Annotated in this window: 48 protein-coding genes and 2 pseudogenes (1 of these 50 running past the window's edge); 29 read left to right on the top strand and 21 right to left on the bottom strand. The window is 65.1% G+C overall.

From position 1 onward, the window contains the following. On the bottom strand, positions 1-531 hold the beginning of the coding sequence (gene entS / locus PSEK12I1_RS0113270) for an enterobactin transporter EntS (protein WP_027601841.1). It extends 699 nt beyond the left edge of the window; only the first 531 of its 1,230 coding nucleotides appear in the window; it begins with the start codon at positions 529-531; its stop codon lies beyond the left edge, outside the window. A gap of 126 nt (positions 532-657) precedes the next feature. On the opposite strand from entS, the gene fepD reads away from it, so the two are divergent. From fepD to PSEK12I1_RS0113255, 3 genes are read left to right on the top strand one after another with little or no spacing between them, the layout of a single operon-like run. Then, entirely contained in the window at positions 658-1,653 is a 996-nt protein-coding gene (fepD, locus tag PSEK12I1_RS0113265; RefSeq protein ID WP_027601840.1) for a Fe(3+)-siderophore ABC transporter permease, read from the top strand. After that, entirely contained in the window at positions 1,650-2,648 is a 999-nt protein-coding gene (gene fepG / locus PSEK12I1_RS0113260) for an iron-enterobactin ABC transporter permease (protein WP_027601839.1), read from the top strand. Before fepD ends, fepG begins: the two co-directional genes overlap by 4 nt. Then, positions 2,645-3,442: an ATP-binding cassette domain-containing protein gene (locus tag PSEK12I1_RS0113255; protein WP_027599916.1), complete on the top strand. Its 798-nt coding sequence runs from the start codon at positions 2,645-2,647 to the stop codon at positions 3,440-3,442. Before fepG ends, PSEK12I1_RS0113255 begins: the two co-directional genes overlap by 4 nt. On the opposite strand, the gene PSEK12I1_RS0113250 is transcribed toward PSEK12I1_RS0113255, so the two are convergent. From PSEK12I1_RS0113250 to PSEK12I1_RS0113190, 13 genes are all read right to left on the bottom strand, one after another. Continuing rightward, positions 3,439-4,569, bottom strand: coding sequence for a M20 family metallopeptidase (locus PSEK12I1_RS0113250; RefSeq protein WP_027601838.1), 1,131 nt, complete (start codon positions 4,567-4,569; stop codon positions 3,439-3,441). The two genes, PSEK12I1_RS0113255 and PSEK12I1_RS0113250, sit on opposite strands and share 4 nt — an antisense overlap. Positions 4,570-4,597: 28 nt before the next feature. Further along, positions 4,598-5,353, bottom strand: a complete 756-nt coding sequence (locus tag PSEK12I1_RS0113245) for a glutamine amidotransferase (RefSeq protein ID WP_027601837.1) — start codon at positions 5,351-5,353, stop codon at positions 4,598-4,600. A gap of 21 nt (positions 5,354-5,374) precedes the next feature. Continuing rightward, positions 5,375-6,460, bottom strand: a complete 1,086-nt coding sequence (locus PSEK12I1_RS0113240) for a phosphotriesterase (RefSeq protein WP_027599919.1) — start codon at positions 6,458-6,460, stop codon at positions 5,375-5,377. Continuing rightward, positions 6,457-7,476 carry an ABC transporter permease gene (locus PSEK12I1_RS0113235; protein ID WP_027601836.1) on the bottom strand — a complete coding sequence of 340 codons (1,020 nt, stop codon included), beginning with the start codon at positions 7,474-7,476 and terminating at the stop codon, positions 6,457-6,459. Before PSEK12I1_RS0113235 ends, PSEK12I1_RS0113240 begins: the two co-directional genes overlap by 4 nt. Before the next feature lie 13 nt (positions 7,477-7,489). Continuing rightward, positions 7,490-8,266, bottom strand: coding sequence for an ATP-binding cassette domain-containing protein (locus PSEK12I1_RS0113230; RefSeq protein WP_027599921.1), 777 nt, complete (start codon positions 8,264-8,266; stop codon positions 7,490-7,492). A gap of 12 nt (positions 8,267-8,278) precedes the next feature. Continuing rightward, positions 8,279-9,220, bottom strand: coding sequence for a substrate-binding domain-containing protein (locus PSEK12I1_RS0113225; protein WP_027601835.1), 942 nt, complete (start codon positions 9,218-9,220; stop codon positions 8,279-8,281). A 243-nt stretch (positions 9,221-9,463) separates the two neighbouring features. Continuing rightward, a complete protein-coding gene (locus PSEK12I1_RS0113220) occupies positions 9,464-10,480 on the bottom strand; it encodes a LacI family DNA-binding transcriptional regulator (RefSeq protein WP_027601834.1) in 1,017 nt (338 codons plus the stop codon). Positions 10,481-10,593: 113 nt separating this feature from the next. Next, complete coding sequence (locus tag PSEK12I1_RS0113215) at positions 10,594-14,532, bottom strand: enterobactin synthase subunit F (RefSeq protein WP_027601833.1); 3,939 nt, start codon at positions 14,530-14,532, stop codon at positions 10,594-10,596. Between the two features lie 11 nt (positions 14,533-14,543). After that, a complete protein-coding gene (locus PSEK12I1_RS0113210) occupies positions 14,544-14,750 on the bottom strand; it encodes an MbtH family NRPS accessory protein (protein WP_027601832.1) in 207 nt (68 codons plus the stop codon). 21 nt (positions 14,751-14,771) lie between these two features. Beyond that, a complete protein-coding gene (gene fes / locus PSEK12I1_RS0113205) occupies positions 14,772-16,025 on the bottom strand; it encodes an enterochelin esterase (protein ID WP_027601831.1) in 1,254 nt (417 codons plus the stop codon). 83 nt (positions 16,026-16,108) lie between these two features. Continuing rightward, on the bottom strand, positions 16,109-18,298 hold the full coding sequence (locus PSEK12I1_RS0113200) for a TonB-dependent siderophore receptor (protein ID WP_027599927.1): 2,190 nt from the start codon (positions 18,296-18,298) through the stop codon (positions 16,109-16,111). Positions 18,299-18,586: 288 nt separating this feature from the next. After that, the gene (locus PSEK12I1_RS0113195) at positions 18,587-18,850 is read right to left on the bottom strand and encodes a hypothetical protein (protein ID WP_007160310.1); all 264 of its coding nucleotides are present in this window, start codon (positions 18,848-18,850) and stop codon (positions 18,587-18,589) included. 304 nt (positions 18,851-19,154) lie between these two features. Further along, positions 19,155-19,436, bottom strand: a complete 282-nt coding sequence (locus tag PSEK12I1_RS0113190; protein WP_027599928.1) for a hypothetical protein — start codon at positions 19,434-19,436, stop codon at positions 19,155-19,157. Between the two features lie 402 nt (positions 19,437-19,838). Between PSEK12I1_RS0113190 and PSEK12I1_RS25355 the strand changes: the two are divergent. The 3 genes and pseudogenes from PSEK12I1_RS25355 to PSEK12I1_RS0113180 all read left to right on the top strand — a co-directional run. Further along, positions 19,839-20,966, top strand: a pseudogene (locus PSEK12I1_RS25355) (HAMP domain-containing protein); the annotation flags it as partial. A 144-nt stretch (positions 20,967-21,110) separates the two neighbouring features. Then, positions 21,111-21,824, top strand: a complete 714-nt coding sequence (locus tag PSEK12I1_RS25350) for a methyl-accepting chemotaxis protein (RefSeq protein ID WP_371099736.1) — start codon at positions 21,111-21,113, stop codon at positions 21,822-21,824. A gap of 14 nt (positions 21,825-21,838) precedes the next feature. Continuing rightward, positions 21,839-22,759, top strand: coding sequence for a substrate-binding domain-containing protein (locus PSEK12I1_RS0113180; protein WP_037006982.1), 921 nt, complete (start codon positions 21,839-21,841; stop codon positions 22,757-22,759). Positions 22,760-22,859: 100 nt separating this feature from the next. Here PSEK12I1_RS0113180 and PSEK12I1_RS0113175 read toward each other — a convergent pair whose 3' ends face one another. From PSEK12I1_RS0113175 to PSEK12I1_RS0113165, 3 genes are all read right to left on the bottom strand, one after another. Beyond that, the gene (locus PSEK12I1_RS0113175; protein ID WP_371099735.1) at positions 22,860-25,904 is read right to left on the bottom strand and encodes an autotransporter domain-containing protein; all 3,045 of its coding nucleotides are present in this window, start codon (positions 25,902-25,904) and stop codon (positions 22,860-22,862) included. Between the two features lie 212 nt (positions 25,905-26,116). Further along, a complete protein-coding gene (locus PSEK12I1_RS0113170) occupies positions 26,117-26,641 on the bottom strand; it encodes a GNAT family N-acetyltransferase (protein ID WP_037006981.1) in 525 nt (174 codons plus the stop codon). A gap of 76 nt (positions 26,642-26,717) precedes the next feature. Further along, complete coding sequence (locus tag PSEK12I1_RS0113165; protein ID WP_231501001.1) at positions 26,718-26,960, bottom strand: DUF1654 domain-containing protein; 243 nt, start codon at positions 26,958-26,960, stop codon at positions 26,718-26,720. Positions 26,961-27,359: 399 nt separating this feature from the next. Here PSEK12I1_RS0113165 and PSEK12I1_RS25345 point away from each other — a divergent pair. From PSEK12I1_RS25345 to PSEK12I1_RS0113155, 3 genes and pseudogenes are all read left to right on the top strand, one after another. Next, positions 27,360-28,466, top strand: a pseudogene (locus PSEK12I1_RS25345) (methyl-accepting chemotaxis protein); the annotation flags it as partial. Then, on the top strand, positions 28,452-29,324 hold the full coding sequence (locus PSEK12I1_RS25340) for a methyl-accepting chemotaxis protein (protein WP_371099734.1): 873 nt from the start codon (positions 28,452-28,454) through the stop codon (positions 29,322-29,324). The pseudogene PSEK12I1_RS25345 and the gene PSEK12I1_RS25340, both read left to right, overlap by 15 nt. Before the next feature lie 183 nt (positions 29,325-29,507). Next, positions 29,508-31,499 (top strand): bifunctional diguanylate cyclase/phosphodiesterase, encoded by a 1,992-nt coding sequence (locus tag PSEK12I1_RS0113155; protein WP_027601824.1) that lies wholly within the window; start codon positions 29,508-29,510, stop codon positions 31,497-31,499. A gap of 54 nt (positions 31,500-31,553) precedes the next feature. Here PSEK12I1_RS0113155 and PSEK12I1_RS0113150 read toward each other — a convergent pair whose 3' ends face one another. From PSEK12I1_RS0113150 to PSEK12I1_RS0113140, 3 genes are all read right to left on the bottom strand, one after another. Continuing rightward, positions 31,554-31,952 carry a hypothetical protein gene (locus tag PSEK12I1_RS0113150; RefSeq protein ID WP_027601823.1) on the bottom strand — a complete coding sequence of 133 codons (399 nt, stop codon included), beginning with the start codon at positions 31,950-31,952 and terminating at the stop codon, positions 31,554-31,556. Between the two features lie 224 nt (positions 31,953-32,176). Next, positions 32,177-32,665, bottom strand: a complete 489-nt coding sequence (locus PSEK12I1_RS0113145; protein ID WP_027601822.1) for a hypothetical protein — start codon at positions 32,663-32,665, stop codon at positions 32,177-32,179. 284 nt (positions 32,666-32,949) lie between these two features. After that, positions 32,950-33,342 (bottom strand): RidA family protein, encoded by a 393-nt coding sequence (locus PSEK12I1_RS0113140; RefSeq protein WP_027601821.1) that lies wholly within the window; start codon positions 33,340-33,342, stop codon positions 32,950-32,952. A gap of 314 nt (positions 33,343-33,656) precedes the next feature. Between PSEK12I1_RS0113140 and PSEK12I1_RS0113135 the strand changes: the two genes are divergently transcribed. The 4 genes from PSEK12I1_RS0113135 to mqo all read left to right on the top strand — a co-directional run bounded on the left by PSEK12I1_RS0113135 (position 33,657) and on the right by mqo (position 38,831). Further along, on the top strand, positions 33,657-35,282 hold the full coding sequence (locus tag PSEK12I1_RS0113135) for a methyl-accepting chemotaxis protein (RefSeq protein ID WP_027601820.1): 1,626 nt from the start codon (positions 33,657-33,659) through the stop codon (positions 35,280-35,282). Positions 35,283-35,902: 620 nt separating this feature from the next. Further along, positions 35,903-36,811 (top strand): AEC family transporter, encoded by a 909-nt coding sequence (locus PSEK12I1_RS0113130; RefSeq protein ID WP_027601819.1) that lies wholly within the window; start codon positions 35,903-35,905, stop codon positions 36,809-36,811. Positions 36,812-36,907: 96 nt separating this feature from the next. Beyond that, entirely contained in the window at positions 36,908-37,303 is a 396-nt protein-coding gene (locus PSEK12I1_RS0113125; RefSeq protein WP_027601818.1) for a cupin domain-containing protein, read from the top strand. A 16-nt stretch (positions 37,304-37,319) separates the two neighbouring features. Continuing rightward, on the top strand, positions 37,320-38,831 hold the full coding sequence (mqo, locus tag PSEK12I1_RS0113120; RefSeq protein WP_027601817.1) for a malate dehydrogenase (quinone): 1,512 nt from the start codon (positions 37,320-37,322) through the stop codon (positions 38,829-38,831). Between the two features lie 315 nt (positions 38,832-39,146). Here mqo and PSEK12I1_RS0113115 read toward each other — a convergent pair whose 3' ends face one another. Continuing rightward, positions 39,147-40,070, bottom strand: a complete 924-nt coding sequence (locus PSEK12I1_RS0113115) for a LysR family transcriptional regulator (protein WP_027599942.1) — start codon at positions 40,068-40,070, stop codon at positions 39,147-39,149. 485 nt (positions 40,071-40,555) lie between these two features. On the opposite strand from PSEK12I1_RS0113115, the gene PSEK12I1_RS0113110 reads away from it, so the two are divergent. From PSEK12I1_RS0113110 to PSEK12I1_RS23780, 16 genes are all read left to right on the top strand, one after another. Continuing rightward, the gene (locus PSEK12I1_RS0113110) at positions 40,556-41,917 is read left to right on the top strand and encodes a dicarboxylate/amino acid:cation symporter (RefSeq protein WP_027601816.1); all 1,362 of its coding nucleotides are present in this window, start codon (positions 40,556-40,558) and stop codon (positions 41,915-41,917) included. A 110-nt stretch (positions 41,918-42,027) separates the two neighbouring features. Further along, positions 42,028-43,446 carry a 3-isopropylmalate dehydratase large subunit gene (gene leuC, locus PSEK12I1_RS0113105; RefSeq protein ID WP_027601815.1) on the top strand — a complete coding sequence of 473 codons (1,419 nt, stop codon included), beginning with the start codon at positions 42,028-42,030 and terminating at the stop codon, positions 43,444-43,446. 11 nt (positions 43,447-43,457) lie between these two features. Further along, complete coding sequence (gene leuD, locus PSEK12I1_RS0113100; protein ID WP_027601814.1) at positions 43,458-44,126, top strand: 3-isopropylmalate dehydratase small subunit; 669 nt, start codon at positions 43,458-43,460, stop codon at positions 44,124-44,126. Positions 44,127-44,845: 719 nt separating this feature from the next. Then, positions 44,846-46,159, top strand: coding sequence for a PAS domain-containing methyl-accepting chemotaxis protein (locus tag PSEK12I1_RS25105; protein ID WP_051399114.1), 1,314 nt, complete (start codon positions 44,846-44,848; stop codon positions 46,157-46,159). Positions 46,160-46,855: 696 nt separating this feature from the next. Then, positions 46,856-47,740, top strand: a complete 885-nt coding sequence (locus PSEK12I1_RS0113090) for a ParA family protein (RefSeq protein ID WP_037006980.1) — start codon at positions 46,856-46,858, stop codon at positions 47,738-47,740. 1 nt (position 47,741) lies between these two features. Then, complete coding sequence (locus PSEK12I1_RS0113085; RefSeq protein ID WP_027601812.1) at positions 47,742-48,506, top strand: hypothetical protein; 765 nt, start codon at positions 47,742-47,744, stop codon at positions 48,504-48,506. Beyond that, the gene (locus PSEK12I1_RS0113080) at positions 48,506-49,207 is read left to right on the top strand and encodes a DUF2786 domain-containing protein (protein WP_027601811.1); all 702 of its coding nucleotides are present in this window, start codon (positions 48,506-48,508) and stop codon (positions 49,205-49,207) included. The genes PSEK12I1_RS0113085 and PSEK12I1_RS0113080 overlap by 1 nt, the downstream gene beginning before the upstream one ends. Continuing rightward, positions 49,204-50,616, top strand: coding sequence for a replicative DNA helicase (gene dnaB, locus PSEK12I1_RS0113075; protein ID WP_081737490.1), 1,413 nt, complete (start codon positions 49,204-49,206; stop codon positions 50,614-50,616). Before PSEK12I1_RS0113080 ends, dnaB begins: the two co-directional genes overlap by 4 nt. Continuing rightward, positions 50,613-51,203 (top strand): hypothetical protein, encoded by a 591-nt coding sequence (locus PSEK12I1_RS24605; protein ID WP_051399113.1) that lies wholly within the window; start codon positions 50,613-50,615, stop codon positions 51,201-51,203. Before dnaB ends, PSEK12I1_RS24605 begins: the two co-directional genes overlap by 4 nt. A gap of 364 nt (positions 51,204-51,567) precedes the next feature. Beyond that, complete coding sequence (locus PSEK12I1_RS0113065) at positions 51,568-51,891, top strand: hypothetical protein (protein WP_027601809.1); 324 nt, start codon at positions 51,568-51,570, stop codon at positions 51,889-51,891. A gap of 1 nt (position 51,892) precedes the next feature. After that, positions 51,893-52,282: a hypothetical protein gene (locus tag PSEK12I1_RS0113060; protein ID WP_027601808.1), complete on the top strand. Its 390-nt coding sequence runs from the start codon at positions 51,893-51,895 to the stop codon at positions 52,280-52,282. Further along, complete coding sequence (locus PSEK12I1_RS0113055; RefSeq protein WP_007160909.1) at positions 52,279-52,518, top strand: hypothetical protein; 240 nt, start codon at positions 52,279-52,281, stop codon at positions 52,516-52,518. Before PSEK12I1_RS0113060 ends, PSEK12I1_RS0113055 begins: the two co-directional genes overlap by 4 nt. Continuing rightward, positions 52,515-52,793 (top strand): Arc family DNA-binding protein, encoded by a 279-nt coding sequence (locus PSEK12I1_RS24390; protein ID WP_081737487.1) that lies wholly within the window; start codon positions 52,515-52,517, stop codon positions 52,791-52,793. The genes PSEK12I1_RS0113055 and PSEK12I1_RS24390 overlap by 4 nt, the downstream gene beginning before the upstream one ends. Beyond that, a complete protein-coding gene (locus tag PSEK12I1_RS0113045) occupies positions 52,790-54,538 on the top strand; it encodes a ParB family protein (RefSeq protein ID WP_027601807.1) in 1,749 nt (582 codons plus the stop codon). The genes PSEK12I1_RS24390 and PSEK12I1_RS0113045 overlap by 4 nt, the downstream gene beginning before the upstream one ends. 37 nt (positions 54,539-54,575) lie before the next feature. Continuing rightward, a complete protein-coding gene (locus tag PSEK12I1_RS23785) occupies positions 54,576-55,352 on the top strand; it encodes an STY4526/YPO1902 family pathogenicity island replication protein (protein WP_051399112.1) in 777 nt (258 codons plus the stop codon). Further along, entirely contained in the window at positions 55,349-56,644 is a 1,296-nt protein-coding gene (locus tag PSEK12I1_RS23780) for an STY4528 family pathogenicity island replication protein (protein ID WP_051399111.1), read from the top strand. Before PSEK12I1_RS23785 ends, PSEK12I1_RS23780 begins: the two co-directional genes overlap by 4 nt. The last annotated feature ends 202 nt before the right edge of the window (positions 56,645-56,846 follow it).

The raw sequence follows: 56,846 nt of genomic DNA, 5'->3' as shown, positions 1-56,846 counted from the left end.
CCAGGCCACGCCACTCTGGGCGATCAGCAGGGTGCCCAGCGGCGGGGCGACGATGGCCGCCACCCGCACGCTGAGCATGTTCAGGGCACCGGCCTGCACCATGGATTCGCGCCCGACCAGGATCGGCGTGACCGCCAGCAGCGCGGTGACGCCCAGGGCGCCAAAGAAGCCGTCCCACAGCGCCAGCAGGTAGATGGCGGTCAGCGACGGCTCGGGCAGGCTGGCGTTGACCGCCAGGCCGATGAAGCCCAGGCCGCAGATGGAACGCGCGGCCAGGATCAGCCGGCGCCGCTCCAGGCGGTCGGCCAGCACCCCACCGGTGAGCAGGCCGACGAACATGCCGATGCCGGCCATGCTCAGTGCCAGGCCCACCTTGAGCGGCGAGTCGGTCAGCGCCTGGACCTGGATGGGGATGGCCACGGCCAGGAGGCCGAGGGACAGCACGGAGACCAGCCGGGCGATGAACAGGGTGCGAAAGGCGGCGTGGGACCTGAGCAGGCCGAAGTCGAGCAGGAAGGACGTCTTGGACATGAATCACCGGAAAAACACAGGGGACGCTATCGAGCCGCCGGGGCAAGGCTGTTAGCATGTAATACAGACTATCATGTGTTAATACGCCTTGTTCTCATTCACTCCCCTCCCCGTCGGTCGTCGCGGATGATCCCGCGCCGCCTCCTCATCCTCGGCTGCGCCGCTGTCCTGCTGCTTCTGGTGATGGCCGCCAGCCTGGCGCTCGGCGCCACCGCCATCCCGCTGGCCGATGTCTGGCAGGCGCTGGGCCAGGGCTGCAGCGAGCCGGCCTGTCTGATCGTGCGCGAGGCGCGACTGCCACGCACCCTCGCCGGGCTGCTCGCCGGGGCGGCGCTGGGCGTGGCCGGCACCCTGATGCAGGCGCTGACGCGCAATCCCCTCGCCGACCCGGGCATCCTCGGCGTCAATGCCGGCGCCAGTTTCGCCGTGGTGCTGGGCATCGCCCTGTTCGGCGCCAGCGGTCCCGAGCAGTACCTGGGTTTCGCCTTCGGCGGCGCCCTGCTGGCCAGTCTGGTGGTGCTGCTGGCCGGCATCGCAGGCGGTGGCGGCTTCAACCCGATGCGCCTGGTGCTGGTCGGAGTGGCCCTGGGGGCCATGCTCGAAGGTGTCAGCTCCGGCATCGCCCTGCTCGATCCGCAGGTCTACGACCAACTGAGGTTCTGGCAATTCGGCTCCCTGGACGTGCGCCAGCTCGACCTGCTGAGCAGCGCCAGCCTGCCGGTGCTGGGCGGGGTGTTCATCGCCCTGCTGCTGGCGCCAGCCTTGAACGCCCTGAGCCTGGGTACCGACCTGGCCGTCGCCCTCGGCACCCGGGTCCGCCAGACCCAGTTGCTCGGCCTGCTGGCCATCACCCTGCTCTGTGGCGCCGCTGCCGCGGCGGTCGGCCCCATCGCCTTCGTCGGCCTGATGGTGCCGCACCTGGGTCGCTGGGCCATCGGCGAAGACCATCGCTGGCTGCTGCCCTTCGTCCTGCTGTTCACCCCCAGCCTGCTGCTGACCGCCGACATCGTCGGCCGCCTGCTGGTGACCAACGAGTTGCGCGTCTCGGTGGTGACCGCCTTCCTCGGCGCGCCGCTGCTGATCTGGCTGGCGCGCCGTCAGCGCCAGGGAGGCCGGGCATGAACCGTCCCGGTCGCCTGCGCCTGCCCGGCGTGCTGCTCACCCTGCTCGGCGGCGCCCTGTTGCTCGCCCTGTTCGCCCTGGCCAGCGGCAGCCTGTCCCTGAGTCCCGCCCAGGTGCTGGGCGCCCTGTTCGGCGAGGCGCCGCGCGGCATCGAACTGGTGGTCACCCACTGGCGCCTGCCGCGGGTGGCCCTGGCGCTGCTGATCGGCGCCGCCCTGGGCCTGAGCGGGGCGCTGTTCCAGTCACTGCTGCGCAATCCCCTCGGCAGCCCGGACATCATGGGTTTCAACACCGGCGCCTACAGCGGCGTGCTGGTCGCCCTGGTGCTGTTCCAGGCCAGCATCCTCTGGAGCACCACCGCCGCCCTGATCGGCGGCCTGCTCAGCGCGGCCCTAGTCTATGCCCTGACCTGGCGCGGCAGCGGCGTGGATACCCTCAGACTCATCATCGTCGGCATCGGCGTACGCGCCCTGCTGATGGCGCTCAACACCTGGCTGATCGTCCACGCCTCCCTGGAGGCCGCCTTCAGCGCCGGCCTGTGGAGCGCTGGTTCCCTCAACGGTATCACCTGGGCCAAGGCCTGGCCGGCGGTGGTCTTCATCCTGCTGGCGGGTGCGGCCAGCCTAGCGCTGAGTCGCCGGCTGTTCCTGCTGGAGATGGGCGATGACACCGCCTGCGCCCTCGGCGTGCCAGTGGAGCGCACGCGGCTGTCGCTGCTGGGCCTGGGCGTGGTGCTCACCGCCGCCGGCACCGCGGTGGCCGGCCCCATCTCCTTCATCGCCCTGGCCGCGCCGCAGATCGCCCGCCGCCTGACCGGCACCCAGCGCCTGGCGCTGCCCGCCGCCGCCCTCACCGGCGCGGTCCTGCTGCTGGGCGCGGATCTCATCGCCCAGCGCCTGTTCCTGCCCTATGTCCTGCCAGTCGGCCTGGTCACGGTGAGCCTGGGTGGGCTCTACCTGATCGGCCTGCTCATCTGGGAGTCCCGCCGCTCATGAACGACGCCCCCGCTTCGCGCCTGCACGCCGAGCGCCTGACCCTGGGCTACGGCCGCAAGCTGATCGCCGAAGACCTGTCGCTGACCATCCCCGATGGCGAGCTGACGGTAATCATCGGCCCCAACGGCTGCGGCAAGTCGACCCTGCTGCGCACCCTCAGCCGGCTGCTGGCGCCCAGCCAGGGTCAGGTCTGGCTGGATGGCCAGGCGATCCAGAGCTATCGCACCAAGGAGGTGGCCCGGCGCCTGGGCCTGCTGCCACAGAGCTCCCAGGCCCCGGGCGACATCTCGGTGCGCGACCTGGTGGCCCGCGGACGCTATCCGCACCAGACGCTGTTCGGCGGCGTGCGCGCCGACGATGAGCGCGCGGTCACTCACGCCATGCAGGCCACCGGTGTCTTCGAACTGGCCGACCGGGCGGTGGACACCCTCTCCGGCGGTCAGCGCCAGCGGGTATGGATCGCCATGGCCCTGGCCCAGGAAACCCCGCTGCTGCTGCTCGACGAGCCCACCACCTGGCTCGACATCACCCACCAGATCGACCTGCTGGAATTGCTGGAAGACCTCAATCGCCAGCAGGGCCACACCCTGGTGATGGTGCTGCACGACCTCAACCACGCCTGTCGCTACGCCACCCACCTGGTGGCCATGCGCGACGGCAAGGTGCTGGCCACCGGCCGCCCGCGCGACGTCATCACCCCCGCGCTGATCAAGGCGGTCTACGACCTGGACTGCCTGATCATCGACGACCCGGTGGCCGGCACCCCCATGGTGGTGCCCCTGGCGCGGCGCTAGCGTCCGGCGAGCATCCAGTCCCGGAGCAACTGCCCGTAGAGCTCAGTGCCCTCCTCCAGGCGTTGCAGCTCGCAGTATTCGTCCACCTTGTGCGCCATGCTCGGTTCTCCCGGCCCCAGGATCAGGGTGGGCGGATCGTTCAGCGCGGGCAGCAGCACGGCGGCATCGGTGAAATAAGGCACCACGCTGGCGGGCAGCGCCTCGCCGTGCAGGGTAGCGCAACGGTCGAAGACCTGCCGCACCCAGGCGTCGCTCCTGTCGGCACAGACCCCGGGCAGATCCACCAGGACCTCCAGCTCCAGATCGCTGCCCAGGTGCTCGGCCAGACGCCGCTGGATGTCGGCATGCGCCAGGTTCGGTGCGGTCCGCAGGTCGAGGGTGAAGGCGGCACGATCCGGCACCGAGTTGATGTTCAGCCCACCGCTGACGGTCCCCACGTTGAGCGTGGGTTGGCGCATGAGCGGATGCGGCGGGCCGACGGCGAAGGTGCGCGCCTGGCCAATGGCCTCGGCCAGGCGGTAGATGGCGTTTTCCCCCTCCTCGGGCATGGCGCCGTGGGCCGTGCGGCCATGGGCGGTGCAGCGGAGCCAGAAGGCGCCCTTGTGCCCCAGCACCGGCCGATTGGCGGTGGGTTCGCCCACCAGCAGCGCGCCCAGCTCGCCAAGCAGGTGCGGCGCGTCTCGGCACAGCGCCCGGGCGCCGTCACAGCCGGTTTCCTCACCGCCGGTGAGCAGCAGCCGGACGCCAGGCCCCTGGGCGATGACCTCGCGATTGCGCTGGCAGGCGACGATGAAGGCGGCAATGCCCGCCTTCATGTCGCTGGCGCCGCGGCCATAGAGGCGCCCTTCGACCACCTCACCGGCGAAGGGCCCGTGGCGCCAGGTGCCATTGCCCAGGGGCACCACGTCCAGGTGCCCGGTAAAGCCCAGCGGCTTGCCGGCTCCGCGCCCCGGTAGCCAGGCCACTAGGTTGCAACGTCGTTCGCCGAAATGTTGCAACTCGCAGTGGAAGCCCACCTCGCAGAGCGTCGTGACCAGGAACTGCGCACAGGCTTCTTCATCGCCCGGCGGATTGAGCGTGGGAAATCCCAGCAGCGCTCGGGTCAGGGCCAAAGGATCGTCGAGCATTGGGGATCTCCAGTCGGACTACGGGTGATCAGGCGCGCCGCGAGAGCCAGTCCAGGCAGTTGAGCCAGAAGCGGCGATAGGCATCGCCGGCCAGGAAGTCGTCGGGCATCCAATGCATCGACATGTCGCTGGTCCAGACCAGGGTACGCCCCCGGCCGACTTCCCGGGTCGCCAGCAGCGGATGACCGCTGCCCGCGACGCTCGCCACGAGCTGGGCGTCCGGATGCAATTCCACCTCGTTGTAGCCCAGCAGATAGGACCAGTCCTGGGGCAGGCCACGCAGCAACTCATGCTCGCCGTGCACCTCTGGCGTGAAGCCCTCGGGCACCTCGATGCGGTCGTCATAGGGCAGGCAACGCACCGGCAGCACCTCTTCCACCGCCGTACCGCGATAACGGGCCCCCCCGTTGATGCCCTGGAAGCTGTAGTAGCCACCGACCATCATGAGCGCGCCACCCTGCAGCACATACTCGCGCAGCGCCGTCAGGCGATTCGGTGTGCGGCGGCTACGCAGCCAGGTATCCGGATGCAGCAACAGGCTGTTGGCACCGATATCCGACAGGATGATCACCTGGTAGTCGCGCAGGGCTTCCAGCGTCGCCGGAAAGTCGGTTTGCGCCTGGTCGGCGCACATCTGGGTGACGGCATAGTCGCTGTCGGCCAGTGCGGTCAGCAGGCGCTGGGCGCCATTGTGGGCGGTGACGGAGGCGAACTGGTCAAAGCCTTTGATATGGGTCGCGGTGCTGACCCAGGATTCGCCAGCGAGCAGAACGGACTGTTTCATAGGTTCTCCGGTTGCGGGACTTTAGGCCGATCGAACGCGCTGGAAGACGCGGCGCGGGTTGTCGATCAGCAGGGTTTCCAGTTGCGCCCCCGTGACGCCGTGGCGGCGCAGACGCGGGACAAAGTGCTTGAGCAGGTAGCCATAGCCGTGGCCGCCGTAGCGGGTGAGCATGGTCTTGAGAAAGACGTCCTGGGACAGCAGCAGGCGCTCGCCGTAGCCGGCCTCCAGCAGACCGACGAGGGCGCGGGCGTTGTCTTCGTCGGACGGCGACTGGGCGGCCTCGTCGGCGAAGTAGTAGCCCATGCCGATCATGTCGTATTCGAGGAAGGCACCCCGCTCCGCGAGTCCGTGCTGGTAATCGAGGTCGCGATGACTGGGATTCATGTGGCAGAGCACCACGTGGTGCAGGTCGGCGCCCTCGGCGGCGGCGATGTCCAGCACCCGGTGGCCCAAACGTTCCCAGCCGGGCAGATGGACCGCCAGGGGCACCCCGGTAAGGCCGCTGGCCCGGGCGGCGGCGCGCAGGGATTTTTCCTCGCTGTCGGTAAAGGCGGCCGACACCCCGATCTCGCCGATCAGGCCGGCGATGACCTCCGGCTTTTCCGCCGCTCCGCCCACGTCGTGGACGATCTGGGCGGTGAGTTCCTCCACCGAGCGCTCCCTGACATAGGCCGGGTGCGAGGGCTCCAGGTAGAAACCGGCGCCCATGATGATGTTGAGACCCGTGAGCCGCGCGATGCGCTGCAGCGCCTGGGGATCGCGACCGATGCCGAGGTTGGTGGGATCGACCACCGTCTCCCCGCCCAGGGCGCGATATTTCAGCAACTCGGCGCAGGCCAGCTCCACGTCGAACAGCTGGCAGTTGTCGCGGCTGACCAGCGGATTCATATGCAGCTCGCCGAGCAGTTCGATGCTCACCGGCTGCTCGGCCAGGTGTCGCTCGCCGCAGCAACGGGGTGGCACCCATTTGCCGGAGGCGTCGAGCAGAATGTGCTCGTGCATCAGGGTCACGCCCAACCGGTCCACCGGCAGCGGGCCAAGCACCGTCATGGCATGGCCGCTGTCGACCCCGACCGGAAGCGGCTCGGGATGGCGAAACAGACTCATCCGCCTACCCTCCCCAGCGGGCGGCCGGTCTTGAGGATGCGGGTGTTGAGCCAGATGGCCAGCAGCACGATGGCCCCCGTGGCGATCTGGGTATAGAAGGGCGACACATGGGCGAGGATCAGGCCGTTCTTGATCACCGCCATGGTCAGCACGCCCAGCAGGGTGCCAAGGATGGTGCCGAAGCCGCCGAACAGACTGGTGCTGCCCAGCACCACCGCCGCGATGACCTCCAGTTCGAAGCCCTCCCCCTGGTTGGAGGAGCCACTGCCCAGCCGTGCCGTTACGATCATCCCGGCCAGCGCCGCCGCCATGCCGCTCAGGACGTAGACGCGCAGCAGCACGCCGCGGGTATTCACCCCTGCCCGGCGGACGCTTTCGGCATTGGCGCCAATCCCCGTGAGATAGCGCCCGAAGCGCATCCTGCCCAGCAGCAGCATGCCGCCGAGCACCGCGAAGAGCGCGAGCCATACGGCCAGCGGCAGTCCGAGCACCCAGCCGCGACCGAGCGCGAGAAAGGCGCTGAGTTCACGGGGAACCGGAATGGAGTAGCCCTGGGTGATGAGCAGCGCCAGGCCGCGAATGATGGTCAGGGTCGCCAGGGTCACGATGAACGCCGGGATTCCCGCGTAGGCGATGAAGTAGCCGTTCAGCGCACCGATCAGCGCCCCCACCAGCAGGCCGCCGGCCAGCACCACCGGCCAGGGCAGCTGCCAGGTGTTGAGGCCGAGGGCGGCCAGGGCGCCCACCAGGGCCAGGGTGGAACCGACCGACAGGTCTATGCCACCGGTGGTCACCACCAGGGTCATGGCCACGGCCACGATCAGCAAGGGCGCGTTCTGGCGAATGACGTTGAGCAGGTTGCCGCTGCTGAGGAAGTTGTCGGTCACCAGCGCGAACAGCAGGCAGCAGAGGGCGAAGAACAGCGCGATGCTGGCGACGCCGGGATAGTCGTGCAGCAGGCGGCGCAGCGGTGACTGCACCACCACGCGCTGTCGGGTCAGGTCGAGGGTATTCATGAAATCCTCCGATTCAGGCGCAGGCGGAACGGGCGGTGAACTTGTGGCCGACGATCAGCTCGACGATCTCGCCCAGACTGGTGTCGGCCACCCGCCGCTCGGCCAGGTTCTGGCCCTCGTACATCACCATGATGCGGTCGCAGACCAGGAAGAGATCCTGCAGCCGGTGGGTGATGAGGATGACGCTCACCCCCTGGCGGCTGATGGTGCGGATCAGCTCCAGCACCGCCTCGACCTCGGCCACCGCCAGGGCGGCGGTCGGCTCGTCCATGATCAGTACCCGGGGTTCGAAGGCCGCGGCGCGGGCTATGGCCACGGCCTGGCGCTGGCCGCCGGAGAGGTGGCGTACCTGGGCGCGGGTATCGGGCAGGCTGATGCCCAGCCCCTCGAGGATGCGGCGCGCATCGGCGTGCATCTTGCGCTCGTCCAGCAGCGGCAGCCCGAGCAGCCGGCGGCGGGGCTCCCGCCCCATGAAGAGGTTGCCGGCCACGTCCACGGTGTCGCACAGGGAGAGATCCTGATAGACCATCTGGATCCGACAGCGCTGGGCATCCGCCGGGCCCTGGAACACCTCTTCGCGGCCGTCGATGCGGATGCAGCCACTGGTGGGCAGCACCGCGCCGGAAAGAATCTTGGTCAGGGTCGATTTGCCGGCGCCGTTGTCGCCGACCAGCCCCAGGACCTCGCCGGGCTGCAGGGCGAGGTCGACGCCGCGCAGGGACTGGATGGAGCCATAGCTCTTGGTGATGCCGGTCATGCTGACCCGGGGAACCGTCGTCGCAGTGTCCATGCTGGGTCTCCGCTACTTGAAGTCGGCGCGATAGGCATCCAGGTTTTCCCGGGTGACCAGGGTCACCGGGATATCCTGCTGCTTGGTGACCTGCTGGCCGGCGAGCAGCGCCAGCGCCGCCTCCACCGCCGCCTTGCCCATGCCGCGGGTGTTCTGCTGCACCACCACTGCCACGGAGCCGTCATCCAGGCCCTGGACGGCCTGGGGCGACAGGTCCCAGCCAAAGATCCGGGTGCGCTCGCCGCTGCCCTGGGCGACGCTGGCCGCCACGGTGCCAATCAACGCCGGCTCGCCGGTGGCATAGACGATCTGCAGATCCGGATTGGCGGTGAGCAGGTTTTCCGCGGCGCTCTGCGCGGTGTCCTGCACGTTGTTGCCATCCACGGTACCGACGATCTTCGCCTTGGGCGCGCGCTGGGCCAGCCCCTCGCGGAAGCCGTCCAGACGCAGGTTCTGCACGTAGGAACCCAGGGCTCCCACCACCCCGACCTTGGCCTCGCCACCCAGCTCTCGGGTGATGTAGTTGCCGGTGTATTCCCCCAGCTGGCGAGCCGCGGCGCGGTTGTCGACGCCGACCTGCACCTGGTTGTCGCCATTGAGCACGGCGTCGATGGCCACCACCGGGATACCGGCCTGGACCGCCGCCGAGACCGCCGGCTTGATGCCGTTGACGTCGATGGCACAGACCAGGATGGCGTCCACCCTGTCCTGGATGTAGGCCTCGATGGCGTCGTTCTGGGCGGAGGGGTTGTCGTTGGCGTTGAACACCACCAACTCGGCGCCCGCCGCCTTGGCGGCGGCCTGGGCACCCTGGGTGATCTGGGTGAAATAGAGCGCCTGCTGATTCACCTGGACCAGTGCCAGCCGCTTGGCCGGCGCCGCCTGGGCACTACCGACCAGGCCCAATCCGAACACCATCAGCATGGAAGCGAACGTCTTGCCGAATCGAAGCATCTCCATCCTCCTCTACCCTGCCAACGGATGTGGCAGCGGTTAGTAAACCGGTTTACTAAGTGGGCCAAAAAATAGAACCGGGAAGGTTCTGTTGGAAAGGAAACAGCACAAGGCGTGCCAGCAGCGACTGGAGGACCCTCTTCCACTGCCAATTCAAATGGTTACTCAAACCCCCTGCGCAGAGCCTCTGGCCGGACAGCCACCGGAGTGCTCCACGACTGGGCAGAATGGAAACGCCAAGTGCTACCTTGGGGCAGGCGCTGGGGCGACCGAGCCGCGTTCCACCAGGGTCACGGCGACCCGCTGCTCCCCGACTACCGGCTGCCCGGCAAGCACCGCCAGCAGGGCTTCGATTCCCTGGCGACCCAGGTCCCGCGCCGACTGGCGCACGGTACTGAGCGGCGGCGTGAGCAATTCCGCGTAGGGCGCGTCGTCGAAGCCGACCAGGGACAGGGCATCGGGAACCGCCAGGCCGCGTTCGCGCAGGGTATCGAGCACCCCTACCGCGATGAAGTCGCTAGCGGCGAAGATCGCCTGAGGCGGCTCCGGCAGATCCAGCAGGGTCGCGGCCGCCTGACGCCCGAAGTCGCGGCTGTACTCCCCCAGCAGCAGATAATCGGGACGCAAGGGTATTCCGGCCGCGGCCAGGGCTTGCTCATAGCCCTCGCGCCGCTCCCTCACGCTCATCACCGCTGCCGGTCCGGAGACATGGGCGATGCGCCGATGCCCCTGGCGGATCAGATGCTCGGTGGCCAGTCGGCCGCCGGCGACATTGTCGGCGAAGACCTTGGGCATCGAGGTACCCGGGACATCCTCGTCCAGCAACACGATCTCCCGATAGGCGCCCAGTTGCGCCGCCAGCGTCCCGTCATCCGCGCGGTTGGTGATGAACAGCAGACCATCCACGCGGCGCGATCCCTTCCAGTGGACGTACTGGATTTCCCGCGCCGGATCGTTGCGCGTCAGGCAGAGCACCAGGTTGTAGCCATGGGCGAAGGCCGTGGCCTCGGCGGCGTCGGCCAGCTCGGCGAAAAAGGGATTGGCGATGTCCGGCAGCACCAGCCCGATGGTCTCGCTGCCGCCCTTGCTCAGGCGTTGGGCCAGGCTGTTGCGCCGAAAGCCCAGGGCCTCGATGGCCCCTTCGATACGCTGCGCCGTGGCGGGTGGCAGGCTCAGACTGTGATTCAGGTAGCGCGAAACGGCAGACTTGGACAAGCCTGCCTGCCGGGCGACATCCTGAATGGTCACGCTTTTCGCCATGGGTCCACCTGCAACGAGAGAAGGAGCGGCCTGGCCGATCATCTCTCCTGCCCCGCCCAGGCTTCACACCTTGCCTGAGCGGGGAGTCGCCGTCGAGCCGAACCCGCGAGCCGTCACAGCGCCTTCAACGCCCGATTCAGCACCGGGCCGATCTGCGTCAGCTGGGCCGGGGCGATGATGTCGACGTGGGCGCAATCCACCTCGTGAGCCTGCAGGCGGGTGATCCAGGGCGCCCAGGTGGCCTTGACGTCCATTCCCGCCGGCAGGGTGCGCCGGGCGACGAACATCAGCGCCTCGCCCTCGAAACGCGCGCTGCGCGCCGTGGCCAGCAGCCGCACCGAGTCGGCGTAGTTGCCCTCGATGGTGGCGAACAGCTCCGCCCCCTCCCCCAGCGCGGGATCGGCCAGGCCCTGCTGGGCCGCCAGGAAGGCCTCGCGCTCGCGATTGACCTCGGCCAGCACCTCCGGGTCCAGCTCGCGCTGGCCTTCGCGTTCCTGCCAGTTCTGAGTTTCCGGCGGATAGGTGTCGAGCAGGCCGAGGAAGGCGACCTGCTCTCCTGCCGCCTGCAGCCGCGCCGCCAGACCCTGGGCCAGGGTGCCACCCAGAGAATAGCCGAGCAGATGATAGGGCCCCTGCGGCTGCACCTCGCGCAGGGTGCGCAGATGGCGCTGGATGACGGCTTCCAGGTCGGCGCCCTGGGCCAGGGGGCCGTCCGGACGCGGCGACTGGATGCCGAGTAGCGACCAGCGCGGATCCAGGTAGCGCGCCAGCACGCTGAATTGCCAGGCGAAGCCCGAGGCCGGATGGAAGCAGAACAGCGTCGGGCCATCGCCCGGGCGTAGCGGCAGCAGGGTCTCGAAGCCGGCGCGGGTCGCGCTGGCCGCATCCTGCTCCAGCTGCCGGGCCAGGCGGGCGACACTGGAGGCCACCATGATCTGGCCGATGGACACCGGCCGCCCCAGGCGCCGACGCAGCGTGGCGGCCAGGGTCATGGCCAGCAGCGAATGACCGCCCAGGGCAAAGAAGTCGTCGTCCGCACCGACGATGGCGCAGCCGAGCACCTCGGAAAACGCCGCGGCCAGATCGCTTTCCAGCCCCGGCGCCAGGGGGCGACTGGCGGCCCTGGCCACGCCCTGGGGCGCCGGCAGGGCCTTGCGATCGAGCTTGCCGGTAGCGCCCAGGGGCAAGGCGTCCAGCTCCACCAGGGCCACCGGCACCAGGTGCGGCGGCAGGCTTTCGCCCAGGCGCGCGCGCAGGCGCTCCAGGTCCAGCGCGGCGCCGGGCTGGGCGACGAGATAGCCCACCAGTTGGCGGGCATCGCCGCCGGTGGCGGTGGCCGCCTCGCCCAGCACCCGGGCATGGGTGACCGCCTGGGCCACGCCGGGCAGCGCCAGCAGGGCGTGGTCGATTTCCGCCAGTTCGATGCGCTGCCCGCGCAACTTGACCTGGTCGTCGCTGCGGCCCAGGTATTCGGCGACGCCCTCGGGCAGCCAGCGCGCCACGTCACCGGTGCGATAGAGGCGCTCGCCCTGCCCGTCCGGCGCGGCGATGAAGCGCGCGGCGGTCAGCTCGGGACGGCCCAGGTAGCCATCGGCGAGTTGCACCCCGCTCAGATAGAGCTCGCCCGCCACACCCGGCGGTACCGGGCGCAGACGCTCGTCGAGGATGTGCAGCCCGGTGTTCCACACCGGCTTGCCGATGGGCACGCTGCTGCCACTGACAGCCGCCAGGGCGGCGCCATGGGCCGGATGATAGGAGACGTCGACCGCGGCCTCGGTGGGGCCATAGAGATTGTGCAGGGGCGCGCCGACCCGGCGCTCCCAGGTGCGAGCCAGTTCGGTGGGCAGCGCCTCGCCACTGCAGAACACCTGGCGCAGGCTGGCGCAGCGGGCCACCGCGGCCGGCTCGTCCAGACTGGCGACAAAGGCCGCCAGCATCGAGGGCACGAAATGCACCGTGGTCACCCGTTCGCGGGCGAACAGTTCCTGCAGCGCCAGGGGATCGCGATGGGCCTCGGGTGGCGCCAGGTACAGCCGGGCGCCCACCAGCAGCGGCCAGAAGAATTCCCAGACCGAGACATCGAAGCTGCTCGGCGTCTTCTGCAGGACGGTGTCGCCGGTGCCGATGGGATAGCTATCCTGCATCCACAGCAGGCGATTGACGATGGCCGCATGGCCGACCACCACGCCCTTGGGTCGGCCGGTCGAGCCGGAGGTATAGAGCAGATAGGCCGGATCAGCGGGACGCGGCCCTTCGAACGCGGGAGCCTGGTCCAGCCCCTTCAGGGGCGCGTCGAGAATCAGCACCTGCTCCTCGCGCAGCCCCGGGAAACGTCCCCGCTGGCTGGCATCGGTCACCAGCACCCGCGGCCGGGCATCGTCGAGCATCAGGTGCAGGCGCTCATCCGGATAGCCGCTGTCCAGCGGCAGGTAGGCCGCGCCCAGCTCGAGCGTCGCCAGCAAGGCCAGGGACAGGAACACCGAGCGTGGCAGGGCCACCGCGACGATGTCGCCGCGACCGACCCCGGCATGACTCAGGCGCTGGGCCAGGGCCAGCACCTGCTGGCGCGTCTCCTCATAGGTAAAGGCGTGCTGCAGATCGGCCAGTGCCGGTGCCGCGGGCGTCCGCGCTGCCTGCTCGGCCAACAGCGCGGCCAGGGTGGTGGCGGGCAGCGGGCGCTCGGTGGCATTGATGGCGGCCAGCCAGTGCTGGTCCGTGGGCGCCAGCAGATCGGCTTCGCCCAGGGTGAGCCCAGGTTGAGTGGCAAACTGCTGCGCCAGCAGGCCGAAGCGCTCGGCGTGGCCCTGCAACAGCTCGGCGGCATAGCGCTCGGCGTTGCCCAGCAGCTTGATGTCCAGGGCGCCGCTCGCTTCTAGATAAAGAGCGATTTCCAGATCGCGCACCGGCCCCGAGGCCAGTTCGTGGGTGATGCCGGGCACCCCGGCGAAATCCAGCGCGAAATCGAACAGCTTGAGGTTGATGACCGGTCCGGTCAGGGGCTCGGCATCGCCCGGCCGGCCAAGATCGCGGGCGATCTGCTCGGCGTCGTAGCGCTGGTGCCGGCGCACCTTCTTGAGCTCGGCGGCCAACACGGCGGCGAGTTGCGGCAGCGTCTGGGTCGAGTCGGTGCGCACGCCCAGGGGCAGGACGTTGAGCGTCGCGCCGCCGGATTTCAGCGCCACCGACCCCATGCGCCTCATGAAGATGAAGCCGGCGCTGAAGGCCGGCTGACCGCTGAGACGGGCGAACCAGGTGGCGGCCAGGGCCACGGCCAGATCGGCCGGCGTCACGCCCTGGGCCTTGCCCTGCTCGGCCAGCCCGGCGAAGACCGCGGCGGGCACCCGGGCGCGTGCTTCCACCACCCGCGGCGTCGGCACCTGCCCCGCCAGGCCACCGGGTGCCAGGGAGGCGGCCGGCGGCAAGGCTGCGCCGCGCTCACGCCAGAAGGCTTCGTCACGCTCGCGCACGGCCGACTGCCGATAATCCTGGTATTCGCGCACCACCTCGGCAAAGGAGACGAAGGGCGAAGCCTCGGGCGTCTCGCCGCGCACCGCGGCGCTGTACAGGGCCGCTACCCGCTTGGCCAGGGCGGCGAAGCCATAGCCATCGATCAGCAGGTGGTGATAGCGCTGGTACCAGTACAGGTGGTCGTCACCCAGCTGGTAGATCCGGTTGAGCCACAGCGGCCCGCCACTGGTGGCTCTCAGGTCGCCGTCGAGGTCGGCGCGGATGGCCGCGCGCGCCGCGCCTTCCGGATCGGCGGCCCCGCGCAGGTCCAGCCACTCGGGGGCAGGCGTGGCCGCCTCATCGTCGATCCACTGCACCAGCTCGCCCTCGCGCTCGGCAAACTTCAGTTGCAGGCTGTCCAGCTCGCCCAGGCCCTGGACGATGGCCGCCTGCAGCGCCTGGGCATCGATCGAACCGCGCAACTCGACCAGATGGGCCACGGCGAAGGCATTGGCATGGGGCGACAGCTGATCGGCCATCCAGATACCGGGCTGGGCGGCGACCAGGGGCAGTGGGCGCGAAAGAGAAAGCGGCGTAGAGGACACAGGAACTCCAGTCAGGAAAGCAGGGAGGCGACCGGGCGGATATCGCGCCAGTGGCTGGCTAGCCAGTCGTCGCAGGCCGCGCGCGGCGCCGGTCCGAACACCAGCGTCCAGCCGGCGGGGACGGACATGGCCTCCGGCCAGAGGCTGCACTGACCCCGGGCATTGCGCAGGATCAGCAGCACCTGGGCGGGATCGTCGAAGGGGTTGGGGGTGTCCATCGGACCTCCTGGCAATGGGGATTAGCGCTGGGCGTCGGCGGCGACCCGGGGTCGCCAGAGCTGGACCAGGCCATCGAGCAGCCCGCCGCGCCACCAGAGGGCGTCGTGGCCCCCGTCGATCTCGCGATAGTCGAGCGCGTGGCCCTGCTCGCGCAGGCGCGGGACCAGGGCGCGCGTGGCTTCGAGGATGGCCGGCTCGCGCAACCCGGCCTCGATGAACAGCCGCAAGGGGCGGGTGCTCCCCTGCCCGTTCGCCAGCGCCTCGAACAGCCGTCCTGGCGCGCCGCGCTGCGGCCACCAGAAGGACCCGGACTGACTCAGGGCGCAGCCGAAGCGCTCCGGCCAATGCAGCGCGGCATAGAGCGCCGCCAGCCCGCCAAAGCTCTGCCCGGCGACCACGGTCGTGGACGACGACTGCGCATGGGGCGCCCAGTCGCGCACCTGGGGCAGCAGTTCTTCCTGCAACGCCAACCAGAATTGTGGATTGCAGGGCAACTCGCTGCTGCGCAGGGCGCGGTCGCTGTTGTCGATCAGCAGATAGACCGCCTCCGGCAGTTGCCCGGCCGCGGTGAGCTGCTGCAGTGGCGCGCCCACGGGCATCGTCTGCGCCCAGAACTGCCCATCCAGCAGGATGGCCAGCGGCCGCTCCAAAGGGGTGGTATTACCGGTGGCGAAGACCCACACCGGACGGCTGTTGCCCAGCCGTGCACTCTGCCACTCGTACTGTTGCAGACTCGGCCAGGCCGTTGGCGCCAGGCTGCGGTCGGCATCGAAGGCCGCCCAGGCCGGCTGGGCAGGCGCCTCCGGCAGGTGCACGCCCGACACCGCCAGCCCTCGCCCACCCTGCCAGGCGCGTCGCGGATTGAGCCGATCGGCCTGGGCCAGGGGAAAGACGCTGCGCCACCAGAGGCGAATGCCCTGGAGGTCGGGTTGGGCCTCGCCCTCGAAGGGCGCCGGCTCCCCGCTGGGGATCAGGCAGTAGCTGCCGCGCCAGCGGCCATCCAGTTCGGTTTCCCAAGCCCAGACATCGGTGCCTGGCAGGCGCCGCAGACTCTGCGGCAGGCCCGGTTGATGATGGTCGGTGACCCCGGTGATGTTGAGCCAGACCCGCTGGGTGCCGGAGCGCCCGGCCAGCCCTTCGGGATCGCGCCAGACAAAGGTCAGGCGATAGCGTCCGTCTGCAGTGGGTTCGATCAGCGGCGTACCACGACAGGCCACGGCCTGCCACCAGGGCTCGCTGCCCACGTCGTCTCGCTGGAAAAGTGAATCTTTCATCGCATCAAGGTACATCGTCGCAAGGATCGTCATGGCCTGCATCGCGCCGGCCGACCTGGGCCCTGCCCGGGTCGGCCTGGGACTCAGAAGTCGTAGCGCGCCCCGACCATCACGCTGCGCGAGGGGCCCTGGAAGTTGAAGGTGGAAACCGAACCTACGCGCGACCAGTATTCCTTGTCGAGGAGGTTGTTCACGTCCAGGGTCGCGGTCAATTGCTTGGTGACCGGATAGGAGAACTTGGCATCCACCGTGGCATAGCCCGGGGCGGAGACGGTGACGCCGGAGGTCTGGTTGGTCTGGGAGAAATCGCTCATGGCGGTCACCCCGCCACCGATGCTCAGGCCGGTCAGCGGACCGCCTGCCAGGGTGTACTTGGTCCACAGCGAGGCCATGTGCTTGGGCATGGCTTCGAACAGGGTGTTGCCATCGCCACTGAGGTTCTGGGTATCCATGTAGGTGTAGCCGGCGAGCATTTCCCACTGCTCGGTGAGCTTGCCGCTGACCTCGATCTCGGCGCCCTTCACCCGCGTCTTGCCGGACGCTTCGGAATAGGTGGTGATGGCCACACCGTTGGCGTCGAAAGGTCGGGTAGCCCGGTTCTCATCCGTCAGCTGGAAGATCGACAGCCGCGCATTCATGTCGCCGTTGAAATAGCTGCCCTTGATACCGACCTCGTACTGGTCACCCTCGCGCGGATCGACGGCCTTGCCCTGGGCGTCCAGCTCGCTCTGCGGCTTGTACACCTTGGAATAGCTGGCATAGAGGGAATGGTAGTCGTCCAGGTCGTAGACGGTACCCAGATAGGGGGTGACGAAGCCGCTGTGCTTCTGGCTCTCCCCCGCCTCGGCACCACTGGCCAGGGTGGTGGTATAGGCCTCGCCCCTGTACCAGGAAACGCGGGCACCGCCGATCAGCGCCAGGCGCTCGATGGGGCGGAAGGTGACCTTGGAATAGAGGCCGAATTCGCGATCCTCGCCGCTGTAGTCGGTCTGGTAGACGCGCGCCGGCTTGGCGAAGCGGGTCGGCGAATAGCTGTTCACATTGACCGTACCCAGGACGCTGTTGCCGTTCTGGTAGTCGGTGTCGTAGTGCTTGTAGTCGGTCCCCACGACGAATTCGCTGACCTGACCCAGGGTCTCGAACGGCTGGCTGTAGCTAGCGTCGAGGGAATAAGCGTCCTGCTCGAAGTCCCGGGTGCTGGCGCGGATGCTGGTGTTGCCGTTGGCCTGCACCGCCCCGCCGGTGAAGGCATAGAGGTAGTCCGCCTCCCGATGCGAGGCCCGGGCGGCGAGGCGCCCATAGCCACCGTTATCGAATCTGTGGGTCAGCTCGAAGATGCCGTCGGTGGTCTTGCCGTCGAAGTAGTTCCAGTCCGCCCCCAGGAAACGCGACTGGCTGAAGTCCAGCAGATTGCCCTGGGCATCGGTGGGATAGCCATTGTGCGGGGTGAGGTTCTTGACCTGATGGATCAGGCCGAAGGAGATCTGGGTGGCGTCGGACAGGTCGATGTCCAGATCGCCGTAATAGCTCTGGTCGGTGTTGGCGTTGTAATCCACCTCGCCATTGGTGTCGGCGCGGGAGGCGACGAAGCGACCCCGGACATTCTTGCTTTCGGTGAGCGGACCGGCCAGGTCGATCTCCTGGTAGTTGGTGTCCCAGGAGCCGTAGCGCCCGGTGATATGCCCCTGAAAGTCCTCGGTGCCGCGCTTGCGCACCATGTTGACGATGCCGCCCAGCTCGCTGGTGCTGTTGAACAGCCCCGAGGGCCCGCGCATGATCTCGACCCGGTCGAAGGGCGAGAGAATGGGCACGGTGCCGAAGATGCTGGTCATGGGCGCCGGCAGGCCGTCGATGTTGTATTCGTCGTATTCGTAGCCGCGCGAATAGATGGAGGAGCGCCCGCTGTCGTTGGTCAGCACCCGCAGGCCGGCGGTGGACTTGGCCAGCTCGTCCAGGGTGTTGAAGTTGCGATCCTTGATGTAGTCGCTGGTGTAGGAGGTGATCGACTGGGGGATATCGCGCAGGGCCGCCGGCGTCTTGGTGCCCACGGTCGCCGAATCCACGGTATAGCCGCCGGTCTGTTCCGAGGGCGCCATGTCGTAGAGGCGATTGCCTTCGATGGTCAGGGTGTCCAGTTCCGTGGCGTTCTGCTCGGCCACCGTGGCGGCCAGGGCCGTCAGCGGAAAGGGAATCAGCGCGCCGATCAGAAGCAGCTGACGGAGAGCCCCGCGGCGAAGGCGGACGGGCTGGCAGAGGGTTCCTTGGGTGTTCATGGTGATCCTTGTGACCGTGGCGTTGCAGCCGACGCCGTGCACTGGAAGGCTGCTGTTCGCGTCGTCGCGCGAGGGCCAGCACTTTAAATGATAAAAACTCTCATTATCAAATGTTACGTTAAGCAATAGCTGTTCGCATTGCCAACGCCAGGCAGCCGTGATCCACGCCCAGGGGTCAGGACGCAATCAGGAAAGGATGCGGAAAAAGACGGATCGACCGGACCGGGAGGGTCCAGTTACAGGAGCAGGCCAGGTGTGAGCAGGCCGGAGGGAGAAGCCCGGCGGTCGTTAGAGACCGGAAACCGCCGGCGTCTTGGCCGCTACCTGGCCAATCACCGGACTGGGCAGCCGGCAGACGATTTCGCCGATGGCATTCATCCGCGCCAGACCACCGTCACCCTTGCAGGCGTGGTAATCGGCAAGGTGCTCGGAGGGCGAGTTGCGCAGGCCCTGATCGAGGGCCACCACCAGGGCGATCACCCCCAGGCCCAGGGCGACGATTTCGAACGTGCTGCGGGCACGATACCAGTGGATCGGTCGCGAAGGGCTCATGGCGGCTCCGGAGGATGGACGAATAGTGGCGAAGTGGCTCCTACTCTAATCGTCCTGGCCCGGATGTAAACAGCCGTCGCTCGCCTGGACGACAGCTGTCGTCGGCTCGTCAACGGCCGCCGGTTGGCAGCCCGTCACTGCGCCACCCTGACCATCCGCCCCGGGATCCCGGGGCGCGGTAGCCGGCGGGCTTCGTCATCCGCCTGAGCCACCGGTAACCGTGACCGCCCTACCCTGCGCCCAGCGGCCGCGAGCAGCGCGGCAATTCGCCCACTGCCGGCCGGCAAGGGAGGCGGAGCCTACGTCAGGGATTTTCCTTGCTGGGCGTCTTGATATAGCCGGGCACGGCGGAATCGGGGGGCGTGTTGCGCCCTTCGGTGGCCGCGGCCTCATTGGCCTGGGCCCGGTCTTCCTGCGCCTTGGCCTGCTCCTTGGAGGCCCGCTCGACCTTGCCCTCGGCCGCCTTCTCCTGGGCCTTCTGGCTATGGGCCTGGGCATCCTGGGCATGGTCTTCGGAGGTCTTGTCGCACGCGGTCAGGGTTGCGGCGGTAGCCAGTACGAGGGAGCACAGCAGAGCTTTGGACATCGGGTATTCCTGAGAAAAGAGACCTTTCAGGGACCTGGAGAAGCACGGGTTGGTTTCTGGCCCGCCGCGCCGGCTTTGCGACCTGAGGTGTCCGTCGCATGGCGGCCACGGCGGAACGCGCGCCGCATGCCTGGAGGTGGCGGATCTGGGATCGCCAGGGAGGGCCTCTCGCGCCTTTCCCAAAGAGCGAACCGGCCCGCCAGCCCCTGGCACGGGTTGCGGACGCCACGGACGACAGCTGATCGCCTGGCCAAGGCCGCACGTCCGCGGACGATGCGGCCAGGTCCGGTGATGCGACTAGGCTGACAGCACGTTGGCCATGGACGGTAGCGGGACGCTCGATCGGGTCCCGGCGCTGATGGCCTCCTGCCTCGACACCGATAACAAAAGCAGGGAACCAGCATGACGATTCTTCAACGCGTGGTCGGCGGCATTGCACTTCTGGTGCTCCTGCTGCTGGGCATCGTCGCCGTGAGCTTCAACAGTACCCAGTCCATCCATGAGCGGCTGGCGGTCATCACCGAGCAATCCGCGCCGCTTGGCCAGGCCGTTGGCGAGATCAACGTGCAGTTGCTGGGGGCCAACCAGACCCTGCTCGGCCTGCTGGCCGAGACCGACGCCGCGGCGATCGCCACCCGCGAACAGCAATTCCAGCAGCAGTTCGCCGATTATCTGCAGCTGCACCAGCGCCTGCCGGCGCTGTTGCGCGCCCATGACCAGCTGACCCAGGCGCTCGATCAGGAGCAGAAGCTGGGCAATGCCTATGGCGACCAGGCGAAGACCCTCATCGACAGCTACCGCCAGCTGGTCGCCATCCGCCGCGAAACCCGCACCCTGCAGGGCTATGCCACGCCGGAGGCCAATCGGCTGTCCAGCTATCTGCAGGCCTACAGCGCGCAACAGAAGGCCGAAGGCGCCACTGCCGCCGTCCGCGCCGCCCAGATGCTGCTGATCGAAACGGACAAGACCTACGCCGCCTTCGCCGCCCAGGCGGCACGCCTGGATCTGCCAGGACTGGATGTGGTGCTCAACCAGCAGCAGGATGTCATCACCGATCGCCTGCGCGCCCTGGCCGCCATCGACGAGCGCAGCGCGCGCATCGTCGGGGTAATGGTCACCCGCCTCCTGCACGAGATGACCGCGCCCGATGGCCTGCGCCAGGCCTATCAGCGGCAGGCCGCGGCCGAAGGCCAGTTCGACGCCCAGCGCCAGCGCACCGGCACCGCCCTGCAGGCGACCCTGGACGCCCTGCGTACCCTCAGCGCCGGCGCCGTGGCCGTGGCCCAGCAGGCCAAGAGCGATACCGACGCTACCGTGGCCACCAGCCGCCAGGTGCTCGCCATCGTCGCCCTGCTGGCGATCGGCGCGGCCCTGATCATCGGCGTCTGGGTCGCGCGTGGCCTGCGGCGCCCGCTGCTGGCCTTCCGCGAGTCGCTGCGCCAGGTCACGGCCGGCGATCTGCGGGTCCAGTTCGATGTGCGCCGCAAGGACGAATTCAGCGAACTGGGCGGCTATCTCAACGAACTGATCCGCTCGCTGCAGACCACGGTGCAGACCCTCACCCAGTCGGCCGACGACCTCCGGGGTACCGCCCAGGCCAATGCCGACATCAGTGCCAGCACCACCCGCGCCGTGGAAGAGCAGACCGAGCGTCTGGGCTCCGCCGCCTCGGCGATGACGCAGATGGAAAGCACCGTGGCCGAGGTGGCCCAGCGCGCCCTCGACACCAAGGATGCCGTCGACCACACCTTCCAGCTGAGCACCACGACCGGCACCACCGTCGCCGAGACCATCGACAGCATCCAGCGCCAGGCGCGGCAGATCCAGGTCGCCGCCCAGGCCACCGATGAGCTGCAGGGCTATGGCCAGAGCATCGACGGCATCGTCGATGCCATCCGCAACATCGCCGAGCAGACCAACCTGCTCGCCCTCAACGCCGCCATCGAGGCGGCTCGTGCCGGTGAGCAGGGGCGCGGTTTCGCCGTGGTCGCCGACGAGGTGCGTTCCCTCGCCAGTCGTACCCAGGCCTCCACCACCGAAATCCAGCAGCAGATCGAACAGATGCAGCAGAAGATCCATTCGGTGGTGGAAATCATGGGGGTGAGTCGTGCCCAGTCCGGCGAGTGCGTGCAACTGGCCTCTTCCGCCCGGGAAGCCCTGCAGAGCATGAGCAAGGCGGTCGGCACCATCCGCGAGATGAACACCCAGATCGCCGCCGCCACCGAAGAACAGAGCGCCACCGTCCAGGAGACCAGTCGCATGATGGTGCAGATCAACGACGCCGCGCTCCGCGCCGCGGAAGGCGCCGACAGCGCCGCCCGCAGCAGCGAGGACCTTTCGCTCATGGCCAGCCGGCAGCGCGAGCTGCTGCAACGCTTCAGTGTCTGATCGGGGACCGACTCATGTTCAAGCCCAAGCTTCGTCTTCTCGCCGGTCTCGTCCTGGCCGCCACCTGGGTCAACCTGGCCCAGGCCAACGCGCCGCTCATCGGTGTCCTGACCTCCAAGCGCGACAACTTCCGCACCCTGCTGATCAACAACGTCGAGGAGCGCGCCCATACCCTGGACGCGGACCTCTTCCTGGAAAACGCCAACAGTGACAGCGCCCTGCAGCTGCGCCAGTACCGCAACCTGATCGCCGCCCACGTCGATGCGGTCATCGTCAATCTGATCGACGACAGCAACACCCAGGAGATGCTGGCGCTGGCGATGAGCAGCAAGGTGCCGCTGGTGTTCATCAACTACCGCCCCAGCGTCTCTCCCCTGCCCGCCTATGCCGGCTTCGTCGGCTCCGACGAGGTGGAAGCCGCGACGATGCAGATGGAGGAGCTGGCCCGCCGCGCCGGTTACAAGGGCAAGGTGGCGATCCTCATGGGCGAACCGGGCCACCCGGCGACCAAGCTGCGCACCGAGAGCGTCGAGAAGGTAGTGGCCAAGTATCCCGACATGCAGGTCGTGGTGAAGGCCTCGGCCAACTGGCAGCGCAGCGAGGCGACCGAACGCGTCCTGCAGTGGGTCGACAAGGGCGTGGCCTTCGACATCGTCGCCGCCAACAACGATGAGATGGCCATCGGTGCCATCCGTGGCCTGGAAAAGGCTGGCAAGCCGCTGGCGAAGTATCTGGTGGGCGGCATCGACGGTACGCCCGACGGCTTGCAGGAGATGCGCGAGGGCAAGTTGGCGGTCAGCGTGCTGCAGGATGCCAAGGGCCAGGGTCAGGGCGCGGTGGACATGGCCTTGCGCCTGGCCAATGGCTCCACTAGCAGCAATCTCACCCGGGTCCCCTTCCAGCTGATCACGCCGGACAACCTGGCGTCCTTCTAGCCCGGAAAGCAGGCGAGGCCATCCGTCTCCGGTGGCCTCGCCCGTCTTCAGTACCCAGTACCAGATGCCCGATTCGCTCGCGCGCTCGGGACGCCTATCCTCAGAAGCGCCAGCTGAGTCGCGCGTCGAGGTCCTGGTCCCTGGTCCGACCGCTCAGTTGTCCGTCATAACCCAGGCCCAGCGAGACCGTCTCGCTCAGCGCCAGGTCCAGCGCCCCGCGCACCACCGCCGCGTCACGCGCGATGGGCGCCCCCACCACCTTGAACGCCGGGCCGCCAGCGAAGGCCGCCTCATGCTCGGGGGTGGTGTCGCCAAAGGCGTGGCGCCAGCCCAGGGTGGCACTCGGCACCAGCTTCCAGTCACCCAGCGGTTTGCTCGCCAGGCGCAGGCCGAGGGTGCTGAAGGTCACGTCGGTGTTCTGCCGCGGATTGTCCAGGTCCAGCGCCCCGCTATGCTCGTGGAAGCCGTCGGTCTGCAGGTGCACATGGGCCAGACTGGCGAAGGGCGAAAAATTGAGGCTCCCCGCCTCGATCCGATAGGCCAGCTCGCCGAAGGCCTGGGTGGTGCCGGCGTCGTAGTCCGGCGCCAGGCGCTGGTCGGTGCCGAGGATCGCCAGGTTGCGCCGTGCCTCCACCTGGTGCCAGGTATGGGCCAGGCCCAGCTTGAGGCTGAGGGCATCCCACTGTTGGCCTGCATAGAGGCCCAGGTGGTAGTCGGTGCTGTCCGCCGAGCCGGATTTGCCGCGCAGGTCGAGATCGGTGTGGCCGAAGCCCACCAGCCCGCCGACGCGCCAGCCGCCGTCCAGGGGTACGTCGCTGCCGATCAGCAGGCCGCGGCTGTGGCTGTCCAGGCTGCTGGCGTCGTGACTGCCGTCGTTGTGGCCCCAGGCGCCGAGGGCCTGGGTCCAGACCAGTCCGCGCTCGCGACTGCCGGCCAGACCCTGGATGCCGGAGCTGGACGGGAGCTCGCTCTGGGCATCGCTCAGGCGATCGCTCATGGCAGTGCGCACCAGCCGGCTGTTTTCCACCAGCACGGTCTTGGTCGAGGCGTGCAGTTCGTTGCCCAGGCTCTGGAACGTTGAGCCTGCACCCGCGGCATTGGTCGCGGCGACCTGATTCCAGAGTGCATTGCCGGCGCCGGCGCGATCCAGGCCCGCAGCGGCGGCCCGGGCGTTACGGCCCTCGGCCAGGTCGGCGAAGGCCACGCCATTGCGCGCCAGACTCAGGGTCGCCTGGTTGGCGCCATAGCTCAGGGTCGGGGTCAGGAAGGCGAAGTCGGACTGGATGGGGCCGAAGCGGCCGCTCAGCCCGTTGCCCGCGCTCAGCAGCTGATAGCTGCCCAGCGGCTGCCAGTAGGGACTGGAAACCAATGCCAGGGTGGCGCCATTGACGGTGATACCGCCCGTGGCCACCAGGCGATCGGCGCGGCCGCTGGCATTGGTCTCGACCTGGTAGACGGAGCCCTGGTCGAGGGTGACGTTGCCGTTGACGTTGAGCTGCCCCACCGAGTTGCCGGGGGCGAGAATGCCGCCCTGGGCCACGCGCAGGCTGCCGAGACTGCCATTGCCACCGAGGGTGGCGCCCGAGTTGACGGTGACCGCCGAATTGCCGAGGTTGCCGTTGATGGCCAGGCGGCCTTGGTCGACGCTGGTTGTGCCGGCGAAGTCGCTGTTGCCGGTCAGGCTCAGGGAGCCGACCCCGGTCTTTACCAGGCTGCCGTTGCCGTGCAGGTTGTTGGCCAGGCTGTCGTTGACCGACTGATCCAGCACCAGGGTGGCGTTGTCGGTGATGTCGCCGCTGCCAAAGGCCCGGGCATGACCGCGCAGGGTACCGCCGTTGATCAGCGTGCCGCCGCTGTAGGTGTTGAAGCCGCTGAGGGTGAGTTCGCCGCTGCCGTTCTTGGTCAGGCTGCCAGGGCCGCCGATGTCGTTGCGCCAGGCGTCGCGGACGTTGAAGCCACCCTGGCTCGCATCCATGTTCACGCTGACATTGCCATTGAAGGCGCCGTAGCCGTCGGCCGCGGCCATCAGATTGAGCCGGCCGTAGCCGTTGGATTCGTCGATGACCGCATAGCCCGAAGACAGCTCGGTGCTGGCCAGGATGTCGCGGCGCTGACTGGCGGTGAGATACGGAAAGCGCGTTTCCAGCAAGACCTCGGCGTTGACCGGCACCACCGGTGCCAGGTTGGTCGGGCCGACGGGGGCGAAGCCGTAGGTCAGGCGTGCGGTGTACAGCGCCTTGTCCTGGGCATGCTGGGATTGCCGATCGGTGGCTGGATCGATCCTGTCCTCGCAGTTGTTGATGTCGCCGCCACATTGCTGGGCTAAGTAGGCCTGGGCCTGGGCGAAGGCATCGCTGCGCAGCTGGGCGTTATTGACCAGGTTGTCGATGGCGAAATAGGTGGCGGTGATGCGCCCGCCGATCACGTCCAGCGGCGAGTGCATGCCGGCGACGATGCGGTTGTTGCCCAGTTCCGAGGCGCGGAACAGTTCCTCGCCCAGGCGCTGGGGCACGGCATAGCCGAAGCCGATCCCGGCGAGATAGGCGGCGTTGGTGTGGCCGCTGGGAAAGCCGCCGTCGCTTTGCGGCGTGGTGCTGAGGGCCGGGCGCAACGACAGCGGCACGATGTCCACGCCCGCCTGGCGCCAGGGCCGCGGATACTGGTAGGCATTCTTGGCCGGGGTGGTGGAGGCATCGTTGCGGATCGCCTGGACCAGTTGCACCACCTTACCCAGCTGCGAATTGGCGTCGCCGGCGCCATTGCCGTTGTCGCTGTACTTGGTGGTCTGGGTGGAGGCATCGAACACCGGGATGGTGGTGAAGGCGCCGGAGCCGGCCAGGTAGCCATTGGCCAGTGAACCCAGGCCGCTGATCAGGCTGTAGCTCTGGTCGCGGCGGTCATCGTAGTAGGCCGCCATCTCCTGGGCCTGAGTGCGGGTCTTCGCGAGGTCGACCACGTACTGGATATTGCGCTGCAGAATGGGCGCCCCGAAGGCGGTGGGCGTGCCGGTGTTCCAGCTGGCGCCGGGCGTCCAGAGCTTGTTGTAGCCGGATAGCAGATCGACGCCATTGATGGCGTTGTTGCCCGAACGGCTGGCTGCCTGCACCGAAAGTGCCAACAGCGACGCCGCGAATGCGATCGTCAACACCGCGGGTTTGTTACCTGAACGTTTCACCAGCGCTTCCCCTTGGGCCTGTGGATACAACTTGTTACAAGCTGTCTTGGGGCGGCGAGCCTAGAGCGGTGATGTGACGGTGTGGCGGCGGTTCGAAGGCAGTTTTACGACATCTTATGAAGTGCAGCACCACGACTCGCAGGCCGCAGCGGCAACGGTGCTTCGTATGTGGTGAGCGGGTCCTAACCGAGGCGCAACCTGTCCAGATCGCACCAGAGGTGCAGCTTGGTGAACCAGGTATCTCCCACGGCGACCGCCAGCGGCTCCCTGCCGAAGACGCTGAAGCCTGCCTGCTCGTACAGCGCCAGAGCGGCCTGATTGCCCTCGGTGACCGTGAGCTGGACGACCCTCAGGTCGGACCAGGTCGCTGCCTGGGCCAGCAATTCACCGAGCAGACCTTTCGCCAGGCCCAGCCGCCGGTATCGATCGGGCACGTACAGGCCGAACAGGGTCGCCTTGTGCCGAGCCTTTTCCCGCGTCTCGCGGCTCAGCCCCACCACGCCCAGCAGCTCCGCGCCCTGGGTCGCGCCCCAGACCCGTTCCCCTGCTCCGTCACCCTCCTGCAGACGACGCTCCCACCACCCGAGCGGCAGCCCGGCCCGCTCTGCAGGACTGGAGGTGAAGGCTTCCGGATGCCTGGCATAGGCGTCCAGCATCAACTGGCGATAGGCGGGAGCCCAGGTCGGGCCCAGACGCTGGATGTTCATTGCCAACCTCCCTTTCAATCGACAATCCGCTTACCGAAGCCAGGGCGGATGCACTGGACGAGCCTGTCGCGTCCGCTCAGAAATCGTCGTAGCAGACCTTCCAGAACAGGTCGATGCTGCCGTCGTCACGGTGGGCCACGATCAGCCCCTCGGTCTCCTCGAAGGCCTCGAGCAACAGCGCCCAGTCTTCGCTGCTGGCCTCCAGGCGCTCCACATGGACGTGCCTGTCGAGGACCCCGCGGGCGTTCATGACCAGCCGCGAGACCCTCATCGTCAGACGGTCATAGGAAGTCAGCTGAGACGACTGGCTGTATGCCATGGGCGCAGCCTCCATAACTGTTTTTTTATACAGTATTTCCTGATTCGGGTAACTGGCAAGTTGCTGTCCGCTCCGGTCCACCAGCGAACAGTCCACGCCCTTGTCCCGGACCCTACCCGGCTTGTATCCGGCTGACCAGGCGGATACCCGAGCTCCCCTCGGCAGGCCAGGCGCCGTCCATCCATAAATTGGCACCAACCATCCCCGGGAAAGATGTGACATGGATCACTTTTTCGCCGTTATGGTCAGACTTACCCGCTATGTCCAGGTCGCCCCTGGCGGGCACTCGCACCTGCCTTCGCCTCGGCGATTAACCGACGGCCCTGGAGGCTACGTCCAGGGTGGCAGGTATTCAGCGTCCGTCCGCGGGCGAAAAACTATCGCGATAACAATTACCGCATGTCCGCCGGAGACTCGTCCTCGCCGGCCTCTATCCAGGTAGTCCTCATGCAGCACAATGGCTGGAATTTCCTCAGCAACATCAGCGTCCGGGCCAAGCTGGCGCTTGGCTTCTCCCTGCTCATCGGCATGATCCTGCTGGTGGCCTACACCGGCTGGCAAGCCACGGACGCCCTGCGCGATCGCAGCGAACGAATCGGCGACATCTCCGGCTACAGCACTCTGGCGCGCGACATGCGCATCGAGCGCCTCGTCTATATCGTCAAGGCCGACGATGCCCAGGCGGCAAAATGGCTGGCCGCACTGGACAAGATCGAAGCTCAGTTGCAGAGCATCGTCCCCAACTTCAACTCGAAGGCCAACGAAGCCCTGCTGAGCGAAGCCCAGGGCGCACTCAAGCGCTATCGGGACTTCTACACCCAGGTCGTGACCGCCACGCGGGAGCGTGCGGCGATCCAGCAGGCGGCGACCGCCACGGCGGAAGCGGCCAACACCTATGTGTTGGCCTTGGCCACGGCGGCCAACGCCCCGGATGGGCGAGTCGAAGACCGCCAGCAGGTGGCGGCCCTCTTCATCGACCTGCAGCAGATGCGCATTGCCCTGCGCAGCTATGCCACCACGCCTACCAAGGAAAGCGAGGCCGCGGCCCAGGGTGCCCTGGACGGTATCCAGGCAAAGGTCAAACGACTCGCCACGACCAGCGCCTTGCCGACCGAGACGCTGCAGACGCTTGGCAAGGAACTCGCCGGCTACCAGCAGCGCCTGCAACAGCTGATCACCGCCCAGGTCCAGGTGGATCAGGGCCAGGCCGGAATCACCACCACCATCACCACGCTGCTGTCGGTGGCCGACAAGCTGACCGCGATCCAGAAGGAATTCCAGCTGGCGGATGTGAGCGGTGCACGTCAGCTGTTGCTGGTATGGCTGGCCATCGCCATCGCCCTGGGCCTGCTGGGCGCCTGGCTGATCACCCGCTCCATCGTCCGCCCCCTGAAGGACACCGTTCTGCTGGCCCAGACGGTCGCCAACGGCGACTTCACCCATCAGCTGGAGGTGACCCGCAAGGATGAACTGGGCGCGCTGCAGCTCAGCATGCTGCAGATGACCACGAACCTGCGTGGACTCATTGGCGAGATGAAGGACGGCGTCGTCCAGGTCGCCAGTGCCGCCGAGCAGCTGTCGGCGGTGACCGAGCAGACCAGCGCCGGCGTGCAGGCGCAAAAGATCGAGACCGATCAGATCGCCACCGCGATGCAGGAGATGACGGCGACCACCCACGAGGTGGCGCGCAATGCCGGGGCAGCCGCCCGCTCGGCACAGGAGGCCAGTCAGCAGGCCCAGCAGGGCGACCAGGCGGTCGACAAGGCCGTCGCCCAGATCGAACTGCTGGCGCAGGAAATGGCATCCACCAAGGCGGCCATGGCCACCCTGCGTGGCCATGCCGACAGCATCGGCGGCGTGCTCGACGTGATCAAGGCCGTCTCCGAGCAGACCAATCTGCTGGCGCTCAATGCCGCCATCGAAGCCGCTCGGGCCGGCGAGGCGGGCCGCGGCTTCGCGGTGGTCGCCGACGAGGTCCGCGGCCTGGCCCAGCGCACCCGCTCCTCGACCGACGAGATCGCCCAGCTCATCACCGGCCTGCATCAGAGCACCGATCGCATGGCGACCGTGCTCGACCACAACGTGCAGTTGACCGACAGCAGCGTCGGCCTGTCGCGCGAGGCGGGCGAGATGCTCAAGCGCATCACCCGCTCGGTCAAGGACATCGAATCGATGAACGATCAGATCGCCTGCGCTGCGGAACAGCAGGGTGCGGCGGGCGAAGAGATCAGTCGCAACGTCACCAATGTCCGCGACATTTCCGACCAGACCGCGGCCGCCAGCGAAGAGACGGCGTCCTCGAGCATGGAGCTGGCCCGCATCGGCGTACGCCTGCAGGAGATGACCACCCGCTTCAAGGTCTGAAAAACGCCCAGCCCCCTGCCACAGCGGCCTGTGGCAGGGGCTCGGACCGTCAGGTTCTCCAACTCAACCACTGGTCATCTGGGACGAATCTCCAAACGAGAAGGCGGTCCCAGAATGCCATCATATTGACATTACACGTCTATCTTCGGACGTCGCTATCCACCCTGTCAGCCCGGGCTTGCCATGAAAACCTCCCCAGAGCTGGGTCGGCTCGTCGATCAAACGCTTGCCCAGCCGGTCGGGCCCTTTGCCTTCGCCCCGGTGCTGGAGCGCCTGTTTCAGCTGGACATCCATAAGCAGCGCACGCGTCACCTCACGCGCTGCCTGCTCATCGGCACCCTGAGCTACAACAGCTTTCTGATCTGGTGGTGGCTGCTGCTGCAAGACGCCCTGCCCTGGGCGGCCGCCCAGATGCTGGGGATCGCCACACCCTTCGCGCTGTTGGTCGTGGTGCTGCTGCGCGGGGTACCGACGCGCTGGCGCGAAACCCTGGCCTCGCTGCCGTTCTATGTCGGCCTGCTGGTGGTCTACAACCTGGTGATCAATGGCCCGTCGGGCAGGGAGATGATTCAGACGCTGTTCATCTTTACCTGGCCGCTGATGCTGGCCTTCGTCAACACCTGCATGAAGAGTCCGCTGCTGCCGGCCCTGCTGTTCAATGGCTTCGCCCTGTCGGTGATCGCCCTGGCCGTCCATGAAGCGCCGGTGTCACCGATCGTGGGTGGGCTGATGATGACCAACGCCATCGTCATGGCCTTCTTTTCCCTGTTGGCCAGCTACTGGCTGAACGTCGAAGGGCGCCGCTCCTATCTCTACAAGCTGCGTGAAGAAGTCCGCCTGGCGTCACTCAATTCGGCCAACCAGGATCTGCAGATCCTCTCGGAAACGGATTCCCTCACCGGCCTCGCCAATCGGCGTCAGCTCCATCTGCTGCTGGAGGCCTTCTGGCAGCGGCGCCTGGCCGGCGAACAGGGAGCCGTGCTGCTGATCGACGTGGACCACTTCAAGCGCTACAACGACTACTACGGCCATCTTGCCGGGGATGATTGCCTGCGCACCGTGGCCAAGGCCCTGGCGGTCGGGTTGGGCCCGGGTGATCGGGTCGGTCGCTATGGCGGCGAGGAGTTCGTCGTGCTGCTGGAGCGGATCGGTCCGTCAGCGGCGCTGGACGTCGCCGAGACCATCCTGCAGCGCGTTCGCGACCTGCGGATTCCGCACCAGGGCCGCCAGGATGACAAGACCCAGGTCACCGTCAGCATCGGCATCGCCCGCAGCGGTCTTGCCGGCCTGAGCACCGCGGAGGACCTGCTCGACTGTGCGGATCGCGCCCTCTATCGCGCCAAGCGCGATGGCCGTGACCGGGTCTTCGAGGGCGGCATCGATGCCATCCTCGGCGCGCCTCTGGACCATGCCGAGCTGCTCACGCCGGAAGATGTCCGCAAGGGGCTGGTGGGCAACGAATTCCTGCTGCACTACCAGCCCATCTACCGCGTCGAGCCCAGGCAGGTGACGGGTTACGAGGCGTTGCTGCGCTGGCAGCACCCAACCCTGGGCCTGGTCTCGCCCGAGGTGTTCATCCCGCTGGCCGAACAGGGCAACTTCATCATCGCCTTGGGCGAATGGGTGGTGAAGGAGGCCTGTCTCGCGGCCAGTCAGTGGCCCCCGCACCTGAGCGTCTCCATCAATCTCTCGCCGCTGCAATTCGCCGATCCCATGCTGCACGAGCGGGTGTCCGCGGCCCTCAGACTCTCGCGCCTGGCGCCGAATCGTCTGGTGCTGGAAGTCACCGAAGGGGTGGAACTGGTCATAGATACCCGGACCCGCCAGTCCTTCGCCCTCCTCCAGCTGCTGGGCATCCGCATGGCCCTGGACGACTTCGGCAGCGGCTTCGCCGGCCTGGGCCCCATCCTCGAACTGCCCTTCCAGTTGATCAAGATCGATCGGCGGATCCTGGCGATCCAGGATGAGGAACAGCGGGGCGAGGTCCTGAGCTCCCTGTTGCTGCTGGGCAAGGCCATGAAGCTGGAGGTGCTCTGCGAAGGCGTGGAAACCCCGGAACAACTGGCGCTGCTGCAGCAACTGGGGGTCCGGCTCGCCCAGGGCTATCTGCTGGGCAGGCCGGCGGCCGCGCCGAGCGGTCAGGAATTCCAGCTGATGGCGTCCCTGGAAGCCTGAGGCCCGGCCGCTGGCCGCCCATGACGGCAGCCTGCAGAGCGGCCACCGGCCCGTTTAGAAGATCGCCAAGCTATCCAGGACCGCCGTGTAGAGCGCGGTCCCGTAGGTGACCACGCCGAGCGGCACCCCCACGGCGGCGCCCAGGATCAGGGCGCAGACCAGCAGCGCCACCAGCGGTATCCCGAACACGGGCTGCACCAGTAAGTGGCCAGGGTCGGTCTGCCCGGCCGCCTTGGCCTTGGACGCCGCTGCCGGGTTGCCGGCGTCGGCACGGGAGCGCGTGGCGGGCGCAGGCTGCTCACGCCCGGGCCTGGCCTTGCCTTCCATCTCGATCAGGTTGGCGATATCGGCGAGGGTGCCGCTGTTGCGGGTGATCTGCTCATGAGCAGCGCGGAGGGAATCGGGCTTGGCCGTGCGGCCTGCACCGCGAGGAGGTCTTCGTGAGGCGGTCATAGTGCAAGAAACGGCGGAGAAGGCGCTTAGAATGACACAGACTGAGGTTAGGGTTGTTAACCTTAATCGCGTGCATGGCTAATTGCCACCACCTCTTTTCCTGCAGCAAGGCCTGGGTGCGCAATGAGTGCCCAACGGCCCTGGTTCCGGCAAGTCAGAGGCGGCCTGGGTACGAATCTGCCTGAGCGCCTTTCGACAGACCGACAACTCGCCTCAGGAGGACCTCAGGGTGCTGACTTCGCCGGTACCTGCTTGAGCAGCGGAACGCTGATTTCTTCTTCGGCCTCGAGCGCGGCCAGCGCCAGGTGAATGGCTTCGAGCCGCTCCTGTGCCGAGTAGTCTTCCCCATCGTCAGGCAGATCCAACTGTGGTTCAGCGCCGCCAAGGGACGGCCATTCTCGGGCTTCAGCGTGGTCCTCGGCGAGATGGTGAGCCAGGGTTTCCAGCGAGGGAACGGGCGGCGGCTCACCCCCTTCAGCCGCCTGGGCGGCCTCGCTCGGGTCCGGCCTACCCATGCGCTCGGGCGCAGCGCCCTGCTGGAGGTACAGCGCCACCGCTGTCCCCTCGCCCTGACCCTTGGCGGTCAACGCCGCCTGGGTGCGCGCCAGTTCGAGGGTGGGCACTATCCCGGCCTGGTACAGGGCCAACAGCTCGGCATCGACATAGCCCAGCAAGAGGTAATTCGTTGACGTTTCACTGCCATCTGCCCGCATCTCAGTGCTTCCTGAACCGGTTGAAGAATCGCGCCCCTGGATCGCGCAGTCGAATGCCGCAACCGACATTCTGCCGGCAATGCCGATCGCGCGACAGGAAGGGTCGCTCACGCGAGGAGAGCAATGCGCTTTCAAGGCAGCCAGGACGCAGCAAATCCGCTCGCGGAGACCGCGCTCAGCAGGCCGAGCAGCGGAGTCTTCCGACGCGCTCACCAGCCTTGCCGTGCTGAGTGAGGGCTGCAAGAACAAAGGCAACCGGGATGCTTGGCCGCAGCCGGCCAGGTCTATCGCTGCACGGCGATGCACTTGATCTCCGCGAGGAGTCCGGCACGGGCCAGCTCGGCGACGCCGATGCAGGTCCAGGCGCATGTCCCCCTGGGAAAAAGCGCATCCTTCACGCGCCTGAACACCGGCATGTGCCTGGGCAGGTCGACGTGGAACGTCGTCAGCTCGACCACGTCCTGGAAGGTGCAGCCACCCGCGGCCAGGACAGTGCGAAGATTTTCCCAGGCTGCCCGGAATTGCTGCTCGGGGTCCTCGATAACCTCCAGGTCCGGCGAGCGGCCCACCTGCCCTGCGCAATAGAGCGTCTTGCCGACCTTCACGGCGGGGACATAACCCGCACGCTCCACGAGCAGGCTCATGCTGTCAGGGATGATCAACTGGCGGTCTGTCATCGTCTTCGCGCTCACGGCCATAGCCACAGAAAGCACAGGCTAACAACAAGCGCGCTTCGCAGCCTAGTCCAGGCTTTTCCTGGGCAGCCTCGAGCGCAGGTCCGATCGGGACCGCCCCAACCGCCTGGAGTGACGGTCAGGGTCACTCATCCCGCAGACGACTGTCGCTCTTCCGGCGGAAGCCCGTACCGACTGCCCGGATTCAAGCCCTCACAGCGAAAATCGGCTGAAACCCGCGTTCTAGACAGCTTTTTTCTCAAGTTACCGCGACCCTTGCCGTTACGTTTCTCACACTCCTCAACCGGTACATGGATATGACCCTTCGCGCGTTCAACATCGCCACCCGCAGCCTGCTGTGCTTCGGCCTCCTCGCCTTGCTGGTAGCCGGGCTGGGTATTTTCGGCATCACCCAGATGTCGCAGATCAGGGACCAGAGTCTGGTGATCGAAACGAGCAGCATCCCGGGGATCGTGGAAGCCGATAACCTGGCCCTGCAACTGGCCCGGACCCGCATCGAGGTGCTGCGCCTGCTGGCCATTCCTGATGCCGCTACCGTCGCCAACACGCGCAAGAAGATCGAGAGCATCAGTGGCGAGGTCGCCGACGCCTTCGGCCGCTATGCCGGCATGGTCAGCTCCGACCGTGAGCGCCAGGCCTTCGAGACCCTGCGCCAGGTCCACCGGGACTACCTCAACAACGTCAACCAATTGGCCGATCTGGTCGCCGCCGGCAAGGTGGAAGAAGGCCGGGCCCTGGTGCAGGCGGCCATGGCCCAACTGGGCACCAAGATGAACGAGAGCACCGAGGCCCTGCGCAAGGTGAACCAGGAGGACGTCAAGGCAGCCACCGAGGACGCGGGCATCACCTATAGCCACTCCAAGACGATCACCTGGCTGTCCATCGGCCTCGCGCTGGGCCTGACCCTCCTGCTGGCCTGGCGCATGACGGTCAGCCTGACCTACCCCATAGCCACCGCGGTGGCCGCGGCCAGGGTCATTGCCAGCGGCGACCTGACCCAGACCCTGGACGCCCGTGGTCACGATGAGGCTGCCCAACTGCTGCAGGCCATGCAGCAGATGCAGACCAATCTGCGCGACACCCTGGGCCATCTGGGCCAGTCGGCCACCCAGCTGGCCTCCGCCGCCGAGGAAATGACCGCCGTCATGCAGGAGAGCGCCAACCGCCTGCAGCAGCAGAACAGCGAGATCGAGATGGCCGCCACCGCGGTGACCGAGATGAGCCAGGCGGTCGAGGAAGTGGCCGGCAACGCCACCTCCACCTCCACCGATTCGCGCCAGGCCGCGGCCAGCGCGCGTGACGGCCAGCAGCAGCTGGGCAATACCCTGGTTGCGATCGAGACCCTGACCGACAACGTGATGAGCGCCAGCGATCGCGCTCGCGAGCTGGCCGAACAGACCCGCAATATCAGCCAGGTCCTCGACGTCATCCGCTCGGTGGCCGAGCAGACCAACCTGCTGGCGCTCAATGCGGCCATCGAGGCCGCGCGGGCAGGCGATGCCGGTCGCGGCTTCGCGGTGGTGGCGGATGAGGTCCGGGGCCTGGCCCAGCGTACCGGTGACAGCACGCGCGAAATCGAGAAGATGATCGGCAGCATCCAGCACGGCACCGGCCAGACCGTGAATGCCTTGCTGACCAGTGCCGACCAGGCGCGCCAGACCCGCGAACAGGCGCAGGCCGCCAGCGGCGCCCTGGAGACCATCGCCCAGTCGGTGTCGGGTATCGATGAGCGGAACCTGGTGATCGCCAGTGCCGCGGAAGAACAGGCGCAGGTGGCCCGCGAGGTCGACCGTAATCTGGTAAGGATCCGCGACCTGTCGGTCCAGACGGCGACCGGCGCAGAACAGACCCGCGCCGCCAGCCAGCAGCTGTCTGAACTGGCAGTCGAGCTGAACGGACAGATTCGCCGGTTCCGCGTGTAGACGTCGCCGCGCCTCCAGGTACCACCTCCCCTCCCGGGTCCTGTCGGCAACCGGCCGGCAGGCTGACGCAGGGTTGCGACCCGGGAAGTACGACCCGATCCGGGTGATACTCGACGGGCTCCGAGCGGTACCGAGCGAGCGCTAGGACGGAGTAACGATGACGTCGTTCGAGTGAGAGGACGGCGTCGCCGTAATTGGCGGAGCGCGCCAACCTGACTCCTGGACCTCTAGCCCTGCGGAACGCAGCGTCAAGGACCTCGGGGCCATCTAGACGGCCTGCATAACGTCCTAAATCCTCCCGGCCTGGCCGTCGTACGGTGGAATATCTATCTGCCTGGTATTGAAATTAGACCAAGGTCTAATTCAGACGAACGGTAATCAAACTCTGTAAACGAACATGTCCCTTTGCCATCATAGAAAAGGCAGAGGGTCTTTGTAGAGCCTTTCAAACGCAGCGGATCCTGTTGTATCGCTTACCTGCGTGCCTACACCACCTTGCCCTCCTCCACTACCGACAGCCTTACGCGGAATTGGGAGTTTCGGATGTCAAGCCGTTCATTCGCTGATCCAAGGCACTCTGGCAATGCGCTTCCTGTCTCTGTGACGGCGAGGCAGCGGCCATGATCGAAACCATTTCTCAGGCACTCGCCCCCATCATCTTCGTCACGGCCTTGGGCTGGTGCGCCGGCCGCTGGGGCATCCTGCAACAAACGGCGAGCAAGCCTCTCGCCACCTTCGTGGTCACCTTCGCCCTGCCTATTGCGCTGCTGCTCGCCGCCGCCAAAACCCGTCCCGAGCAGATTCTCAACCTGCCCTATGTGGCAACCCTGGCGTCCGGCCTGATCGGGATCTGGCTGCTGGGTCTGCTGCTCGGTCGTTACCGGGGCGGGCACACCTGGCGCGAAGCGACCATGCGCGCCATCACGGTGTCCTTTCCCAATATGGCCTACTGCGGGCCGCCCGTCCTGATCGCTGCCGTCGGCCCCTCCGCCGTGCTGGCGGTGATCGTCGGCAACCTGATCTACACCCTGCTGGTGCTCCCGCTGTCGCTGGTGCTGTTGAGCGGCGGCGGCGCGCGCCAGGCGCTCGGCAAGGCCCTGCGTCAGCCCCTGGTACTGCTGCCCCTGCTGGGCCTCGCCTGCGCGCTGCTGGGTATCCGGCTGCCGCAGCTGCTGGTGTCGGCGACGGACGAGATCGGCCGGGCAGCCGGCGGCGTTGCCCTGTTCACCCTGGGCCTGATCCTGTCTGGCATCCGGCCGAGCCTTGATCGCGACATCGTCCTCAACCTGGGGCTGAAGAATCTGCTGCAACCGCTGGTGATGCTCGCTGTGGGCGTAGCCGTCGGCCTGCAGGGCGAGCTGCTCCAGCAGGTGTTCCTGCTCGGCGTGCTGCCTGCCGCCACGGCAGCGCCCACCCTGGCCATGGCCCATGGCGTCTACAGCGAGGACGCGGCGCGCAGCGTGTTGTTCAGCACCCTGCTGGCCATCCCGGGCATAGCGTTGGGCATCGTGCTGGCCGCCCATCTGTAGCAGGCGGCGCACCCGCATTCAGGGCCTGGCGGATGCCCTGTGTCATCCGGCAAATCCGCCCACTCCGATCACTCACCCAGGCTTTAGGAGACGGAAATGGCTATTCGATGTGTACGGCTCTGGACCGGCAGCGAGGGTGATTCGCTGTTCGAGGAAGGCCATCTGGAATTGGGCGAAGGCCTGCACGGCAAGGCGTCGGGCCTGCCGATCGCGGTCACCGAACTGTCCTTTCAGGAAACCACCGCGGGGGGCTCCTTCGCCTGGCACCAGGACCCGCAGCCCCAATTCGTCATCACCCTCACCGGCACCCTGGAATTCGAGGTGAAGTCAGGCCAGACCTTCGTGCTGCGGCCCGGCGACGTGTTGCTGGCCCAGGACGACACCGGCTCCGGGCACCGCTGGAAGCTGCTCGGCGACGAGCCCTGGCGTCGTGCCTATGTCCTCTACGAACCCGGCGCCGACCTGCGCTTCGTCCCCCATACCGCCGCCTGACCTGGAGCAACCGATCATGTCCCTGTCTTCCACGGATTCACCCGACGTCGTGCTGATTGGCGCCGGCATCATGAGCGCCACCCTGGGCACCCTGCTCAAGGAGCTGGACCCCAGCCTGAGCGTGACCCTGTTCGAGAGCCTGCACGATTGCGCCCAGGAGAGCTCCCAGGGCTGGAACAACGCCGGCACCGGCCATGCCGCCAATTGCGAGCTGAACTACACCCCGCAACGTGACGACGGCAGCGTCGACATCGCCAAGGCGCTCAAGGTGAACACCCAGTTCGACCTCTCGCGCCAGCTATGGGCCCACCTGGTCCGCAAGGGCGCCATCCCCGACCCGCAGGCCTTCATCCACGCCTGCCCGCACCTGAGTTTCGTCTGGGGTGCGGACAACGTCGCCTTCCTGCTTGAGCGCTACCGCACCATGAGCGCCCACCACTGCTATCAGGGCATGGAATACAGCGAAGACCGCGCGCAGATCGCCGAGTGGGCACCGCTGATCATGGAAGGGCGCAGCGCCGACGAACCGGTGGCCGCGACCCGCATGGTCACCGGGACCGATGTCGATTACGGTGCCCTCACCCACCTGCTGGTGCGCCAGCTCAGCCAGCAATCGGGCTTCGCCGTGCACTACCACCAGCGGGTGGTCGACCTGGCCCGTACCGACGGCGGTCGCTGGCGGGTGACGGTGGAGGACGTCGAGCACGGCGGCCGGACTGAGGTCACCGCCCGGTTCGTCTTCATCGGCGCCGGTGGCGGTTCGCTGCCGCTGTTGCAGAAGTCCGGCATCCCCGAAGGCCATGGCTTTGGCGGCTTTCCCATCTCCGGCATCTGGCTGCGCTGCGATGTCCCGGCGCTGGCCGAACGGCACCAGGCCAAGGTCTATGGCAAGGCACCCTCGGGTTCGCCGCCGATGTCGGTACCGCACCTGGATACCCGCATCGTCGGTGGCCAGCGCTCGCTCCTGTTCGGACCCTATGCGGGCTTTTCCACGCGCTTCCTCAAGCACGGCGCCCTGACCGATCTCTTCACCTCGCTACGCCACGACAACATCCTGCCGCTGCTGAACGTGGCCAAGGACAATATGGACCTGACCGAGTACCTGATCGGGCAGATCTTCCAGAGCGCCAACCAGCAGTTCGCCATGCTGCAGCAATTCTTCCCCCTGGCGCTGAAGCGCGACTGGCAGGAAGCCGTGGCCGGGCAGCGAGTGCAGACCATCAAGCCCACCGGCCAGCACGGCCTGCTGAGCAAGAAGGGTGAGCTGGAATTCGGCACCGAGCTGGTGAGCGCTGCGGATCGGTCCATCGCCGCGCTGCTGGGCGCCTCGCCCGGTGCCTCGACGGCGGCGGCCATCGCCCTGGAGGTGCTGGAAACCTGCTTCCCGGAGCGCCTCACCGAAGACGCCTGGCTGCCGGCGCTGCGACTCATCCTGCCCACCTACGGCCTCGATCTAAAGACCGATGCGGCGGCCTGCCGGCAGAGTCGCGCCGAGACCGCCAAGGTCCTGGGGATCGTTGACGTCTGAGACAGGCCAGCCTCAGCCCATCCCTGCCCAGCAGCAAGGCGGCTGGGCGTTGCCAGCGTGGCGGTAGCGCAGCGCAGTAGTCAGTGTCTCCGCTACCGCTACCTTCTCGGGCATCGAGTAATGACCTGGGCAATACCCGCGGCAATGCCATCCTTTTTGTTCACCATTGGGCCTGGAGCAGGCGTGACGATATTTTGCGGCAGATCTACGGCAGCCAGGTTGAGATTCGGCACCCTGGCGTTGACCACTTGAAAATCCCTGCTTCGGCGAAGACGGCCATCCTTCGCCACCTGGCCGGAGTTCAGCAGGATGTAGTCAGTCTTCAGGATGGCCTGAATCTTCACCCATGGCGTTGATGTTGGAGAAACGCTCGACCAGGAAATCAATCAGGCTGCGCACTCGAGCCGACAGATGCAGTTGTTGCGGATACACCGCATAGATATCCGCCTGCTCGGTGTAGTCTTCCAACACGACTTTGAGGCGACCGCTGCGTACATAGCGGGCCAGATCCCATTCGGAACGCTGCAGAATCCCATACCCTTCCAGCGCCCAATTCAGGGCCACCTCGCCGTCGTTACAGCTCAGTACGCCATGGACCTTAACATTCTGGGTTCGCCCGCCATGATTGAAGTTCCAGACGCCGTAGGTCGCCTCATTCTGGCGTAGAAAGATACAGCTATGGTTCTGCAGGTCCGCGAGTCGGGTCGGGGTGCCATGCTTTTCCAGATACAGGGAAGAGGCGCATAGCAGTCGGCGATTGGCGGCGATCTTGCGTGCGTGGAAAGCCGCATCCGGGAGGTTGCCGATGCGGATGGCCAGATCGAAACCATGGGTCGCAAGATCCAGAGGGTGATCGCTGAGCTCGAGTTGCACCTTCACTTCCGGATAACGGGTATGAAAGGCCGCTAGGGCCGGGCCGATATAGCGCCGGCCAAAACCCAGGGTCGCATTGACGCGTATCAGGCCCTTGGGTGTGGCGCGACAACTGCTGACCAGCTGCTCCACCTCATTGATCTGAGTGAGGATACGTTCGGCGTGGCTGAAATACATCTCACCTTCGGCGGTCAGGCTCATGGAGCGGGTGGTGCGATTGACCAGGCGAATGCCCAGGCGTGCCTCCAGCGCGCTCAGACGCTTGCTCACCGCCGGCGGCGTCACGCCCAGATCACGGGCTGTTGCCGCCAGGCTGCCCTTCTCCGCGAGCAGATGGAAAAAGGCGAGATCGAGGGTCTGACTCATTGTTAACCCAGAGTTAATTAAGTAGTAATTTCTAAGCACTCACACTGTAGCGATCACTATATATACTCCTATCACCTTCTGCTGAACAGCCTGCGGCCAGCCAGGTCACGAGCCTGCTGGCGAGCCAGATCCTGTTATCGGGACAATTACGACCGAAGCAGTTTTCAGGCGTGCGTAGCGAACTAAGAACCAGGCCACCGGATCATAGGCCCGCCTATTCCGGCGAAGAAGGTCAGCGTCGAAATGTGCCTGTTATAACCAGGCCATATCCAAACCCTTGATATTAACCGAGGAGATAGCTGCAGCCATTCCGCTCGTCCGTAAAAAGCCTGAAAGCCCAACTCGCATTAGACGAACGCATTACTGAAGATGATTGATCGCTGATCGGCTTGATTGCCTCAAGTGATGATTCAGACATCCCGCGGCCGGACAGAAAACTGTTCTCGCGATGTCTCCTGACAAAAATAACAATGCAGGATTCCATAATGAAAAAAGCGCTCGGAAAGCTATATGTACAGGTATTGCTCGCCGTAATAGCCGGCTCCCTTGTCGGTGTACTGTTTCCCGAAACGGGCGCCGCGTTGAAACCTCTGGGTGACGCCTTCATCAAGCTCATCAAGATGCTATTGGCGCCGGTCATCTTCCTCACGGTCGTGACCGGCATCGCGGGCATGGAAAACATGAAAGAACTGGGGCGGGTCGGTTTTCGCGCCCTGATCTATTTCGAAGTGGTTTCCACCCTGGCGCTTGTCGTCGGTCTGGTGGTGGCCAATGTATTGAGCCCCGGCAGTGGAATGAATGTCGACGTCTCGACCCTGGATACCTCAAGTCTCAGCGGCTATGCCACGGCGGCCAAGCATACGTCGGCCATGGACTTCTTGATGGGCATCATTCCCCACACGATCGTCGACGCCTTCGCGAAAGGCAACGTGCTGCAGATCCTCCTCTTTTCCGTCTTGCTGGGGGTAGCCCTGGCCAATGCCGGGCCCCGGGCGAAGCTCTTCGTGGACACGCTCGACAGCCTGACGCAAGGCATGTTTCGGATCGTCAGCATGGTGATGCGCCTGGCCCCTATCGGTGCCTTCGGCGCGATCGCCTTCACCATCGGCAAATACGGATTCGGCTCGCTGTTTTCGCTGGGCAAGCTGGTGGCCTGCGTCTATCTCACCTGCGCCCTCTTCGTGATCTTCGTGCTGGGGCCGATCTGCCGCTACAGCGGCTTCAGCCTCTGGAAGTTCCTGAAGTACATCAAGGAAGAACTGTTCACCGTGCTGGGGACCTGCTCTTCCGAATCGGTGTTGCCACAAATGATCTCGAAGATGGAAAGAGCGGGTGTATCCAAGCCGGTGGCAGGACTCGTCATCCCATCGGGCCTGACCTTCAATCCCGATGGACAGGCCATCTATTACACCATTGCCGCCATCTTTATCGCCCAGGCGACGAATACGCCTCTGACACTGACCGATCAGCTGATCGTGCTGACCGTTCTGATGTTTACCTCCAAGGGATCCGCGGGCGTGGCCGGCGCAGGCTTCATCATCCTCACCGCGACCCTGGCCTCGCTCGACACCATCCCGGTGGCCGGCATGGTGCTGCTGCTGGGCGTGGATCGTTTCATGTCCGAGGCGCGGGGGATCACCAACACGATTGGAAATGGTGTGGGGACGATGGCCATTGCCAAGTGGGTCGGCGCCTTGGACGCCAACAAGATGAATAGAGCGCTCAATGGCGAAGAATCGGAAGAGGCACCCAATGCTGCGCGAGCGGAAACCGCCAAATCGGCCACATCACCGAGCGAGACTCTCGTGCAACTGCCCGATGTTACAAGTCGGGCGCTCAAACACTGATAAAGGTTCAGTTTTGTTTGGTACCTGTAGATGAAAAACACGCACTCGTTGCTCGATTCGATCTAAGAGCCAGTTTCCTGGCAGACAAAAACTCAAAGCAGGATATTGCGATGGTTAGCAAAACGCTTTACGACAAACTCTGGGATTCGCACCTGGTTAAACAGCGCGACGATGGCTCGGCGCTGCTCTATATCGACCGTCACATCATTCACGAAGTGACTTCCCCGCAAGCCTTCGAAGGCTTGCGTCTGAGTGGCCGCACGCCATGGCGAGTCGATACCAACATTGCGACCCCGGACCACAACGTGCCGACTACGCCGGAGCGCAAGGGCGGCATCGCCGCCATTACCGATCCGGTTTCGCGTCTGCAAGTGCAGACCCTCGACGACAACTGCGATCAGTACGGCATCACCGAATTCAAGATGAACGACATTCGCCACGGTATCGTCCATGTCATCGCGCCGGAACAGGGCGCCACCCTGCCGGGCATGACCGTGGTCTGCGGCGATTCCCATACCGCCACCCACGGCGCCTTCGCTGCGCTGGCACACGGTATCGGCACCTCCGAGGTCGAGCATGTGCTGGCGACCCAGTGCCTGGTCGCCAAGAAGATGAAGAACATGCTGGTTTCCGTCGATGGCCAATTGCCGTTCGGCGTCACCGCCAAGGACATCATCCTCGCGGTAATCGGCAAGATCGGTACCGCCGGGGGTAACGGCCACGCCATCGAGTTCGCGGGCAGCGCCATCCGGGACCTGTCCATGGAAGGCCGCATGACCATCTGCAACATGGCCATCGAGGCCGGCGCCCGCGTCGGCCTGGTAGCGACGGACGAAAAGACCATCGCCTACGTCGAGGGCCGTCCGTTCGCCCCGAAAGGCGTGGAGTGGGAGATGGCCGTCGAAGCCTGGAAAGATATGGTGTCTGACACCGGCGCCCATTTCGACAAGGTCGTCGAGCTCGACGCCGCGCAGATCAAGCCACAAGTCAGCTGGGGCACTTCGCCGGAAATGGTCCTGGCCGTGGACCAGAACATTCCCGATCCTGCCCAGGAGCTGGACCCGATCAAGCGCGATTCCATCGTCCGTGCCTTGAAGTACATGGGCCTGACCCCTAACCAGGCCATCACCAACATCCAGCTCGATCGCGTGTTCATTGGCTCATGCACCAATTCGCGGATCGAAGACCTGCGTGCTGCGGCCGTGATCGCCAAGGGCCGCAAAGTGGCTTCGACCATCAAGCAGGCCCTGGTCGTGCCGGGCTCGGGTCTGGTGAAAGCCCAGGCCGAAGCGGAGGGCCTGGACAAGATTTTCCTCGAAGCCGGTTTCGAGTGGCGCGAGCCAGGTTGCTCGATGTGCCTGGCAATGAACCCGGACCGCCTGGAGTCCGGCGAGCATTGCGCCTCCACCTCCAACCGCAATTTCGCCGGACGCCAGGGAGCCGGTGGTCGTACCCACCTGGTCAGCCCAGCCATGGCCGCCGCCGCGGCGGTGAACGGTCGTTTCGTCGACGTCCGCGATCTGATCTGAAGGAGACAAGCATGAAAGCCTTTACCCAGCACACAGGACTCGTCGCCCCTCTGGACCGCGCCAACATCGACACCGACCAGATCATTCCCAAGCAATTCCTGAAGTCGATTTACCGGACGGGTTTCGGCCCCAATCTGTTTGATGAATGGCGCTACCTGGATGAGGGACAGCCGTACCAGGACAATTCCAAGCGGCCACTGAACAGGGATTTCGTCCTTAACGCCGAGCGTTATCAGGGCAGCAGCGTCTTGCTGGCCCGGGAGAACTTCGGCTGTGGCTCCAGTCGCGAGCATGCGCCCTGGGCCTTGGAGGAATACGGTTTCCGCAGCATCATCGCGCCGAGTTTCGCCGATATCTTCTTCAACAACAGCTTCAAGAACGGCCTGCTGCCGATCGTCTTGAGCGATAGCGAAGTGGACGAGCTTTTCAAGCAGGTAGAGGCCAATCCGGGCTATCAGCTGCACATCGACCTGCAGGCCCAGACCGTGACCCGCCCCGATGGCAAGGTACTGAGTTTCGAGATCGACGGCTTCCGCAAACACTGCCTGGTCGAAGGACTGGATGATATCGGCCTGACCTTGCTGGAAGCCGATGCGATCAGGGCGTTCGAGGTCAAGCACCGTGCCCGTCAGCCCTGGCTGTTCAGAAATGCTGAAGAGCTGACACCAGCGCTTGGGTAACAGCCATGAACCTCTGATCACCCTTGTTTCAGTGACATCAGCTTCACCTTGAAATAAGCCGACATCCCCTCTCGCTCTGGTTTCAAAGACGACCTGGCGGACGACCACTCATCGCTCCGTTCAGGTCGGCTTTCGGAGAGAGAGGGGCCCCAGTGGGGCCGTGGTTGCGTTGTTTAGACCCTCCCTGTGTCCAACTACACCGGCGTGAAGACTGCATAAGCGGTGCCGCCGCGTCGACAGATCGATGGCATCTCGAGCAGCACCCGTTCGCCCTCCTCCATATCCAACTGCTGGCCATCGTCAGGCAGATGGAGGCTGCGCGCTGCCCTCACCTCAACGCGGCCTTTCGCGTCTTCCCGCTAACGGCTGTGGGCCGCCCGACCACGTTACGCAGCACCGCCGGCGGTCAAGATCCCGTTGATGAAGCTCAGCATCGATCCGCAGCTGTGGCGAATGCTGTAGTACAAGAAGCGGATGGCTCAGGGCCCGGTGCAGCTGGCCCATTCCGTAATGGACTCGCTGGGCCGTTTGAAACCGCCCTATCGTCTGTGTTTTACCGATGGGCCTCCGCGAGTCTCTGCGCCGTCGCCGCACATTGACCGCACGTTCGATCTGCAACCCAGCTTTAATATCGCGTTAAAGATAATTGCGCTCGTGCCGACATTTGATATCAAACAGACATCACATGTCCGGCCATATCACCTACCTGGAACCGCCCTATGTCCATCCTTCAGCATCTGTCCATCATGCGTGGTCTCGACGTAATCGCTTCCGCTGTCGAGCAACCCGAGGCCGCAGCCAGGCTCGATTCGCTCACCGGGCCAGCCCCGGTGCGCAGGGTAGCTGAAGGCCTGAAGGTACTGCTGGCTCGCCAGGGGACACTCGACGCCCAGTTGCACGAGATGCAAAGCGAGATCGAACAGCTGACCGCTCGCCTCGCCGAGCGCGAAGCCGCGGCTGACCGTTTGGCAACCCGCTTCGACCTGGTCAATCGTGCTACCAGTGAAGGCCTGTGGGATATGGAAGTGGTCGCCGGAGATCCGGTCAACCCGCGTAATGCGTTCTGGTGGTCGGATCAGTTTCGCGCCCTGCTGGGCTTTCGCAACGAGCAAGACTTCCCGAACGAGCTCGGAAGCTGGGCCAATCGGCTACACCCGGAGGACAGCAAACCGACTCTGGACGCATTCGCCCGGCACCTGAATGATCGCAGCGGCAACACCCCCTATGACATCGAGTACCGGGTAGCGACCAAGAGCGGCGAATATCGCTGGTTTCGTGCGAGCGGCGAGACCCTCCGCGACGCCAAGGGTACGCCGCTGCGTGTGGCGGGCTCCCTCAGGGACATCCATGATCAGCGCCAGCGCGATGCTGAACTCGAGGTGACCCTGACGCGTTTCGAGCTTGCCCGCGAAATGCTCAACGATGGTCTCTGGGACATGGAGGTGATAGCGGGCGATCCGGTCAATCCGCAGAATCCCTTCTGGTGGTCGCCCCAGTTCCGCCGCCTGCTGGGATTCGAGACGGTCGAAGAATTTCCCGATGTTCTCGACAGCTGGGCGTCCCGCCTGCATCCCGAGGACAAGCAACGCAGCATCGAGGCCTTTGGTGCCCACCTCAACGACCGCAGTGGCAAGACGGGCTTCGATATCACCTACCGCCTGAAATTGAAGGATGGCAGCTACCGCTGGTTCCGGGCGCGGGGTCAGACCCGACGCGCCCATGACGGCACGCCAATGCGGGTGGTGGGTGCCCTGACCGATATCCATGCCACCCATGAGCAGAATGCCCTTCGCGATTCTCAGCAGGCCCAGCATCGCGAGATGGAAGAAAACCTGAAGAACGTCACCGATATCGTCAGTTCGATCCAGGGCATCGCCGCCCAGACCAACCTGCTGGCGCTCAATGCCGCGATCGAAGCGGCACGAGCCGGCGAGGCGGGACGAGGCTTTGCGGTGGTAGCCGACGAAGTTCGCAAGCTGGCTACGCGCACGTCCGAAGCGACGCAGCGGGCGGCCACCATGATCCAACAGTGACGGTGCGCACGCCCTGGCTGCCTGGCCTGAACCGCCAACTGGCGGTGCAGTCAGCTAGAGAGAGTGCTCCAGCTCATCTTTCAGGTTGGCTTATCTGAAGGCTTCGAACTGAACCTGCCCCCGCCATGCGCGGGGGCTTTTTTTTGCCGATATGAAGCCAACCGTTCGCCACGCCAGGGCGCATGACGCCTCCCCTACCGAACACCTCTCCCCTGTGGCAGTCGAATCCGTGCCCACCGGCGTGGCGCTGACATCCGCGCCGGTTCAGACGCCCGAGGTGACGCTGCCTGTCCGGCAATCTCCAACCGTCCCTCAGACGCCGGGCACCTTTTCGGCGACTACCGTACCGGTAGCCGTTCCACCCCAGGCGAGGGGGGCACTCTTTAAGGGTCTAGTGCGGGATACGTTTCAGCGTTGGCAGCAGGCCTGGCCTTCTAGCGTACAACCCAAGGCCGGCGGCACGCCTGACTGGGCGATTACACCTTAGGACAAGGACTCCTCGCACCCTGAGAGAGCCTTTTAGTTTTCCTGGCCATAGGCCTGAAACGCAAAAACCCTCCTTGCGGAGGGTTTCTGGTGAAGATGGTGGGTCGTGTGGGATTCGAACCTACGACCAATTGGTTAAAAGCCAATTGCTTTTGACCCACCACTGCACCCAGGCGCGACGCGCCTCTCAGTGAAAACAAGCGGCCTCTAATGAACCCATTAGAGGCTGCAAATTTGAAAACTACATCTGCAATTTCGACCAAGGGCGGTACAGGAAAAACCACCAAGACCGCCAACCTAGGCGCGTTCTGTGCCGATGCGGGGCTCCGCACCCTACTGATCGACCTGGATCCTGTCCAGCCTTCCCTTTCGTCCTACTACGACCTCGTTGAGCCCGCCCCCTGCGGCGTCTTCGAGCTGATCGCCAGCAACGAGACACGCCTCGACCGCATCGTCTCCAAGACGAATATCCAGAATCTGTCGCTGATCTATTCCAACGATCCGCACAACCACCTGATCAACCTCCTCCTGCAGGCGCCCGATGGCCGGCTTCGCCTGGCTCATCTCAAGGACATCTTCCAGGACGACTTCGACCTGGTGCTGATCGATACGCAGGGCGCCCGCACCGTGCTCCTCGAGATGGTGATGCTCGCTTCGGATCTCGCCGTCTCCCCCCTCCCCCCTGAAATGCTATCTGCCCGCGAATTTAACCGCGGCACATTGCAGATGCTGGACGGACTCCGACCCTATGCCCGCCTTGGGCTACCGGTTCCGCCCATCAAGGCCGTGGTGAACGGTCTGGATCTAACTTCAGACGCGCGCCAGCTGGATGCGACGATTCGGGAGACCTTCCGGGGCCATGCCGATATCCAGGTCATAGATACCGTCATCCCTGATGCAGTGGTCTATTGCGAGTCGGCGACTCATGGGATCCCTGCACACCGTCTGGAGTACAGGCAGCCTAGCAACCGTCAGGCACCCGCTGCCCTGCAGGTGATCCGCAACCTCGCCATCGAACTCTTCCCGGAATGGACTGACCGCTTCACAGCCATGAACGAATCGGCCGTGCATGCCCTGGTGAGAGAGGGCAAGTGAGATGGCCACAGCCCAAAAGCATGATCTAACCCAGGCCACAGGTATCACTGCAGAGGTGGTGCTGGAACAGGGAAAGTTCTACGACGCGAAGGATTTCCGCAAAGTGCAGACCGGGCTCTCCAGCGCGGCCCGCGAGCTTCGTGCGCTGACCCAGTACGGCAACTCGATCCACGGCCGCCTCGGCGCGAGACTCTCCCAAGAGCAGCGCGAGCTGCTGAGCAACGCTGCTGCACTACTGGACTCGGTGAAGTACAACGTCGAGCACGCCAAGGAACGGAAGGCACGAGAGGAGAAGGCTGCAGCCAAGCTTCGTGAGCAACACGAGCGACAAGCGAAGCAACTGGTCGCCCAGCATTTCCAACTGCCGACAACGACGGTCGAGCAGCAGATCGAAGTACTGAAGTTGTACATCGCCATCAGGCCCATCACCGATGGCTGGTTGCTGAAACAAGATGGTCACCTTCGCGACATGATGCTGTCTCCAGCTCCAAGCTGGACAACCACCAATAAATGGCGTCTGGACCAGGTAATCAGCCTCATCGCTGATCTGAAATCCACCATCGAATATCACCTTGTTTTCGTTGACCAGGCTCCCTCCCAGCGGCTGGAGTCCCTACAGCAGCGAATCGATGAGGTACGGGAGGCGCAGCTTTCGAAGCCCAGCGCCCAGGAGACCATCAAGGTCTGGACCGAAGCGCTGCTGGAAGTCGCAAAGGCATCAGGTCCAGCGACGTCGATGGCTTCCTCTCAGGGGGGAGCCGCCTGATGGACGCCAACAAGCAGAAGATCCTGGAGCGCGTCGCCAAGTGCTTCGCGCTGGCCAAGGACGCCGGCGCCGCGCCGAACGAAGCTGAGATCGCGCTGCGTCAGGCGCGCAAGCTCATGCAGCAGCACAACCTCATGGACGTTGACGTCCAGGCAGTGCTCGCCAGCGAAGCAGTCGTTGCCACCGGCACCCGCAAAGCACCCGCCCATTGGCTTCACCAGCTCGCACTGGTGTGTGCCCAGGCATTCGATTGCGATCCCCTGGCCTTTCGCGATCAGCGCCTGGGGTGGGCTTTCAAGTTCGTCGGTATCGGTGTCGGGCCTGAGATGGCCAGCTACGCCTATTCCGCACTCCACCAGCAACTTCTGGCCGCTCGCAAGGTGTTCGTCCGCAGTCAAACTCGCTGCAAGCTGGCCACCAAACGCCGCCGTGGCCAGGTCTTCGCCGAAGGCTGGATCGAAGCAGTCAGCGTCAAGGTCCACCAGTTCGCCAAGGGCAAACCAGACGAGACCCAGCGCGTCATCGACGCCTACCTGGCCGTTCACCATCCTCACCTGACCACCGTAGAGCTTGAGCATCTCGAGGCCAAAGGGCACGACGTGCGAGCGCGCTATCAGGGCTACGAGCTGGGGACTCAAGCTCAGCTTCACCGCGGCGTTGGCCAGCGCGGCGAACAGGTAGCGCTGGGAAGTCGGCCATGAGCGTCACTCAGCTCCTGGAAGTCCCCGCCCACGATCACACCGTGCATGTCTCAGACGCTGAGCGCGTAGCAGCCAGCTTGGTCCCGCCTCACTCTCAAGAGGCCGAGCAGTCCGTCCTGGGCGGGCTGATGCTCGACAACAGCACCTGGGACCTGATCGCAGATGTGCTGCTGGAGGAAGACTTCTTCTTCCGCCACCACCAGCTCATATTCCGGCGAATCGCCCTGCTCGCCTCGCAATCGCGACCCTTCGATGTCGTGACCCTCGCCGAGGTGATGCCCGACGTCGACGAGGTGGGCGGCCTTGCCTATCTGGGAACCTTGGCCAAGGACACCCCCTCGGTCGCCAACATCGTCGCGTACGCAGAGATCGTCGCCCAGCGGGCGCACCTGCGCCGCCTGATCCTACTGGGCTTTGCCAGCAGCCGCGAGGCGTCAGCACCGGGTGCCAATCCCGCCGAAGTGCAGGAGCAGACCGAGCAGCGGCTGTTCGCGCTTGGCCAAGACCGCAAGGCCGCCGAGTTCTGCAATGTCACAGCTACCTTGCACAAGCTGATCGACATCATCGACGAGCGCTTCAACAACCCTATGGCGGTGACAGGCGTTCCCTCGGGCCTCAACGATCTGGATGCCCTCACCTCGGGATGGCAGGACACCGACCTGATCATCGTCGGCGCCCGTCCCGCTATGGGCAAGACCGCCTTCTTGCTGAACTGCATTAGAAGCGCGCTCCAACATGCGTGCAGTAAATCAGTACAGGTCTACAGCCTAGAGATGCCGGCTGAACAACTGATGCTCAGGTTGGTGGCGATCATCGGCCGCATCGATGCCGCGAAGCTGAAAAGCGGCCAGCTGGAGGATGAGGACTGGCCGAAGCTGACCATGGCCGTCAACACCATCAACAGCTTTGGCGATCGCCTAGTCATCGACGACCAGGCTGGCCTGTCCCCCACGATGCTACGCGCCAGAGCCCGTCGCGCCGCGCGCCGCTTCGGCCCGCCTGCCCTGATCCTGGTCGACTACCTGCAGCTGATGCGCTGCGAAGGCCAAGAGAACCGCGCCAATGAGATCGCCGAGATCTCTCGCTCGCTCAAGGCGCTCGCCAAAGAGATGAAGTGCCCGGTCATCGCGCTCTCCCAACTCAACCGGGGACTGGAGTCCCGGCCGAATAAGCGGCCTGGCCTTGCCGATCTGCGTGAGTCCGGCGCCATCGAGCAGGACGCGGACGTGATCATGTTCCTCTACCGCGACGAGTACTACCACCCGGATACCGAGCTCAAGGGCATCGCTGAGCTGATCGTTGGCAAATTCCGTAACGGCCAAGTCGGCACGGTCCGCGCCGCCTTCATCGCCCAACAGACGCGCTTCGAGAACCTGAGCGCGCAGGCCTGGCAGGAGATGAACGCATGATCCCGCTGATCGATTTCACTACCGAGTCGCTGATCCCGCTGCTGCACAAGCTCGCCATTGAGGGTTTGGAAAAATCACCCTGCCCCTCTGCGTGGTGGATGGAAGACAGCTTGTGGATCGAGGACGCCTGGCTTACCGCGGGCCTGAACATCGAGCTGAATCACCTACCTCAGCAGTTGAAACCCAAAGACTGGGCAAACCTGCTGGTCACGCAGGGGCTGGTATCGCGGCCGCAACGCTATGTACTCCATTACGACTCGAAGTTCGGAGGTCGCGCGCGCTGGCGTCATCTCGTGCGGGTCACCCAGGACGTGCTTCCCATCAACGTCATCGAGGCTGCCTACCCATGGCATCTCTACGAGATTCAGGACCATCCATTCATGGAATGGGGAATCCCCGGGGATACGCATGCCACACGTCCTCTGACGAGCCCCTGGCGTTTAGGTCTGCTGCTTCCCGATCCCGCCACGCTTGATTCGCATCGTCGGCCGTCTTCAGTCCTGCCAGTTCCTCATGCAGTGATAGCCACTTATCACGAGGCGATAGTTGCCGGATCTGATCGGGCAGCCAGGAGTGACGTTGAATGAGCGCGTACTCGATGGCTTCCAGACCTGCCAACGTCCAGCCTCGGGCTAGAGCTAACGCATCACCCAATGCGCAAAGGCAGAAGGTCTGCTCGTACCACTCACGCGCGGCGATGTGCTCATCCTGGCCAAAGCGTGCCTCGGCCTCTGCCCATATCGCTTTGGCCAATTCGCTGTACGTCTGTACCTCTCTAGGTTTCATGCCGGACCTCCTGTGGTCTGGGTGGGTTTGGTTGGCACCGCCGACCTTACCACCGGATGCGTCCGGCACCCTTTCGCGCCCGGCGGCCACCGCCGCCAAGCCGGTGCTTCTTCCCTGCCCTTCCCTCCGATCTGTCGCCGGCGGGAGCCGGCAAGGAGCTGCTCAATGAGCCCGCAAGCCATGTTGTCTGGGGTTACTCACCAGTGCCGCAACTGCGGCCATCACCTCTGCCGCCGCCCCCTCACCGCTGATGAGTTCATAGCCTGCAGCGTCTGCCATTCGCTCGACGTGAAGCCCTTGCAGGTCTTCGATCAGCCAGCGCCTGGTCCCTTCCACGACACTACCGTCGTCTTCCGCGTCGCCGGCTCCCGAAATGATGCGGCAGGGCTGATCAAGACCCTGGATCTGCTGTTCAAGGACGATGGTCTGGCCGAGATCGTCGCCATAGAGTCGGGCAACCAGCTCCAGCAACGGGCGGGAGGCCAATGACATGCTCTCCCATCACACCCCTGAACAGGATCTCCCTTCCCATACCGATCGCGAACGTGACCGGCAGAGGTTGGATGCAGCGCTGAACGACTTCCTGGCCAAAGGTGGCCAAGTCGTCGAAGTGAAGCCGACCGAGCGCGCCGTCGGCGGCCCTAGCTTCGTCATCAGCGCCCAGCGTGAGGAGCTGCGCCAGCTCGCCGAGGCCAAGCCGGCAACCGAAGTTTCCGATGAGGACCTGGTGCGGCTCCTTCGAGCCCGCGCCTTGCTCGGGGATACCCTTCGCACCGCATCCAAGCGCTTGCAACAGCCCCTGGAGCGTTGTCATGCCCTGGCCCGAGCGCATCGTCTGCCTTTCAAAGTGGGGTACGTGAAAGGGGGTAGCCGCACATGACGACGCCCGCCCATGCGCTACGTGGTGCCAACAAGAACCTGCAGGACCTGGTGGCGTTCGCCCTGGACGAGGGCTGGATCGTCGCCCGTACCAAGGGCGGGCACGTCAAGTTCTTGAAAGTCGGCTACTGCCCCATTTTCACGTCTTTCACGCCCAGCGATCGCCGCGCCGGCCTCAATGCCCGCGCCCAGCTGCGCCGTGCCCAGCCTATGAACGAATTGGACCAGACCCTATGACTACCACAACCAAGCGCAAGCCATCCGTACGGAAATCTGCAACAGAGGATGAGAAGTTCGTCGTCCGCTTTCCCAAGGGACTGCGTCCTCAAATCGCTGAGGCGGCCAAGCAGGCCCATCGCTCGATGAACGCCGAGATCATCAGCCGCATGGGCCGCACGCTCGAGCTCGAGGATGAGGTCTTTCGCCTGCAGCGCGTGATCGACCAACTGCTGGCCGCCAATGATGAGCCCAGCCGGCCGGCAGCTCGTGCTGCTCAGGAGATCCATGCATGAGCAAGCCCAGCAACGAAGCGGTCACTCAACGTCTGTTAGCCGCTGGCTTCCCTGGATCGAGCGCCCCTGTGGCACGCCTGGCGGATCCGATCAAGGAAACGCCTATGGTCCTGACACTGGATGAAGTCGGCCCCTACAACCGGAACCCCCGGACTGCACGGAACCCTCTCTATGACGAGATAAAGGCATCCATCAGAGCGCGGGGACTGGACCAGCCGTTTCCAGTAACCAAACGCCCGGGTGAAGACAAGTTCATCATTCGTACCGGCGGCAACACGCGCCTCGAAATCCTCAACGAGCTCTGGAAGGAGACGAGGGACGAGCGCTACTACCGCCTCCACTGCCTATTCCGCCCTTGGACTGACCGCGGCGAGATCGTCTCGCTGACCGGCCACCTCGCAGAGAATGATCTGCGGGGCAACCTCATGTTCGTCGAGCGTGCAGTCAGTATCGATGCTGCTCGTGAACTATATGCCCAGGAAGCCGGCCGAGAGATCTCTCAGCGGGAGCTTGTAAGGAAGCTGGCTGAGGATGGATATCGCATATCCCAATCCCATATCAGCAAGATGCAAGAGGCATTGAGGACGCTAGTACCAGCCATTCCTGGTTTGCTCTACTCAGGTCTCGGAAAGCATCAGGTCGAAAAACTGCTCACTCTACGTAGCGCTGCTTTGAAAACTTGGGTGAGCTTCAACGGTGAGGAGACAGACTTCGAGCTACTGTACCAAGAAGTGCTCAACGGCTTTGATGGTCACACCGACAACTTTGTCTTCGAGTCCATCCAGGACGAACTGATCGGCCAGATCCGCAGAGCGCTGAATGTCAGCTACGAAGAAGTACTCAAGGCGATCCTCGATCATCAGGACAGTAGCCGCCGCTCACAACTAGTGGGGGTGCAGGTGCCTGACGGCCAGGTTCCGCAGGTCCCTGCTACCGGTGCTATCGCTCACGCGACTGGCAACATGGCCACACTGGAACAGCCACCAGGAACGCCCAGCAAGCAGAAGCAGGGTGTTGCCTCCCCTTCTACACCACCGCCACTCCCCGAGCGTACCGGTGGCTCCGGTGCAGTCGACACCACTCCGCCGCAGCACACTCCGCCGGACCCCGAGCAGCTCTCCGAACAGGAGCGTGCCGCTCGACTGAACGGCCACATCGTCACGCCTGATGGCATCGGTCAAAAGGTAAGGGACGTTCAGCGCCGCATCGCGGCCGAGCACGGCGAAACCTTGCCTGACTTCAACAGTGATGCCCTGCGCGCGATCCCGGTCCAGGCCGGCGGCCTGCATGCCATCTCGGATGTCTGGTACATCGAGCGCAACACCGATACTCCTGAGGAGTTGCGTAAGGGCCTGCGAGCGCTGGTCTTCGAAATTGCCCAGCTGTGCGACGTTCCTAGTGAGCTGCTCAAGCCCACCGATTTCGCACTCGGCTTCACGCTTTCTACCCCTCAGTCAGAGCTGACCGCACGCGGAACAACGTCCTGGCAATTCTTGCAGTCGTTGACGGGCATGTACAGCTACGTGGTGTCGCGTGATCCAGAGAGTGCCGAGGCGCTCAAGGCAAGCATCGCGGAAGAGAACGCGACCTTCGCCCTGAACCTCGGCCAGCTACTCCTTGGCGATCCCCTTTTCGATAGCAAGCCAGCCAGCACCGAAGGCCGCATGACCGATGCCGCCGTCGTGAAGCTGTTCCGGGTGATCCGTCTCGCCCGCCGGCTGATCGAACTCGAGGCTGGGCAGTAGCCCGGTCACCTTCTGGACCTGCATTAGGAAGTCGCATATGTCCACGAAGTACAACCCCATGAACCAGGCGCTGATGGATCTGATCCTCCATCACTTGCGCAACGGCCAGGTCCAGCGCTGCCTGGATATTGGCCTGGACGTTGAAGTCTTGAATCTGCTGCGTCAGCCGCAGGCTCACAGCATCCTGAAAAATGCCCCGGCGCGCTGGTGCAAGATCCAGATCGATCTCGACATGGTCAAGAAGCTCTTGGAGAACTGCGAACGCGATGAGCGCGAAACCCGCCTCGTGCATCGCGCCATCCAGCTGGGTGCCACCAACGGCATGATCCGCGAATTCTTCGGCATGGCCCCCAGCGAGATCAGCGTGGTGCGCCAACTCCTGAATGTTCCCGGTCGCTCCGGCCGGGTGGCAGGGCTCAACGATACCGCCCAGGTCTGGTATCGCTTCCTCGACCTGATGAGCGCTCATGAGGTGGATCACAATGACGCCATCGCTCTGCTCGACATTTGCATGATGATCACCGAGGAGCTCAACGGACCCTTCGAGTCCGTCAAGGACAGGCACGACCAGATCACCCTCGGCCTCATCTGGAATCTCGTACAGACCTGGCTCAACGAAGGCCTCTACCCGCCCAAGACCGCCCGGGCACCGCTCTTGCTGATTTCAGATGCTCGGAAGCGGCGAGATCGGCAACTCGGTGATGAGCAAGCCTCTAGCGATGCCCTGCCCCAGGTGCAAGAACAGGAGCAGCCCGCTGCCATCGGGCAAATGAGCTTGATCGAGCTGGATTCGGCAGAAGGCGACAATAGGTGAAAACCACTGCTCCACGCGGCGCCCATCTACTCGGTCGCGCCTTGGACGTTGCAGCGTCACACCTGAACGTCCATGTCCAAGCCCAGCGCGACTACAAGCAAAAAACCGGCGAAGACCTACCCAAGGAATTCGCCGGCATCGTTTTCAGCGGTAACCCTCACGAGACCGTTCCTCGCCGACTGCTGCTCGATGACCGTCTCTCGCCCCTCGAGCGCAACGCCTGGCAGGTGTTTCGCCTGCTCATGAACGGTGATGGCGTCACTGCGTTCCCGACCTACGATCAGCTGCGCCCCTACCTGGGCAACAACCCAGGCCGTCCCGCTTCGCGTGAGACCGTGGCCAAGGCCCTGACCGTACTGCGCCTGACTCGCTGGCTGAGCCTCGGCCGCCGTGTTCGCGACGCGATTACCGGCCAGGTCCAGGGCAACATCTACATCCTGCACGACGAGCCCGTGGCCTACTCCGAGGCCATACAACTCGATCAAGATTATCTCCCCCTCGTAGCAAACGGCCTCGAGCACTCGAACAGCTCAATCCGCGAGATCGCCGGCCTGACTTTTGACGAGATGCTGGTCAGCGAGACCCAGGACTTACCCACTCGCGTCGAGGTGTTCAGAGAGCGATTCCGCGCCCAAGGGCTCGAAGATCCGGCGCGTGCGGCGGCGCCACCCGCTGAGTTCGGATTCCGAACGCCGGTCTTGGCAGCTATGAATCACCTGAGTTCGGATTCCGAACTCAGTCAAAAAAATCCAGTCGATCAGGTCCTGAGCCTCAGTTCGGAATCCGAACTCAGTGAAAATCCAGGGGTTTCACCCTTAGTTCGGAATCCGAACTCATCTAGTACGTATACGAATACAACTACTGATGTATCTAAAAGCTCTGTACTGCGCGAGCAGGCAGACGCGGATCTTGCGTGGCCTAGCGCCTATCAACGGATGACGTCGGAGCAGCAACAGCGAGCCCAGCTCGTGATCCTGGCTGTTCCCGCAGACATTCGGGTGCTCTTGGTGAAGCAATGGGGCGTCCGCTGCGCCTCGGGCAAGGTAGCAAAGCCCTTTGGCTACCTGATGAAACTCATCCAGAAGGCCCAGACCGGTGACTTCAACGCCGGTTGGCAGCCCGCCGCAGTTCAATCCGAAGCTCCAGCCATGCCAAACCAGGCCCCTTCGGTTCCGACAGTTCCGCGGTTTGAACCGGCCACTGTCCAGCCAAAGGCAGTCAGTGACGCTCAAACCGGGAATGACGTATTGAAAAGTCTTCGGAAGATGATGGGCCGCGGAGGTAGCGAATGATCTCCGCTCGCCCCTTCCTCATCTGCTCAACTTCAGCGCCCGAGGCTAGGGGTGATTCCCGGGGAATCACTCACCCGGCCGAATCCACAGACGATTCCCGGGGAATCACCAACCTACTCGAAGCTCAAGGTAATTCCCGGGGAATCACTCATCCGGCCGAAGCCCAAGGTGATTCCCGGGGAATCACTCACCTACTCGAAGC

It is taken from the genome of Pseudomonas sp. MOIL14HWK12:I1, from assembly GCF_000510705.1.
Taxonomy (GTDB): Bacteria; Pseudomonadota; Gammaproteobacteria; order Pseudomonadales; family Pseudomonadaceae; genus Chryseomonas; species Chryseomonas oryzihabitans.
Note: the sequence above shows the minus strand (reverse complement) of the source record. Positions and strands in the feature narration are given on the sequence as shown.

Excerpts from the sequence above, each read along its gene's own strand:
- PSEK12I1_RS23785 (WP_051399112.1), top strand. The coding sequence starts at position 54,576 with ATGTCCACGAAGTACAACCCCATGAACCAGGCGCTGATGGATCTGATC.
- PSEK12I1_RS0113245 (WP_027601837.1), bottom strand. The coding sequence starts at position 5,353 with ATGAAACAGTCCGTTCTGCTCGCTGGCGAATCCTGGGTCAGCACCGCG.
- fepD (WP_027601840.1), top strand. The coding sequence starts at position 658 with ATGATCCCGCGCCGCCTCCTCATCCTCGGCTGCGCCGCTGTCCTGCTG.
- PSEK12I1_RS0113090 (WP_037006980.1), top strand. The coding sequence starts at position 46,856 with ATGAACCCATTAGAGGCTGCAAATTTGAAAACTACATCTGCAATTTCG.
- PSEK12I1_RS0113220 (WP_027601834.1), bottom strand. The coding sequence starts at position 10,480 with ATGGCGAAAAGCGTGACCATTCAGGATGTCGCCCGGCAGGCAGGCTTG.
- PSEK12I1_RS0113230 (WP_027599921.1), bottom strand. The coding sequence starts at position 8,266 with ATGGACACTGCGACGACGGTTCCCCGGGTCAGCATGACCGGCATCACC.
- PSEK12I1_RS0113210 (WP_027601832.1), bottom strand. The coding sequence starts at position 14,750 with ATGGACACCCCCAACCCCTTCGACGATCCCGCCCAGGTGCTGCTGATC.
- PSEK12I1_RS0113250 (WP_027601838.1), bottom strand. The coding sequence starts at position 4,569 with ATGCTCGACGATCCTTTGGCCCTGACCCGAGCGCTGCTGGGATTTCCC.
- PSEK12I1_RS0113255 (WP_027599916.1), top strand. The coding sequence starts at position 2,645 with ATGAACGACGCCCCCGCTTCGCGCCTGCACGCCGAGCGCCTGACCCTG.
- mqo (WP_027601817.1), top strand. The coding sequence starts at position 37,320 with ATGTCCCTGTCTTCCACGGATTCACCCGACGTCGTGCTGATTGGCGCC.
- PSEK12I1_RS0113065 (WP_027601809.1), top strand. The coding sequence starts at position 51,568 with ATGAGCCCGCAAGCCATGTTGTCTGGGGTTACTCACCAGTGCCGCAAC.
- PSEK12I1_RS0113060 (WP_027601808.1), top strand. The coding sequence starts at position 51,893 with ATGCTCTCCCATCACACCCCTGAACAGGATCTCCCTTCCCATACCGAT.
- PSEK12I1_RS0113190 (WP_027599928.1), bottom strand. The coding sequence starts at position 19,436 with ATGTCCAAAGCTCTGCTGTGCTCCCTCGTACTGGCTACCGCCGCAACC.
- PSEK12I1_RS0113150 (WP_027601823.1), bottom strand. The coding sequence starts at position 31,952 with ATGACCGCCTCACGAAGACCTCCTCGCGGTGCAGGCCGCACGGCCAAG.
- PSEK12I1_RS0113080 (WP_027601811.1), top strand. The coding sequence starts at position 48,506 with ATGGACGCCAACAAGCAGAAGATCCTGGAGCGCGTCGCCAAGTGCTTC.
- PSEK12I1_RS0113140 (WP_027601821.1), bottom strand. The coding sequence starts at position 33,342 with ATGACAGACCGCCAGTTGATCATCCCTGACAGCATGAGCCTGCTCGTG.
- PSEK12I1_RS0113115 (WP_027599942.1), bottom strand. The coding sequence starts at position 40,070 with ATGAGTCAGACCCTCGATCTCGCCTTTTTCCATCTGCTCGCGGAGAAG.
- PSEK12I1_RS0113225 (WP_027601835.1), bottom strand. The coding sequence starts at position 9,220 with ATGCTTCGATTCGGCAAGACGTTCGCTTCCATGCTGATGGTGTTCGGA.
- PSEK12I1_RS0113110 (WP_027601816.1), top strand. The coding sequence starts at position 40,556 with ATGAAAAAAGCGCTCGGAAAGCTATATGTACAGGTATTGCTCGCCGTA.
- dnaB (WP_081737490.1), top strand. The coding sequence starts at position 49,204 with ATGAGCGTCACTCAGCTCCTGGAAGTCCCCGCCCACGATCACACCGTG.
- PSEK12I1_RS25105 (WP_051399114.1), top strand. The coding sequence starts at position 44,846 with ATGTCCATCCTTCAGCATCTGTCCATCATGCGTGGTCTCGACGTAATC.
- PSEK12I1_RS0113180 (WP_037006982.1), top strand. The coding sequence starts at position 21,839 with ATGTTCAAGCCCAAGCTTCGTCTTCTCGCCGGTCTCGTCCTGGCCGCC.
- PSEK12I1_RS0113055 (WP_007160909.1), top strand. The coding sequence starts at position 52,279 with ATGACGACGCCCGCCCATGCGCTACGTGGTGCCAACAAGAACCTGCAG.
- PSEK12I1_RS0113170 (WP_037006981.1), bottom strand. The coding sequence starts at position 26,641 with ATGAACATCCAGCGTCTGGGCCCGACCTGGGCTCCCGCCTATCGCCAG.
- PSEK12I1_RS0113235 (WP_027601836.1), bottom strand. The coding sequence starts at position 7,476 with ATGAATACCCTCGACCTGACCCGACAGCGCGTGGTGGTGCAGTCACCG.
- leuD (WP_027601814.1), top strand. The coding sequence starts at position 43,458 with ATGAAAGCCTTTACCCAGCACACAGGACTCGTCGCCCCTCTGGACCGC.
- PSEK12I1_RS25340 (WP_371099734.1), top strand. The coding sequence starts at position 28,452 with ATGCTGCAGATGACCACGAACCTGCGTGGACTCATTGGCGAGATGAAG.
- fepG (WP_027601839.1), top strand. The coding sequence starts at position 1,650 with ATGAACCGTCCCGGTCGCCTGCGCCTGCCCGGCGTGCTGCTCACCCTG.
- PSEK12I1_RS0113240 (WP_027599919.1), bottom strand. The coding sequence starts at position 6,460 with ATGAGTCTGTTTCGCCATCCCGAGCCGCTTCCGGTCGGGGTCGACAGC.
- PSEK12I1_RS0113165 (WP_231501001.1), bottom strand. The coding sequence starts at position 26,960 with ATGGCATACAGCCAGTCGTCTCAGCTGACTTCCTATGACCGTCTGACG.
- PSEK12I1_RS0113155 (WP_027601824.1), top strand. The coding sequence starts at position 29,508 with ATGAAAACCTCCCCAGAGCTGGGTCGGCTCGTCGATCAAACGCTTGCC.
- PSEK12I1_RS0113200 (WP_027599927.1), bottom strand. The coding sequence starts at position 18,298 with ATGAACACCCAAGGAACCCTCTGCCAGCCCGTCCGCCTTCGCCGCGGG.
- PSEK12I1_RS0113045 (WP_027601807.1), top strand. The coding sequence starts at position 52,790 with ATGAGCAAGCCCAGCAACGAAGCGGTCACTCAACGTCTGTTAGCCGCT.
- PSEK12I1_RS25350 (WP_371099736.1), top strand. The coding sequence starts at position 21,111 with ATGACGCAGATGGAAAGCACCGTGGCCGAGGTGGCCCAGCGCGCCCTC.
- PSEK12I1_RS0113145 (WP_027601822.1), bottom strand. The coding sequence starts at position 32,665 with ATGCGGGCAGATGGCAGTGAAACGTCAACGAATTACCTCTTGCTGGGC.
- PSEK12I1_RS0113125 (WP_027601818.1), top strand. The coding sequence starts at position 36,908 with ATGGCTATTCGATGTGTACGGCTCTGGACCGGCAGCGAGGGTGATTCG.
- PSEK12I1_RS0113085 (WP_027601812.1), top strand. The coding sequence starts at position 47,742 with ATGGCCACAGCCCAAAAGCATGATCTAACCCAGGCCACAGGTATCACT.
- leuC (WP_027601815.1), top strand. The coding sequence starts at position 42,028 with ATGGTTAGCAAAACGCTTTACGACAAACTCTGGGATTCGCACCTGGTT.
- PSEK12I1_RS0113195 (WP_007160310.1), bottom strand. The coding sequence starts at position 18,850 with ATGAGCCCTTCGCGACCGATCCACTGGTATCGTGCCCGCAGCACGTTC.
- PSEK12I1_RS24390 (WP_081737487.1), top strand. The coding sequence starts at position 52,515 with ATGACTACCACAACCAAGCGCAAGCCATCCGTACGGAAATCTGCAACA.
- PSEK12I1_RS24605 (WP_051399113.1), top strand. The coding sequence starts at position 50,613 with ATGATCCCGCTGATCGATTTCACTACCGAGTCGCTGATCCCGCTGCTG.
- PSEK12I1_RS0113135 (WP_027601820.1), top strand. The coding sequence starts at position 33,657 with ATGACCCTTCGCGCGTTCAACATCGCCACCCGCAGCCTGCTGTGCTTC.
- PSEK12I1_RS0113130 (WP_027601819.1), top strand. The coding sequence starts at position 35,903 with ATGATCGAAACCATTTCTCAGGCACTCGCCCCCATCATCTTCGTCACG.
- fes (WP_027601831.1), bottom strand. The coding sequence starts at position 16,025 with ATGAAAGATTCACTTTTCCAGCGAGACGACGTGGGCAGCGAGCCCTGG.